General features: G+C 72.5%; 49 protein-coding genes and 3 pseudogenes (1 of these 52 running past the window's edge). 20 read left to right on the top strand and 32 right to left on the bottom strand.

What is annotated here, in order from left to right:
* The 4 genes and pseudogenes from ACFYZ4_RS02665 to ACFYZ4_RS02650 form a co-directional block, all read right to left on the bottom strand.
* On the bottom strand, window positions 1–128 hold the 5' portion of the coding sequence (locus ACFYZ4_RS02665; RefSeq protein WP_351295629.1) for a CsbD family protein. It extends 46 nt beyond the left edge of the window; only the first 128 of its 174 coding nucleotides appear in the window; its start codon is at window positions 126–128; its stop codon lies beyond the left edge, outside the window.
* Window positions 129–230: 102 nt separating this feature from the next.
* Complete coding sequence (locus ACFYZ4_RS02660; protein WP_351295626.1) at window positions 231–596, bottom strand: PRC-barrel domain containing protein; 366 nt, start codon at window positions 594–596, stop codon at window positions 231–233.
* Between the two features lie 472 nt (window positions 597–1,068).
* A pseudogene (locus tag ACFYZ4_RS02655) lies at window positions 1,069–1,161 on the bottom strand (DUF6131 family protein); the annotation flags it as partial.
* A 97-nt stretch (window positions 1,162–1,258) separates the two neighbouring features.
* Window positions 1,259–1,438 (bottom strand): hypothetical protein, encoded by a 180-nt coding sequence (locus tag ACFYZ4_RS02650; protein WP_351295623.1) that lies wholly within the window; start codon window positions 1,436–1,438, stop codon window positions 1,259–1,261.
* A 287-nt stretch (window positions 1,439–1,725) separates the two neighbouring features.
* Between ACFYZ4_RS02650 and ACFYZ4_RS02645 the strand changes: the two genes are divergently transcribed.
* From ACFYZ4_RS02645 to ACFYZ4_RS02635, 3 genes are read left to right on the top strand one after another with little or no spacing between them, the layout of a single operon-like run.
* A complete protein-coding gene (locus tag ACFYZ4_RS02645) occupies window positions 1,726–2,595 on the top strand; it encodes an arpA protein (protein WP_351295620.1) in 870 nt (289 codons plus the stop codon).
* Window positions 2,596–2,655: 60 nt separating this feature from the next.
* Window positions 2,656–3,501, top strand: coding sequence for a class I SAM-dependent methyltransferase (locus tag ACFYZ4_RS02640; protein ID WP_351295617.1), 846 nt, complete (start codon window positions 2,656–2,658; stop codon window positions 3,499–3,501).
* A gap of 20 nt (window positions 3,502–3,521) precedes the next feature.
* Window positions 3,522–5,327, top strand: coding sequence for a choline/carnitine O-acyltransferase (locus tag ACFYZ4_RS02635; RefSeq protein ID WP_351295614.1), 1,806 nt, complete (start codon window positions 3,522–3,524; stop codon window positions 5,325–5,327).
* A gap of 82 nt (window positions 5,328–5,409) precedes the next feature.
* Here ACFYZ4_RS02635 and ACFYZ4_RS02630 read toward each other — a convergent pair.
* The 7 genes and pseudogenes from ACFYZ4_RS02630 to ACFYZ4_RS02600 form a co-directional block, all read right to left on the bottom strand.
* A pseudogene (locus tag ACFYZ4_RS02630) lies at window positions 5,410–5,973 on the bottom strand (transposase family protein); the annotation flags it as partial.
* Window positions 5,974–6,188: 215 nt separating this feature from the next.
* Window positions 6,189–6,917, bottom strand: a complete 729-nt coding sequence (locus tag ACFYZ4_RS02625) for a sulfite exporter TauE/SafE family protein (RefSeq protein ID WP_351295608.1) — start codon at window positions 6,915–6,917, stop codon at window positions 6,189–6,191.
* A 244-nt stretch (window positions 6,918–7,161) separates the two neighbouring features.
* A pseudogene (locus ACFYZ4_RS02620) lies at window positions 7,162–7,338 on the bottom strand (arsenic resistance protein); the annotation flags it as partial.
* A 274-nt stretch (window positions 7,339–7,612) separates the two neighbouring features.
* Window positions 7,613–9,136, bottom strand: coding sequence for an aldehyde dehydrogenase family protein (locus tag ACFYZ4_RS02615; RefSeq protein WP_351295605.1), 1,524 nt, complete (start codon window positions 9,134–9,136; stop codon window positions 7,613–7,615).
* Window positions 9,137–9,191: 55 nt separating this feature from the next.
* On the bottom strand, window positions 9,192–10,517 hold the full coding sequence (locus ACFYZ4_RS02610; RefSeq protein ID WP_390782776.1) for a GAF domain-containing protein: 1,326 nt from the start codon (window positions 10,515–10,517) through the stop codon (window positions 9,192–9,194).
* A 126-nt stretch (window positions 10,518–10,643) separates the two neighbouring features.
* Entirely contained in the window at window positions 10,644–11,909 is a 1,266-nt protein-coding gene (locus ACFYZ4_RS02605) for an SWF or SNF family helicase (protein WP_390782775.1), read from the bottom strand.
* Window positions 11,910–11,912: 3 nt separating this feature from the next.
* Complete coding sequence (locus tag ACFYZ4_RS02600; RefSeq protein ID WP_390782774.1) at window positions 11,913–14,981, bottom strand: DEAD/DEAH box helicase; 3,069 nt, start codon at window positions 14,979–14,981, stop codon at window positions 11,913–11,915.
* Between the two features lie 180 nt (window positions 14,982–15,161).
* Here ACFYZ4_RS02600 and ACFYZ4_RS02595 point away from each other — a divergent pair, with 180 nt between their 5' ends.
* The gene (locus tag ACFYZ4_RS02595; RefSeq protein WP_351286947.1) at window positions 15,162–15,344 is read left to right on the top strand and encodes a hypothetical protein; all 183 of its coding nucleotides are present in this window, start codon (window positions 15,162–15,164) and stop codon (window positions 15,342–15,344) included.
* 130 nt (window positions 15,345–15,474) lie between these two features.
* Here the strand turns inward: ACFYZ4_RS02595 and ACFYZ4_RS02590 are convergent, their stop codons facing one another.
* Both ACFYZ4_RS02590 and ACFYZ4_RS02585 read right to left on the bottom strand, forming a co-directional pair.
* Window positions 15,475–16,473 (bottom strand): polyprenyl synthetase family protein, encoded by a 999-nt coding sequence (locus ACFYZ4_RS02590; protein WP_390782773.1) that lies wholly within the window; start codon window positions 16,471–16,473, stop codon window positions 15,475–15,477.
* Window positions 16,474–16,838: 365 nt separating this feature from the next.
* Complete coding sequence (locus ACFYZ4_RS02585) at window positions 16,839–17,618, bottom strand: hypothetical protein (RefSeq protein WP_390782772.1); 780 nt, start codon at window positions 17,616–17,618, stop codon at window positions 16,839–16,841.
* Window positions 17,619–17,753: 135 nt separating this feature from the next.
* On the opposite strand from ACFYZ4_RS02585, the gene ACFYZ4_RS02580 reads away from it, so the two are divergent.
* The gene (locus tag ACFYZ4_RS02580; protein ID WP_390782771.1) at window positions 17,754–18,668 is read left to right on the top strand and encodes an oxygenase MpaB family protein; all 915 of its coding nucleotides are present in this window, start codon (window positions 17,754–17,756) and stop codon (window positions 18,666–18,668) included.
* A gap of 51 nt (window positions 18,669–18,719) precedes the next feature.
* Here the strand turns inward: ACFYZ4_RS02580 and ACFYZ4_RS02575 are convergent, their stop codons facing one another.
* Window positions 18,720–19,319 (bottom strand): methyltransferase domain-containing protein, encoded by a 600-nt coding sequence (locus ACFYZ4_RS02575; RefSeq protein WP_351584287.1) that lies wholly within the window; start codon window positions 19,317–19,319, stop codon window positions 18,720–18,722.
* A 177-nt stretch (window positions 19,320–19,496) separates the two neighbouring features.
* Here ACFYZ4_RS02575 and ACFYZ4_RS02570 point away from each other — a divergent pair, with 177 nt between their 5' ends.
* The 5 genes from ACFYZ4_RS02570 (at window position 19,497) to ACFYZ4_RS02550 (ending at window position 24,597) form a co-directional block, all read left to right on the top strand.
* Window positions 19,497–20,279, top strand: a complete 783-nt coding sequence (locus ACFYZ4_RS02570; RefSeq protein ID WP_351286968.1) for an MHYT domain-containing protein — start codon at window positions 19,497–19,499, stop codon at window positions 20,277–20,279.
* Between the two features lie 160 nt (window positions 20,280–20,439).
* Window positions 20,440–23,049, top strand: coding sequence for a nitrate- and nitrite sensing domain-containing protein (locus tag ACFYZ4_RS02565; protein ID WP_390782770.1), 2,610 nt, complete (start codon window positions 20,440–20,442; stop codon window positions 23,047–23,049).
* Entirely contained in the window at window positions 23,049–23,492 is a 444-nt protein-coding gene (locus ACFYZ4_RS02560; protein WP_351286936.1) for a roadblock/LC7 domain-containing protein, read from the top strand. The genes ACFYZ4_RS02565 and ACFYZ4_RS02560 overlap by 1 nt, the downstream gene beginning before the upstream one ends.
* A complete protein-coding gene (locus tag ACFYZ4_RS02555) occupies window positions 23,489–23,890 on the top strand; it encodes a DUF742 domain-containing protein (RefSeq protein ID WP_351286966.1) in 402 nt (133 codons plus the stop codon). Before ACFYZ4_RS02560 ends, ACFYZ4_RS02555 begins: the two co-directional genes overlap by 4 nt.
* A gap of 65 nt (window positions 23,891–23,955) precedes the next feature.
* Window positions 23,956–24,597 (top strand): ATP/GTP-binding protein, encoded by a 642-nt coding sequence (locus ACFYZ4_RS02550; protein ID WP_351286935.1) that lies wholly within the window; start codon window positions 23,956–23,958, stop codon window positions 24,595–24,597.
* 46 nt (window positions 24,598–24,643) lie between these two features.
* Here the strand turns inward: ACFYZ4_RS02550 and ACFYZ4_RS02545 are convergent, their stop codons facing one another.
* A complete protein-coding gene (locus ACFYZ4_RS02545; protein ID WP_351286933.1) occupies window positions 24,644–25,081 on the bottom strand; it encodes a PPOX class F420-dependent oxidoreductase in 438 nt (145 codons plus the stop codon).
* Between the two features lie 106 nt (window positions 25,082–25,187).
* Here ACFYZ4_RS02545 and ACFYZ4_RS02540 point away from each other — a divergent pair, with 106 nt between their 5' ends.
* Window positions 25,188–25,586 (top strand): roadblock/LC7 domain-containing protein, encoded by a 399-nt coding sequence (locus ACFYZ4_RS02540; RefSeq protein WP_351286932.1) that lies wholly within the window; start codon window positions 25,188–25,190, stop codon window positions 25,584–25,586.
* Window positions 25,587–25,697: 111 nt separating this feature from the next.
* The gene (locus tag ACFYZ4_RS02535; protein ID WP_351286930.1) at window positions 25,698–26,561 is read left to right on the top strand and encodes a DUF6397 family protein; all 864 of its coding nucleotides are present in this window, start codon (window positions 25,698–25,700) and stop codon (window positions 26,559–26,561) included.
* On the opposite strand, the gene ACFYZ4_RS02530 is transcribed toward ACFYZ4_RS02535, so the two are convergent.
* From ACFYZ4_RS02530 to ACFYZ4_RS02520, 3 genes are read right to left on the bottom strand one after another with little or no spacing between them, the layout of a single operon-like run.
* Window positions 26,525–26,926 carry a YchJ family metal-binding protein gene (locus ACFYZ4_RS02530; protein ID WP_351286928.1) on the bottom strand — a complete coding sequence of 134 codons (402 nt, stop codon included), beginning with the start codon at window positions 26,924–26,926 and terminating at the stop codon, window positions 26,525–26,527. The genes ACFYZ4_RS02535 and ACFYZ4_RS02530 overlap by 37 nt on opposite strands.
* An 8-nt stretch (window positions 26,927–26,934) precedes the next feature.
* Window positions 26,935–27,849 (bottom strand): acyl-CoA thioesterase II, encoded by a 915-nt coding sequence (locus ACFYZ4_RS02525; RefSeq protein ID WP_351286927.1) that lies wholly within the window; start codon window positions 27,847–27,849, stop codon window positions 26,935–26,937.
* Between the two features lie 52 nt (window positions 27,850–27,901).
* A complete protein-coding gene (locus tag ACFYZ4_RS02520) occupies window positions 27,902–30,424 on the bottom strand; it encodes a DUF3516 domain-containing protein (RefSeq protein WP_351286925.1) in 2,523 nt (840 codons plus the stop codon).
* A 145-nt stretch (window positions 30,425–30,569) separates the two neighbouring features.
* Between ACFYZ4_RS02520 and ACFYZ4_RS02515 the strand changes: the two genes are divergently transcribed.
* From ACFYZ4_RS02515 to ACFYZ4_RS02505, 3 genes are all read left to right on the top strand, one after another.
* The gene (locus ACFYZ4_RS02515) at window positions 30,570–31,361 is read left to right on the top strand and encodes a metal-dependent hydrolase (RefSeq protein WP_351286923.1); all 792 of its coding nucleotides are present in this window, start codon (window positions 30,570–30,572) and stop codon (window positions 31,359–31,361) included.
* 112 nt (window positions 31,362–31,473) lie between these two features.
* Window positions 31,474–33,012: a carboxylesterase family protein gene (locus ACFYZ4_RS02510; protein WP_351286921.1), complete on the top strand. Its 1,539-nt coding sequence runs from the start codon at window positions 31,474–31,476 to the stop codon at window positions 33,010–33,012.
* 173 nt (window positions 33,013–33,185) lie between these two features.
* A complete protein-coding gene (locus tag ACFYZ4_RS02505) occupies window positions 33,186–34,592 on the top strand; it encodes an AMP-binding protein (RefSeq protein ID WP_351286919.1) in 1,407 nt (468 codons plus the stop codon).
* Between the two features lie 33 nt (window positions 34,593–34,625).
* On the opposite strand, the gene ACFYZ4_RS02500 is transcribed toward ACFYZ4_RS02505, so the two are convergent.
* From ACFYZ4_RS02500 to ACFYZ4_RS02485, 4 genes are all read right to left on the bottom strand, one after another.
* A complete protein-coding gene (locus ACFYZ4_RS02500) occupies window positions 34,626–36,407 on the bottom strand; it encodes an ABC transporter ATP-binding protein (protein WP_351286917.1) in 1,782 nt (593 codons plus the stop codon).
* A complete protein-coding gene (locus ACFYZ4_RS02495) occupies window positions 36,404–38,281 on the bottom strand; it encodes an ABC transporter ATP-binding protein (RefSeq protein ID WP_351286916.1) in 1,878 nt (625 codons plus the stop codon). Before ACFYZ4_RS02495 ends, ACFYZ4_RS02500 begins: the two co-directional genes overlap by 4 nt.
* A 159-nt stretch (window positions 38,282–38,440) precedes the next feature.
* Complete coding sequence (locus ACFYZ4_RS02490; protein ID WP_351286914.1) at window positions 38,441–41,377, bottom strand: FAD-binding and (Fe-S)-binding domain-containing protein; 2,937 nt, start codon at window positions 41,375–41,377, stop codon at window positions 38,441–38,443.
* Between the two features lie 40 nt (window positions 41,378–41,417).
* Complete coding sequence (locus ACFYZ4_RS02485; RefSeq protein ID WP_351286913.1) at window positions 41,418–41,870, bottom strand: MarR family transcriptional regulator; 453 nt, start codon at window positions 41,868–41,870, stop codon at window positions 41,418–41,420.
* A 179-nt stretch (window positions 41,871–42,049) separates the two neighbouring features.
* Between ACFYZ4_RS02485 and ACFYZ4_RS02480 the strand changes: the two genes are divergently transcribed.
* The gene (locus ACFYZ4_RS02480) at window positions 42,050–43,912 is read left to right on the top strand and encodes an ABC transporter ATP-binding protein (RefSeq protein ID WP_351286912.1); all 1,863 of its coding nucleotides are present in this window, start codon (window positions 42,050–42,052) and stop codon (window positions 43,910–43,912) included.
* 63 nt (window positions 43,913–43,975) lie between these two features.
* Window positions 43,976–44,839, top strand: a complete 864-nt coding sequence (gene mltG / locus ACFYZ4_RS02475) for an endolytic transglycosylase MltG (RefSeq protein ID WP_390782769.1) — start codon at window positions 43,976–43,978, stop codon at window positions 44,837–44,839.
* A 35-nt stretch (window positions 44,840–44,874) separates the two neighbouring features.
* On the opposite strand, the gene ACFYZ4_RS02470 is transcribed toward mltG, so the two are convergent.
* From ACFYZ4_RS02470 to ACFYZ4_RS02425, 10 genes are all read right to left on the bottom strand, one after another.
* Entirely contained in the window at window positions 44,875–45,942 is a 1,068-nt protein-coding gene (locus ACFYZ4_RS02470; RefSeq protein WP_390782768.1) for an FAD-dependent oxidoreductase, read from the bottom strand.
* Window positions 45,943–45,999: 57 nt separating this feature from the next.
* The gene (locus ACFYZ4_RS02465) at window positions 46,000–47,094 is read right to left on the bottom strand and encodes an LLM class flavin-dependent oxidoreductase (protein ID WP_351286909.1); all 1,095 of its coding nucleotides are present in this window, start codon (window positions 47,092–47,094) and stop codon (window positions 46,000–46,002) included.
* Window positions 47,094–48,137, bottom strand: a complete 1,044-nt coding sequence (locus ACFYZ4_RS02460) for an ABC transporter substrate-binding protein (protein WP_390782767.1) — start codon at window positions 48,135–48,137, stop codon at window positions 47,094–47,096. The genes ACFYZ4_RS02465 and ACFYZ4_RS02460 overlap by 1 nt, the downstream gene beginning before the upstream one ends.
* 38 nt (window positions 48,138–48,175) lie before the next feature.
* Window positions 48,176–48,904 carry an ABC transporter ATP-binding protein gene (locus ACFYZ4_RS02455; protein ID WP_351286906.1) on the bottom strand — a complete coding sequence of 243 codons (729 nt, stop codon included), beginning with the start codon at window positions 48,902–48,904 and terminating at the stop codon, window positions 48,176–48,178.
* Window positions 48,877–49,743: an ABC transporter permease gene (locus ACFYZ4_RS02450; protein WP_390782910.1), complete on the bottom strand. Its 867-nt coding sequence runs from the start codon at window positions 49,741–49,743 to the stop codon at window positions 48,877–48,879. Before ACFYZ4_RS02450 ends, ACFYZ4_RS02455 begins: the two co-directional genes overlap by 28 nt.
* A gap of 203 nt (window positions 49,744–49,946) precedes the next feature.
* Window positions 49,947–50,015 carry a putative leader peptide gene (locus tag ACFYZ4_RS02445; protein WP_351433102.1) on the bottom strand — a complete coding sequence of 23 codons (69 nt, stop codon included), beginning with the start codon at window positions 50,013–50,015 and terminating at the stop codon, window positions 49,947–49,949.
* 111 nt (window positions 50,016–50,126) lie between these two features.
* Entirely contained in the window at window positions 50,127–51,515 is a 1,389-nt protein-coding gene (locus ACFYZ4_RS02440; RefSeq protein WP_390782766.1) for a cytochrome P450, read from the bottom strand.
* A 92-nt stretch (window positions 51,516–51,607) separates the two neighbouring features.
* Window positions 51,608–52,285: an HAD family hydrolase gene (locus tag ACFYZ4_RS02435; RefSeq protein WP_390782765.1), complete on the bottom strand. Its 678-nt coding sequence runs from the start codon at window positions 52,283–52,285 to the stop codon at window positions 51,608–51,610.
* A 45-nt stretch (window positions 52,286–52,330) separates the two neighbouring features.
* The gene (locus ACFYZ4_RS02430; RefSeq protein ID WP_384344955.1) at window positions 52,331–52,810 is read right to left on the bottom strand and encodes an Lrp/AsnC family transcriptional regulator; all 480 of its coding nucleotides are present in this window, start codon (window positions 52,808–52,810) and stop codon (window positions 52,331–52,333) included.
* 25 nt (window positions 52,811–52,835) lie between these two features.
* On the bottom strand, window positions 52,836–53,594 hold the full coding sequence (locus tag ACFYZ4_RS02425; RefSeq protein WP_390782764.1) for a YoaK family protein: 759 nt from the start codon (window positions 53,592–53,594) through the stop codon (window positions 52,836–52,838).
* A 70-nt stretch (window positions 53,595–53,664) separates the two neighbouring features.
* On the opposite strand from ACFYZ4_RS02425, the gene ACFYZ4_RS02420 reads away from it, so the two are divergent.
* The 3 genes from ACFYZ4_RS02420 to ACFYZ4_RS02410 are packed head-to-tail and all read left to right on the top strand — an operon-like array spanning window position 53,665 to window position 56,255.
* The gene (locus ACFYZ4_RS02420; RefSeq protein ID WP_351286896.1) at window positions 53,665–54,258 is read left to right on the top strand and encodes a histidine phosphatase family protein; all 594 of its coding nucleotides are present in this window, start codon (window positions 53,665–53,667) and stop codon (window positions 54,256–54,258) included.
* A 50-nt stretch (window positions 54,259–54,308) separates the two neighbouring features.
* Complete coding sequence (locus ACFYZ4_RS02415) at window positions 54,309–55,817, top strand: APC family permease (protein WP_351286895.1); 1,509 nt, start codon at window positions 54,309–54,311, stop codon at window positions 55,815–55,817.
* 9 nt (window positions 55,818–55,826) lie between these two features.
* Entirely contained in the window at window positions 55,827–56,255 is a 429-nt protein-coding gene (locus ACFYZ4_RS02410) for a universal stress protein (protein ID WP_351286893.1), read from the top strand.
* The last annotated feature ends 256 nt before the right edge of the window (window positions 56,256–56,511 follow it).

The following is a 56,511-nucleotide window of genomic DNA, read 5'->3' as shown; positions in this document are numbered from 1 at the left end:
TCGCCCTTTGCCTCTTCGGCGCGGCCTTCGGCGGTCAGTTCCTCATTGCCCACCAGGCGGCCGGTCTTCTCCTTGAGCTTGCCCTTGGCCTGCTCCGCCTTGGCTCGGTCCTTCTCGTCTTTCGACACAGCTGATCACTCCCTGGGGCTCTGGGAACTACCCTTGCTCTTCGCGTCTGACCGCTACCGTGACTGGCAAACGTGCGCCGCGAGACCTCTTCCGGCACCAGGTCAGGCGGGCGGGACACCGAACGGCATGCGGGAAAGGTAGTGCCCGCCCAGGACATCGCGATGGTCGGCGTTCCCGAGGTTCTCGTCCTTATGGAACTCCGGGGCGGCCTTGATCTGTTCTTTCGTACGGTCCACGTAGACCTTCTCTGCCGTGTGATCGATTCGGGTCACCAGACCGGCCGGCAGCAGGACCTCTTTGCCAAGGATCCACACACCGGTGTCGACGACCAGATAGGCAGCAGTGACCTCGTCGGAGTGCTTGTCGACTTTCCCGATGCTGCCGTCGAGCGCCTCGACCCCGTAGCCGGTGAGGTCGGCCGCGAGGTAGTCGACGCCGACGCGGTAGGCCCAGACGTTCTCCGTCATGAGAAACAACTCCTTCGATCGGAACCGTGGCACCTCCACCCCGTGGCCCGGGGGAGGCAGGAACCTCCGTCGACGGCGCGCCTGCCCAGAGACCGGCAGCCCCACTCCCCGTGGGCCCGGTTGTCGGGTCGCCCCGAGAAACATTGCCCTTCGACCGTTTGGCCCGACGGAGAGCGGCCACAAGCGTCGTCATGGGAGTCCGCGGCGGTGAGCGGCGCGGATTTGCCAGAAGGCCCGAGCCGCGTGGTGGCACCCCCCCCCGCCATCACGCGGCCGGGGCTCCGCCGCGCCACAAGCGACCTCCTGCCGCCCTGGCCCCGCACGGCAACCGAACGCATAGGTCGGTGCTCTTCCCGACCGAGCCACACAGCGGCTCGGTAGACCCCCGCCACTGGCGCTTCAGCAGCCGGCCACGGGCGCGGATCCGGACGGCAGGTGGCCGCTCCACCTTGCAGCACCGCTGACCTGACTGTTACCAGTAGTTCTTGCGTCCGCCGACGGAGTGCCCGAGGGCGCCCACGATCCAGAGGACGGCTCCGATGACGGCGAGGATGACGCCGATGGTCGCGCAGCGGGTACAGCCGCCGGCGCTTAATCCATGGCTGCTGCTAGACCAGGCGGCCGAGCACCACCAGCGGCGCGGACCCGGCCACGGTCAGCCGCTACACACTCATCCCCACCGGCCCATCCCCTAGTTCGGCCAGCGCGTCGACGTCGTCCTCCTTGACCCAGCCGGATAGGCGGTCCGCCCCCTGCGCTTCGTCCGCGAGGTGCAGCACGGGGTCGTCCACCCGGACGTCCGCGCGTACCTCTCCGCCGCCGAACCCCCACCCCGCGGACATCACCCGCGCCTTCTGGGGCGGCCTGCCATGGCAGACGACTGTCCACCACCCGACTGTTCCACGAGCACGGCGCCGACATCGTCCGGGGCTGCGCGAGCAGGGCCGCGGCGTCGAGGGAGGACCAACGCTCCGCCCCATGACACCCCAAGGTTCAGTGGGGCGCGTCACAGACAATCCGGCGGCGCTGTGAGAGCTTCAACTCGGTTACTCGTCAGTTCAGTTACTGAAGAGCCGAGGTGGGGGCAGGGCACCTCGGAACGGTCTGCCCGCCACGTGGAGAGGATCGAGTGAGCTCTTTGGAAGCCGCAACACTGGACCAGGTCGTCGACACCGCCCGCTACCCCCTGTCGGAACTCGACAGCGCCGAAGGCCGCGCTGTGGTGTCCCGTGCCAGGCGTGAACTGTCCGCCCTCGGCTGCACCGTGCTGCCCGACTTCATCCGTCCGTCACTGCGCGACACGCTGAGCCGCGAGTGCTCGACCATCGCGTCCCGGGCGCACTTCGACACCGAAACGGTCAACGTCTACAACATCGCGGTGAACGCGGAACTGCCGGACGACCACCCGGGTCGGAAGACCTTCGAGCGCGGCAACGCCTTCGTCGCCCGGGACCGCATCCCCGACGACGCCGTCATCAGCCGCCTCTACTCCGAGGAACTGTTCCACCGCTTCGTCGCACTGTGCTTCGGACTTCCGGAGCTCTACGAACTCGCGGACCCGCTCGCCGGGCTCGTCCTCAACGTCGTCGCGCCGGACAGGGAACACCCCTGGCACTTCGACACCAACGAGTACACGGTCAGCATGCTCACCCAACAGGCCGAGGTCGGCGGTGACTTCGAATACTGCCCGGGCATCCGGTCCGCGCACGACGAGGGATTCGACGACGTCCGGGACGTGCTCGAAGGCCGGGGCGGGGCACTCGTCCGCAGCCTCCCGCTGCAACCGGGTGACCTGCAGCTGTTCAAGGGCCGCTACTCGCTGCACCGGGTCAGCCCCGTCCGAGGCGGCGTCGCACGCCACTCTGCGATCTTCGCCTACAGCGAGCGCCCCGGCGTCGTCGGCAGCGTGGCCCGCACCCGGCAGCTCTTCGGCCGCGTACTGCCCGAGCATCTGGCGGCCGAGGGCCGGGCCGTCCGGGGCGACGCGCTGCTGGACTGACCGACCCACCGATCGGCACAGCCGCCGCCCCCACTCTGCGATCGACGAGGAGTAAGCCCTGTGCGTTTCGACGCGACCGGGAAAGTCACGCTCGACCACATCTACACGCAGCCCGATCCCCGGGCCTACTTCCGCCTGCTGCGCCCCCTCGGCTACTGCGTTCCACAGCAGGCGAAGCCCTACTTCGCGAAACTCGTGAAGGAGTACCGGGAGGCCCGGGACGTCACCGTGCCCCACATCGTGGACATCGGCTGCTCGTACGGAATCAACGCCGCACTTCTCAAGTACGACGTGACCATGGACGACCTCTATGCCCGCTACGGCGACGAGGGCCTCGACGGGAAGAGCCGCGAAGCCCTGCTCGTCCGCGACCGGAAGCTGTCCCGCTCGCACCAGCCCGCCCAGCGCATCCGTTTCACCGGCCTCGACACCTCCCACCAAGCACTGTCCTACGCGCACGAGGCCGGGTTCCTCGACGACGCGGTGCACGCCGACCTGGAGGCGAACGAGCCCACGCCGCGACAGCGCGCCCAGCTCGCCGGGGCGGACCTGGTGATCTCGACCGGCTGCCTCGGCTACGTCACCGAGCGGACACTCGTACGGATCGTCGAGGCGCAGGGCCCCCGGCGGCCCTGGATGGCGCACTTCGTGCTGCGGATGTTCCCCTTCGACCCCGTGGAGCAGGCACTGGGAGGACTGGGCTACCGCACGATCCGCGTCGACGAGGTGTTCAAACAGCGCCGTTTCGCCTCCCCGCAGGAACAGCTGCTCGTGCTCGAGAGCATGTCGGGCGCCGGAGTGGATGCGAGGGGCCTCGAGACGGAAGGCTGGCTCTACGCGCAGCTCTATCTTTCCCGCCCGAACGACACCCCAGGTATCGACGATCCGAATCGAGAGAAGAATTGAATACCAGTCAGAATGCAGCGGTGAACGCGACCTTCGCCAGGGAGGCCGACCTGCCGCGGGTGCCGCTGCCCACCCTGGAAGCCAGCTGCGAGAAATTCCTCGCCTGGTGCGCGCCGCTGCTGACGCCGGACGAGCGGGCGGCGACCGAGGCGGAGGTGGCCGTCTTCCTCCGACCCGGTGGCCCCGGCCGGGTCCTGCACGCGGCGCTGGAGGAGTACGACGCCACGGAGGGCGTGCACAGCTGGCTCGACACCTTCTGGCCCTACCGTTACCTGGGCCGCCGGGACCGGATCGCTCTGAACGCCAACTTCTTCTTCTTGTTCAGGGACACGGGCCGCCCCCAGGTGGAGCGGGCGGCCGGGCTCATCGCCGGGGCCCTCGACCACAAGCGGCAGCTCGACGACGGGCTCATCGCGCCAGTGGTGCAGCGCGGAGCACACCAGTCGATGGTGCAGAACAAGTTCCTCTTCTCCACCACCAGAATCCCCGGCGCACAGCAGGACACCGTCCGCGCCCCGTACACCGACGCCTGGCCTGGTCCGTCCGACGCCCCTCACATCGTGGTGTTCTTCCGTGGCCGGATGTTCCGGCTCGACGTCATCGGTCCCGACGGCGTCCCGCACGCCCTGGACGAACTCGAGGCGGGGCTGCGCGCGGTGATGAAGGCGGGCGACGAGCGAGCCGGCGAGGACACCTCGGTGGGTCACCTGACCACCATGGCCCGCGCCGAATGGGCCGCCGCCCGGGCCTCTCTCGTCGCCGGCCACCCAGGTAACGCCGACGCGCTCGACACCGTCGAGACTGCACTGTTCTGCGTCTGCCTCGAGGACTTCGCACCGGAGAGCACTCAGGACGCCTGCGACCAGTTGCTGTACGGCGACCGCGGCAACCGGTGGTTCGACAAGGCCGTGTCGTTCGTCGTCTTCGCCGACGGGCGCGCCGGCATCAATGTCGAGCACTGCGAGCTGGACGGCACCACCATCCTCAGCTTCACCGACGCCCTGCTCACCAGCCCCGCCGAGGAGTTCTCACGCCGGTCCGGGGCCCACTCCCAGGGACAGCCCGTACTGGAGCCGGTCGTGTTCGCGCTCGACGACGCGCTGCGCACGCAGGTGCGCGCCGCCGCCGACGCATTCGCCGCGTACGGGCGGAACACCGCGACCAGCACCGTGTCCTTCGAGGACTTCGGCAGCAGTGCGGCCAAGGCGTTGGGGGTTTCGCCGGACGCGTTCGTCCAGGTCGCCTATCAGCTGGCCCACCAGCGGGCGAAGGGCCGGCTCGGTGCGACGTACGAATCGATCGCGACGCGGCAGTACCAGCACGGGCGGACGGAGGCGATGCGCGTCGTCACCCCCGAGATGCTCGCGTTCGTCGCCGCGATGGACGACCCGTCGACGGACACCAGCCTCCGGTACGTCGCCTTCCGTGCCGCCGCCGACGCCCATGTGGCGCGTGCGAAGGAGAGCCAGGCCGGCCAGGTGCCCGAACAGCACCTGTGGGAACTGGAGCTGATCCAGCGCCGCCGGGGGGCAGAGCTCGGGGTGGACGAGCAGCCCTCCCTGTACCGAACGCCGGGCTGGCTGACGATGCGGGACGACTACCTGAGCACCAGCTCCGCGCCGTCGGCCAACATCCAGTTCTTCGGCTTCGGCTCCACGAGCAGCCGGTGCATCGGTGTCGCGTACGTGCTGTTGCCCGAGCGCTTCAACATCTACCTGAGCACCCCGCTGCCGGTCGCCGACCAGATGCACGCTTTCGCCGGCCACCTCCGCGAGGCGGTTGCCGAACTGCGCGAACTGCTGACGTCCGTGCGGTCCGAGGACTGACCGGCCCACGGAAAGGACCGTAGGCCGTGCCCTCCGGGGGGAAGGGCACGGCCGACACCGACATTGTCCTACTGGGCCTCCTTCATCCTCTGTATCCGCAGATCAGGAGGGTGTGGACCGCAGCGACGATGCGTCCGATGCGGTTGGTCGAGCATCGGGCTCGACGCAGTGGGCGCCACGTTTTCAGCTGCGCGGAGGCGCGTTCGCCCGGGGCGCGCAGGCGGGTGTGGTCCCGGTTGTACTGCTGGTAGTGCTCGGGCAGTTCGTGGTGGCGGTAGTAGGGGGTGCGGACGGTGGCGCCGGCCCCCTGGTAGGCGCGGTCGGCCAGGACGAGGATCTGCCTGGTCAGGCAGTTCTCGATCACGCCGTGAGCGCGGGCCGCGGTCAGGTCATGAGTGCGTCCGGGCAGGGCGCGCGAGAACCACGGAGGTGTGCCATCGGGTGCGGCGATGACCTGCACGTTCATTCCGTGATTCTTGTGTTTCCGGGAGTAGTACGGCTCGTCCGCGGCGATGCGGTCGGTGGGGATCAGTGTGCCGTCCAGGATCACGAAGTCGTCTTCGCCGCGACCGGTCAGGGCCTCGCGCAGGCCGGGCGCCCAGGCGGCAAGGACGTCGACCGTCTCGTCCACGTAGCGCCAGGCTGTGGGTCGCCGTTCTCGCGTTGCTCGCGGCCACCGGCGCGGGCAAGCTCGCGCGCCTGAACGGAGCCACCTACCCCACCGCCCTCATGCACGCCGCGACTACGTTCGCCGCGGTACTCACCCTTGCGGCCACGGTGACCGCAGCCCTCACGCAGGTCCTTCCCTGAAATGCCCGGACGCAGCGTGGCGGGCGAGCTTGACCGCGGAAACGAGCAGGATCACGGCCAAGGCGGGGATGAGTACCAGGTCCGAGAACACTCCGAGCAGCAGCCCGCCCGGACTGCCCCTGTGACGGAGCCCGCGATCATGACCAGAGCGAACCGCCGATTAGCACCCAGCACCGCGAAGCTGCCGTCCCGGCTGTAGCGGGCGAAAGCCACGAGCACGGTCGGCAGGGACACCAGCAGCGACAGGCTTCCCGCCGTTTTGATCTCCAGCCCGAACAGCAGCACGATCGTCGGGATCGGTAGCTCACCCCCGGCCACACCCATGATCGCCGCCACCACCCCGATGCCTAGGCCCGCCACAACCCCGATCGGCACCTGAGTCGAGAGGGGGAGCGCGAGGCTTCCCATCATGGTCGTGTGGGTCACGATCAAGGCCGCATCCATGAGGGCCATCAGGGCCGCCAACACCCTGTGGAGAGTGGAGCTCCGCATCCGTACGGCCCAGGAGGCACCGGCCCACGCGCCCAGCAGGCTGCCGGCCGGCAGGTTGGCCGCGACCGGCTGGTGCGCGGCGACTTCGGAGGTCGGGACCGCGGCCATGCGGGCGGGGAGTGCAATCAGGACCACGACCAGACTCATCGCCTTGTTAAGGATGACCGCGGAGAGCGCCGCGAACCCGAAGAGGCCGATCGGCAGTGGTAGGCGGAACTCGGCTCCGCCCAGACCGATCATCCCGCCCAGTGCACCGATGGACGTTCCGGAACCGAACACCAGTGGCATCGAATGCGTTGAACGTAGCGAAGAGAGGTGCTGATCGGTGTTTATTTTGGGCATCTTGCCTGTTCACGAGCTCTGACTGCTACGGAACGGCTCTACCTTCGGGGAAAGGATCAGGGCTCCCGTCTCAGCTTCATCCGGACCTCCGAGTGTCGCTGGGCGTCGAGGAGGCCAAAGCAGCGCAGGTGGTAGGCGGCGGCGAGTCCGGACTGGCCACCGCTGATCACTAACACATCGGTACCGGAGGTCAGGCGGCCGTCGTGAACTTCTTGCGCCAGTTCAGTGATACGTAGACGAGCGCGATCAGGACCGGGACCTCGATCAGCGGCCCGACGACCCCGGACAGGGCCTGACCGGAGGTGATGCCGAAGGTGGCGACGGCGATGGCCAGCTCGAAGTTGTTGCCCGCGGCCGTGCAGGCGAGTCCGGGTGGTCCGCAACCCGGAAACATTGTCAGTGGACCGGGAACGAACAGAGCTGACCAGGCGCCACCATCGGCTCGGAAAATGGTCAGCGTCTGCTGGTATGCGCGGTGGACCGGCAATCACGCCGGCCCGTACATGGCCCGGATCTTCCCCATGGAATGGGATGGCGGAGGCAAGTGATTCTGGAATCACCCGACTTCGATAGTTGTCCCGTGACCAGGGACACGGTGCCTGACCAGCGATTTGTGCAGGTCAGACACCATGCTCAACTCTTTAGAAGAAGCCGAGCTTCTTCGGTGAGTAGCTGACCAACAAGTTCTTCGTCTGCTGGTAGTGCTCCAGCATCATCTTGTGGGTTTCGCGTCCGATGCCGGACTGCTTGTAGCCGCCGAAGGCGGCGTGGGCCGGGTAGGCGTGGTAGCAGTTCGTCCAGACCCGGCCCGCCTGGATCGCGCGGCCGGCGCGGTAGGCCGTGTTGATGTCGCGGGTCCAGACGCCCGCGCCCAGGCCGTACGCCGTGTCGTTGGCGATCCGTACGGCGTCGTCGAAGTCCTGGAAGGACGTCACCGACACCACCGGGCCGAAGATCTCCTCCTGGAAGATCCGCATGCGGTTGTCTCCCTCGAAGATGGTCGGCTGGACGTAGTAGCCCCCGGCCAGGTCGCCGCCGTGGTCGATGCGCCCGCCGCCCGTGAGGACCTTCGCGCCCTCCCGTTGGCCGATCTCCACGTACGACAGGACCTTCTTCAGCTGCTCCTCGGAGGCCTGCGCGCCGATCATCGTGTCCGTGTCCAACGGGTGCCCCGGCACGATCAGTTCGGTGCGGGCCACGGCCGCGTCGAGGAAGTCCCCGTACCGGCCCCGCTCGATCAGCGCGCGCGACGGGCTCGTGCACACCTCGCCCTGATTGAGCGCGAACATGGCGAAGCCCTCCAGGGCCTTGTCGCGCAGGTCGTCGTCCGTCGACCAGATGTCGTCGAAGAAGAGGTTCGGGCTCTTGCCGCCGAGTTCCAGGGTGACCGGCTTCAGGTGCTCGGCCGCGTATTGCATGATCAGCCGCCCGGTCGCGGTCTCGCCGGTGAAGGCGATCTTCGCCACGCGCGGGCTGGACGCGAGCGGTTTGCCGGCCTCCTCACCGAAGCCGTTGACGATGTTCACCACGCCCGCCGGCAGCAGATCGGCCACCAGGCTCAGCCAGTAGTGGACCGAGGCAGGCGTCTGCTCGGCCGGCTTCAGGACGACGGTGTTCCCGGCCGCCAGCGCCGGGGCCAGCTTCCACACCGCCATCAGGATCGGGAAGTTCCACGGGATGATCTGGCCGACCACGCCCAGCGGCTCGTGGAAGTGGTAGGCGACCGTGTCCTCGTCGATCTGGCTGAGCGACCCCTCCTGCGCGCGCAGCGCCCCCGCGAAGTAGCGGAACTGGTCGATCGCGAGGGGGATGTCGGCGGCCAGCGTCTCGCGGATCGGCTTGCCGTTCTCCCAGCTCTCGGCGAGGGCGAGGGACTCCAGGTTCTGCTCCATCCGGTCCGCGATCCGCAGCAGGAGCGTCGACCGCTCGGTGATCGAGGTCCGCCCCCACGCGGGCGCGGCCGCGTGGGCGGCGTCCAGCGCCCGCTCCACGTCCTCGGCGCTGCCGCGCGCGACCTCCGTGAAGGGCTGCCCGTTGACGGGGGAGGGGTTGTCGAAGTACCGGCCGCGGGCGGGCTCGACGTACTCGCCGCCGATGAAGTGGTCGTAGCGGGACGCGTACGACATGAGCGACCCCTCGGTACCGGGCGCAGCGTAACGGGCCATGGTGTCCTCCCCTTTGCCGGGCGCCGGCCACCGTCGGACGGCGCTCGGGTGGAGGCTAGGAGCGGGCAGGTTGCGGAGACGTTGCACGCCGTCCGTGATGGCGCGCGACCGCCGCCACGCCGTCGCCGCGCGCACCGAGCTCACGGTCCAGGGCGCGTACGCGGGCCAGCGCGGCCGACCGGTCCGCCGGCGGCAGCGCCGCCGCCAGCGCCCGCCACGCCTCCGGGTCGTCCGCGCCCCACGGGCTGCACACCCAGTCGGTCAGCAGACCGGCATCGGCCCGGGCGATCACGGCCGCCCGCGCCTGGTCCTCGATCCGCCGGCGCAGCCGTACGATGCCGGGCGCTGTGGACGCGGGCAGCAACGGCCCCGGATAGTGATGGAGCGCCGCAGAAACCGCACCGGCGGCCAACTGCCGGGTCAGCGCGGTGAAATCGGCGGCCAGCGGACCAGCTACGCGGTAGGGGCGCGAGAGCGGCGCCGCGGGCCCGAGCAGCGCGCGCAGCCGGGAGATCTCGGCGCGCAACGTCACCGGTGACACCGACTCGTCCTCGTACAGGGCGATCGCCAGCTCCTCGCCCGACAAGCCCTCGGGGTGATGCGCGAGCAGGGCCATGATCTCGCTGTGCCGCCGGCCGAGACGGATCCTGCGCCCGCTCGTGACCAGCAGCGCCTCGTCCCGGCCGAGGGCCGTCAGGCTGTCCCCGGAGGCCGGCGGGCCGGGTGCGAGCAGCGTCAGCTGGGCCTCCGCCGCCCGGGCCACCGCCTGCACGAAGGCAAGGGAGTGGGGGTGCGCGAGGCCGTCACCGCCGGTGATGTCCACCGCGCCCAGCACCCTGCCCGTCCGCGGATCCCGCACCGGGGCCGCCGCGCAGGTCCACGGGTGCACCCGGCGGCTGAAGTGCTCGGCCCCGAAGACCTGCACCGGCGCGCCCACCGCGACCGCCGTCCCCGGCGCGTTGGTGCCCATCGCCGTCTCCGCCCACCGCGCACCCGGTACGAAACCGAGCCGCTCCGCCCGCCGCAGCGTGCCCGGTTCGCCCTCCACCCACAGCAGGCTGCCCCGCGCGTCGCACACCGCCAGCAGATGCGCCCCGTGCGCGGCGAACGCCCCGACGAGGTCCCGGAACAGCGGCATCGCCCGGGCCAGCGGATGCTCCTCGCGGTACGACCGCAGCTCCGCCTCCGCCAGTTCCACCCGGGGCGCGCACTCCGGGCTGAGCCGGGCCCGCGCGCACCGCCGCCAGGACCGCGCGATGACCGCCCGGACGGGCGCCTCGACCCGCCCGTCCCGCGTGAACGCGGCATGCGCCCGCCGCAGTTCGCGCGTGCGCGCGGCCGGATCGGCCCCGCCCGGCAGCGCCACCGACGGATCGCCCATGTCACCCTCCCGTCGTGCCGCGGTACCCGGAGCGAGCGCTCCATCGTCGTACCGGCTCCGGGCCCCGGCAAGCCGTCCGTCGGCCACCGCCTTCCGCGCCAGGCCGGCCACCGCGTGACGGAACCTTCACCCGGTGGGACGGGCCTCCAGCGCCGAGGCCGGGTCCGGAGCCGACGGGCCCGCCGGGACCCACCGGTCCGCCTCGCGGCGGTACGGCCACCAGCGCCCCTCCCGGCCCAGCCGGAGCTGGCGGCCGGTCCCCGCCTCCGTCCATCGGGCGCGGACCCGGCGGAGCACCGGAGCCTCCTCGTCCGCCCAAGCCGCGGCCAGGGCCGCCCGGGCACGGGCCAGCGTCGTCCGGTCCGGCGTCCAGTCCTCCTCCAGCGCCGCCAGGCCAGGGGCCGCACCGAAGCCCCAGGCGAGTACGGCCAGGCGCATGTCGGCCCGGCTGCGTCCGGTAGCCGCGGCCAGGCGGGAGCGGACCCGGACGTCATCGGCCTCGCGCGTGAGGCGTACGGCGTCTTCGGCAAGCGTGAGCGGGGCCGGCACGGGGCGGTCGGCGTGGCCCGGAGCCAGCGCCTCCGCCAGCAGCCGGTACGCCTCCGTCGCGGCCGCCTGCGCCAGGAACTCCACCGCGTCCACGTCGAGTTCCGGTTCCGTTTCGCCCTCGGTGTCCAGGGTCGGCGGCTGCCCCGGCGCGTCCGGCAGCCGGGGCGGCGGGGGCAGCGGCGGCAGCAGCCCCCGCGCCGCGTACGCCTGCGCCGCCGGCACACCCGCGTCGGCGGGCGGCACCCGCGGGGCCTCCGCGCCCGCCGTGCTCCGCTCCTCCAGCTCGGCCACCAGCTCCCGCTCGCCCCGGCCGCGCAGGAGCAGCAGCACGAACGGGTCCTGGTCCAGCAGCCGGGCCACCTGGTAGCAGAGCGCGGCCGTGTGCGGGCAGTGGTCCCACTCACCGCAGTCGCAGCGCGGATCGAGGTCCCCTATGCCGGGCAGCAGGTCCACGCCGGCGGCCGCCGCGTCCTCGGCCAGCTCGGGCGGCACCTCACGATCCAGCAACGCCGCGATGTACCCCGACTCCGCGGCCGCCAGACCCAGCAGCCGGTCCCATTCCGCTTCCGTGAACTCCTGCACCAGTACGTCGGTCCGGTGCGCCGTGCCGTCCCGGTCGCGCACCACCGCGGTGAGCCCGCCGGGGCGCACCGAGACCGCGCCCACCGCGCCCGAGCGCGCGTACCGCCGTCCCTGCCGGACCTGCTCCCCGTCGAGCGCGCTGTCCTCCAGGGCGCGCAGCCAGGCGTGGCCCCACCAGGTGCGGGCGAAGGTGCGGCCGGGGGAGGGAGGGAGCGCCGGGAACGTCCGCTCGTGCTTGTCGTACGGGTCGCGGGTGCTCATCGCTCACTCCCCGTGGGGCGCGCGGAGCGCCACGAGTTCGGCCAGTTCGGCGTCGGTCAGTTCGGTCAGCGCGCCCTCGCCGCCCGCGAGGACGGAGTCGGCGAGCGCGCGTTTGCGCTCCAGGAGCCGGGCGATGCGGTCCTCTACGGTGCCTTCGGCGATGATCCGGTGGACCTGTACGGGCTGGGTCTGGCCGATGCGGTAGGCGCGGTCGGTGGCCTGTTCCTCGACGGCCGGGTTCCACCAGCGGTCGAAGTGGATGACGTGGCCGGCCCGGGTGAGGTTCAGGCCGGTGCCCGCCGCCTTCAGGGACAGCAGGAAGACGGGGACCTCGCCCGCCTGGAACCGGTCGACGAGATCCTCCCGGCGCGGCACCGGCGTCCCGCCGTGCAGCAGCTGCGAGGTGATCCCGCGCGCGGCGAGGTGCTTCTCCAGGATCCTGGCCATCGCCACGTACTGGGTGAAGACGAGGACCGAGCCGCCCTCCGCCAGGATCGTGTCGAGGAGTTCGTCGAGGAGCTCCAGCTTGCCGGAGCGGGCGCCGGAGCGGGCGCCGGCGCCGACGCCCGCTCCGGCGGTTACCCGGTCCCCGTGCTCTCCGGTGCCGTGCTCGCGCAGGAAGTGGGCCGGGTGGTTGCAGATCTGTTTGAGGGAGGTCAGCAGCTTGACCACCAGACCGCGCCGCTCCATCCCGTCCGCCTCCGAGATCGCGGCGAGGGTCTCGCGTACGACGGCCTCGTAGAGCGCGGTCTGTTCGCGGCTGAGGGACACGGTGTGGTCGGTCTCGGTCTTGGGCGGCAGCTCGGGCGCGATGCCGGGGTCGGACTTCTTGCGCCGCAGCAGGAACGGCCGTACGAGCGCGGCCAGTCGGGCCGCCGCCTGCGGGTCGCGGCCGCTCTCGACGGGTTCGGCGTAGCGGGAGCGGAAGGTGCCGAGGCGGCCGAGGAGCCCGGGCGTGGTCCAGTCGAGGACGGCCCACAGCTCGGAGAGGTTGTTCTCGACGGGGGTGCCGGTCAGGGCCACGCGGGCGCGGGCCGGGATGGTGCGCAGGGCTTTGGCCGTGGAGGAATGCGGGTTCTTGACGTGCTGGGCCTCGTCGGCTACGACCATGCCCCAGCCGGCGGCTGCGAGTACGGGCGCGTCCAGGCGCATCGTGCCGTACGTGGTGAGCACGAAGCCCCCGGTGGAGCCGGTGGAGCTGGTGGAGCTGGTGGAGCTGGTGGGTCCGGTGGGATCAGTGGGACCGGTCAGGCCGGCGAGGCTGCGGCCGGGACCGTGGAAGCGGCGCACGGGCGTGCCGGGCGCGAACCTCTCGATCTCCCGTTGCCAGTTGCCGAGCAGCGAGGCCGGGCACACCACCAGGGTGGGCCCGGCGGTGGCGGGGTCCTCCCGGTTGCGGTGCAGGTGGAGCGCGATGAGGGTGACGGTCTTGCCGAGGCCCATGTCGTCGGCGAGGCAGGCGCCGAGGCCCAGTGAGGTCATCCGGGCCAGCCAGCGCAGGCCGCGCAGCTGGTAGTCGCGCAGGGTGGCCCGCAGTTCGGGCGGTGCGGCGAGGTCGTCGTCGGCCCGCGGATCGGCGGTGAGCCGCGCACGCAGCCGCTCCATCGCGCCCGTGGCCTCTACGTCGACCCGCTTGCCCCCGATCTCCGCCGACCCGGCGAGTACGGCGGCCAGCGCGTCCGCGGCCGCGATGTCGAGGTCCTGGCGGGCGCGGGCCCGGCGGGCTTCGGCCGGGTCGATCAGGACCCACTGGTCGCGCAGCCGGACCAGGGGCCGTTTCGCCTCGGCGAGGTGGTCCAGCTCGGCGCGGGTGAGGTCGCCCTGGTCGCCGAGGGCATGGCGCCAGCTGAAGGAGAGCAGGGACCCGGGGGAGAGCAGACCGGACGGGAGGCCGGTCCCCACCGCGTCAGGGGAGCCCACGACGGCGCGGGTGCTCAGGTCGCGGGCGAGTCCGCGCGGCCAGTGCACCTGGACCCCCTCGGCGGCCAGCGCGACGGCGGCCTCGCCGAGCAGCTCCGTGACCTCGTCGTCGGCGAGCTCGACGGCGTCCGGCACGGTCGCGCCGAGCAGCGGGGTCAGGGCGGGCCACAGCCGGGCGGCGCGGCGCAGGGCGCGGAGGGCGTCCATCCGGGCGCCGGGCGGGAAGGCGGTCGCGGCGGCTCCGGATCCGGCCCAGACGTCGGCGGCGTCGGCGACCACGGCGGAGTCGGCCAGGCCGTGCATCTGGAGGACGGCACGGAAGGCGGGCGCGCCGGCTGCGGGGGATCGGCCGGCCCCGCACTGGTCGCGGGCTGCGTCGCGGGCTGCGTGGCGGGCTGCGTCGGGGGTTCGGCCGAGGGCCTGGTCGAGGCTCTGGTCGAGCTCGATCCGCAGGGAGATCCGTACCCCGGCGTCATGGCCGGCGGCCACCTCGGCGGCCCAGTCGCGCAGCTCGGGGTGGAGGCGCGGTGGCCGGGCGGCGAAGGCGGGTCCGCCGGCGGCCTCGGCGGCGGCGGGCGAGCGGGGGAGGGTATCGGCGACGGCATCGAGGAAGGCGCGCAGCAGCGGCTCCGGGGTGGGCAGCCGGAGCGGCCCGTCCGCGTCCAGCGGGACGCAGTGGGCGCCGGGCGGCATGGCGGCGGCCAGTTCCCGGACCTCGTCGAGGTCGGCCGCCTCCAACGGGCCGATCCGCCAGGCGTCGTGGCCGGCGGGGCTCAGCCCGGGCAGGAGCCGGCCCTGCGCGGCGAACCGCAGGGCCAGCAGCGCGGCGGCGCCCCAGAACGCCGCGCCGGAGCCGTGGGTGTCGGCGTCGGCCGTCGCCGCGGCGGCCCGGGCGCGCGTGAGCAGGGGCAGGGCTTCGGCCAGGGGCAGCACGAGCGCGGTCACCGGGGTCCGGCGCAGGTCGGGGGTGACGACGGTGAGTTCCTCGACGCTGCCGGTGCCGGTGCCGGCACCGGCCTCCGGACGGACGCGGGCAGCGTCGGCCGACTCCCCGTCCAGCGGCCAGATGGCGATCCGGCCGGTGCGGGCCGGGTCGCCGGGGAGGAAGACGGCGGAGTGGTGGAAGTGGCCGGGGATCTCGGAGTGACGCACGCATTCCTCAAAGTTGACTACCGGGGCGAGGCGGCCGAGAGTACCTCACCGCGGTGGCCCGGCGACGGGGGCGGGGCCGCGAACCAGCCGACTCCGAAGACCGTTGGGGTGTCGGGGAACGCGCGGTCGTGGCGGCGCGTTGAGGGGGTAGTGGTCGACGGCAGAAGGAGGTGTCCGCAGATGTCCACGAGCGGAAAGATCGCGGTTGCCGGAGTCGTGGCAGCCATCGTGTTGTTCTGGACGGTGGGGTTCTGGGCCGGTCTGCTGGTCCTGATAGGCGTGCCGGCTGCGGCCTACCTCCTGCTGGACTCCTCCCAGCGGCGTCGTCTGCGGGGTATGTCCAGGAAGCAGATCGGTCGCTGACGGCGGCAGCGGTACGAGCAACCGCAGCGGCAGCGGTACGGGCACCGGCACGGGCTCCGGGTACGGTGCGGAGCCCGGCAGGTGCGGTCGCGGGGCGGGCGTTTCGGGGTGGCCCGCCCAGGCGGCGGCTTCAGGCGGCGTCGCTCGCGGTGGCCGGTGCGAGGTCCGCTTCGAGCAGCATCTGCGACGCGTGGTCCACGAGGTGCCGGAGCGCCTGCACGTAGGTTCCGTCGCCGCCCAGTTCGTCCAGGATGCGGTACGCCTCGGCGCGGAAGCCGTCGATCTCCGCGCGGTATCGGTCAAGGGTGGTGGGTGTCCGCAGGAGGCTCGCGAGTTCCGCCCTGGCCGGAATCGAGCATCCGGCGGCCGAACACAGCCTCAGCACGTGCTCGCGGGTAGCGGGCGAGGCGTCCTCGATCACGGAGGCGAGGAGGTACGTCACCGTGCCGTTGACCAGGTCCTCGCCACGACCGGACAGGATGTCTTCCTGGTCGTTGAAAATCTGCCACAGGATGCCGAAGACCTGGCCGAATTCACGCCACAGCTCCACCTTCTCGGCGGTCGCGCCCGAGAATATCGCGGCCATTGCTGTGATCATTCCGAAAGGCGCGCCGGATTTGGTGCGATACGTCTCGGTCACTGATTTCCGCGAGGCGCTGCAAATATCCCCGCACATGTGGTCGATCTGGCCGTCGACGCTGACGATCCACCCGTTCAGGATCTCCGTGATCAGCGCGCTGCGCGCCTCCTCCGGAAGTTTCTGCGACAGGATGATCTGAATGGGGAGCGCGTGACCGGTGATGACGGAGGCCAATAACGCCTCGTTCTCGGTGAGCTCGCCGGAGATGGGCGCACCGTCCGCGTCGGCCAGGTCGTCGAGGTAGCAGGCCGAGGTCCACCACAGCAGGTGCACGGCGGACAGCGGGATGGCCGGCCCGGGATTTCCCGTCTCGATGGCGTGCGTGAGCAGCGGCAGTACCGAGAGGGGGTGTCTCAGTTTCCTTTGCTCCAGGAGCTTGGCCACTGTGCTGCGTGTGGTGCCCGCCAGCGGGCCGAGCCGCTCCAGGGCGGTTTCGATTTCCGCGTCTATGTCCTGCGCGACTTCCCGGTGCAGGTCCAGGTACGACATGCAATTCAAGAGCGGCCTCCGTCGTGGAAGGGGCTGAAGGGGTGAGGTGCGCACCCTTTGAGCCGCGTGACTGGCCGATTCGATCATTCCGGAAGGAGGGGATCCAGAGCAATTTTCGGCCCGTCTGGCCGAGTCTTTGCGACCGCGGGTTATCGCTGCCGGTGGCGCTGCCGCGCCCCGCGTAGGTGAACTGCCCGGTAACGGCCGTGGATCAAGACCGTTGCCCGCTTCCGCTCCCGCCATTCACCCCGTGGCCCGAACTCGGCCGTGTACCGCTTCGGATCAAGGGTCGGAGTTCCGGCCACCACGTCCGGTCCCGCCACGTGAACGTGGACGTGGACGTGTACGCGGACATCCGGACCGATTCACGCCGGGCGGACCGCGACCCGGTCCAGCGCCGTCAGCAGCTCCGGCAGGCCGGGATCCCCCTCCTGGGGGACGGTGAGCACCTCGCTCGGCTCGTCGTCCAGCAGGACGAAGGCCGCATCGCCCGTCCGCCCGACCAGCGACCAGCCCGGCCCGTCCACCCGCAGGGTCCGCACCCCCTCGCCGGCGAAGGAGGACCGCACCCGGCCCGGCGGCGGCGGGGTCCGCGTGTACTCCACGGCCTCCTCCAGCGCCCTGGCGAGCCCGGGGTGCGCGGCGGCGGCCGCCCCGCCGTCCGTGGCCACGCGCTCGCGCCAGTCCGACCACTCCCGCGCGATCTGGTCCGCGCCCATCCGGCGCTGCACCGGCCCCCACGCCTCAGCGGAGGGCGGTGCCAGCGGCACCCGCCCCGTGCCGTCCGCACCCTGCTCCGGATCGTGCGGCTCGGGGATCCCCGCCGCCGCCACCGACAGCTCCAGCGGCCAGCCCGCCAGCGAGACCACGATCGACCGCTCGTCGGGGGACAGGTCGTACTCCATCCCGCAGTCCCAGGAGGCGATGGCCGTGGCCACGAGCGAGACGTCGTCCACGACGACCGTCCAGCGCGCGCCCTCCTCGTCCTGGCCGAGCACCAGCCCGTACCCCTCCCCGCCCGGGGCCACGCCCAGCAGGGAGCAGGCTTCGGGGAAGTCGTCGCCCAGGATGCTGGGGAACTGCGCGGGCGTCAGCAGTACGGCGGTCAGCACGTACAGGGAGCCGCCACCCTCGTCGTCGGACACCTGGCCTCCTGGTAGCTCTTTCGTCGGCGCACCTTAACCAGCGGGTAACCCGTGCGTCGAGAGCTGGCGGGCGTCGATTTCCAAGGCTGCTACCTGCACGTAGAGTTGGGGACCCGCCACAGAAAGGGACACCCGGTGCAGCGTTACGACCGGCTGAGGGAAATCCTCCGTCTCGACCCCGACAAGGACTTCCTCGCCATCTACCGGCTCACCGCCACCTACGAGTTCCCCTGGGACTTCGCCCGGGCCCTGGAACTCGCCCTCTTCCGGACATATGCCGTGCCCAGCATCGGCGGTCTGCTGGCCGAGACCGCCGAGTTCACCGACCGGCCGCAGAAGCGCTACGACGACACGGCGCTGCTCCTCGACGCGGTCGTCGAGCACGGCTTCGAGAGCGACACCGCGCGCACCGCGATCCGCCGTGTCAACCAGATGCACCGCAGCTACGACATCTCCAACGAGGACATGCGCTACGTCCTGTGCACCTTCGTGGTGATCCCGACGCGCTGGCTCGACGCCTACGGCTGGCGCGCGCTGACCCACCACGAGCGCCGGGCCTGCGCGAACTACTACGCCACCCTCGGCCGCCACCTGGGCATCACGGACATCCCGGACTCCTACGAGGAGTTCGAGGACGCCCTGAACGCCTACGAGGAGGCCCACTTCGGCTGGGACGAGGGTGCCCGCAAGGTCGCCGACTCCACGCTCGACCTGATGGCCTCCTGGTACCCGGCGCCGCTCGCCCCCGCCGTGCGCCGCGCGAGCCTCGCCCTCCTCGACGAGCCGCTGCTGGGCGCCTTCCGGTACGAGGCCCCGCGCCCCCGCGTCCGGCGGCTGGTCCGCGGCGCCCTGCGGCTGCGCGGCCGCGCGGTGCGACTGCTGCCCCCGCGCCGGGACCCGCACTACGCCCGCCAGAACCCGGAGATCAAGGGCTACCCCGACGGTTACGACGTCGGTGAGCTCGGGACGTTCCCGGTGCCGGGCTCGGGCGGCTGCCCCGTTCCGCACCCCCGCCGGCCCGCCGGAGCGGAGGCACAGCCTCCGGCCTGATCCCGGGGGCGTTCGCGGATCCCGGGCGCGACGGCGACGTACGCACGCATGTCACGGGTGGTGGACGGCCAGCACCAGGAAGCGGTCGTCCTCGTCGGCGTACGAGGTCATCTCCCAGCCCGAACCCGCCAGCAGCGGGCCGAGGTTGTGCTCGGCCCGCATGTCCTCCGGGGTCAGCTCGCGGCCGTGGCGAGCGGCGAGGGCCGCTCGCCCGATCGGGTGAAAGAGTGCGAGCCGGCCGCCGGGGCGGACCACCCGGGCGAGCTCGCGCAGGTTCGCCCCGGGGTCGGGCAGGTGGGCGATCAGCCCGGCGGCGAACACCGCGTCCAGCGCCCCGTCGCGCAGCGGCAGCCGGGCCACGTCCGCGAGCAGCAGGGCGCCCTCTGCACCCCGCCCGGCCCGCTGCGCGGCGGCCAGCATCTGCGGGGTGAGGTCGGCGCCGAGCACCGTTCCGGCGGGTCCCACGGCGGCCCGCAGCGCGGTCATGGCCCGGCCGGTGCCGCAGCCCGCGTCGAGCACGCGGTCCCCGGGCCGCAGCCCGAACTCGGCCACGGCGGTGGTGAACGCGGGCCCGTCGCCGGGGAACTTGCGGTCCCAGTCGGCGGCGCGCGCCCCGAAGAACTCCTGCACGTGTGTGTGGTCTTCGCTCATGCGCCCATGATCCCGCACCGGCGTGCGCCCGCGTGCCTGCGGACCGTGCGCAAGGTGGCACGTGGTGTGATCGAAGAAGAACGTAGCTCTGTCATATTCCAGCAGTTCCAGCGTCTTTCGAAATGCGCCCCCTGTTCGCGCTCTCACCCGGACTAGCGTCCGTTGGCCATGGGACACCTGGGACATCTGGACCACGCCGCCTACGGGTGGCTCACACCCGTGCTGTCATACGTGATGGCATCGATCGGCGCCGCCCTCGGGCTGCGCTGCACCGTCCGCGCGCTCGCCGCGACGGGCGCCTCCCGCCGCAACTGGCTCCTCACCGCGGCCTCCGCCATCGGCACCGGCATCTGGACGATGCACTTCGTCGCGATGCTCGGCTTCGAGGTCAACGGCACCGAGATCCACTACAACGTGCCGCTCACCATCCTCAGCCTGCTCGTCGCCATGCTGGTCGTCGGCGCCGGGGTCTTCGCCGTCGGCTACGGCAAGGAGCGCGGCCGCTCGCTCGTCCTGGGCGGTCTCACCACCGGACTGGGCGTCGCCAGCATGCACTACCTGGGCATGGCGGCCCTGCGCCTGCACGGCGAGGTCTCCTACGATCCGCTCACCGTGGGCCTGTCCGTCGCCATCGCCGTGATCGCGGCCACCGCGGCCCTGTGGGCCGCGCTCAACATCAAGTCGCCGGTGGCCGTCGCCGTCGCCTCGCTCGTCATGGGCGCCGCGGTCAGCAGCATGCACTACACCGGGATGATGGCCGTCGCGGTCAGCGTCAGCCCCTCGGACGCGGACCTGCCCGGCGCCACCGCCATGCAGTTCATCTTCCCGCTCGCCGTCGGCCTGGGCTCCTACCTGTTCATCACCGCCGCCTTCGTCGCGCTCTCCCCGACGGCCGACGAACGGGCCGCGTCCGCTTCGGCCGCCCGCCATCTCGGGGAGCACACCGTGACCGTGCACTGAGCCGGGCGGGCTCCCGCTACGCGCGCGCCCCACGCGCCGCGGGCCCCGGCCCGCCCCGTCGGGCCCACCGCCGCTCCACCGGCACCGAACCGCTGCCACCGCCACCGCCGTCACCACCGCCGCCACCGCACCCGTAGGCACCGCCCGGAACGAGGAGCCCATGCGCACACCCCGCAGACAACCGGAAGCAGCGGCGCCGCGGCTGCCCGCGCCCCCGGCACGCGGCCGCCGGGCCCACGCCGGGCCGCCGGCCGAGGAAGCGGCGGAGCACCGGTCCCACCAGCCCCTCCCGGGTGCTCAGGCCGCCCCGCGCGCCCGCGGGTTCCGGCTGCGGCTGCGCCCCGCCACCGTCCGCGCGAAGATCGTCTCGCTGCTGATGGTCCCTGTCGTCTCGCTCCTCGCCCTCTGGGCCTTCGCCACCGTCACCACCGCCCAGGACATCGCCCGCCTCAGCCGCATCCACCAGGCCGACGCCGAGATACGCACCCCCGTCGCCGCCGCCGTCACCGAACTCCAGGCCGAGCGGCGGGCCGCCGTCCGCCTCCTCGCCGACCCCACCGCCGACCCGGGCGCCCTGGACCAGCAGGCCCGCCGCACCGACACCGCCGTCCGGCGGCTGCGGCTCGGCGACCGCCACACCGTCGCCGACTCCGGCGACTACCGGTCCGAGATCGTGGTCCGCCTGGGCGCGTTCGTCGTCGCCGCCGAGGCCCTGGGATCGGCCCGCAAGGACATCACCGACCGCCGCGCCACCCCCGAGGCGGCCTACGAGATCTACACCCGCGTGGTCGACTCCGCCCTCGCCGTGGGCGGCGCCCTGACCGGCGGCGAGGACGCCGAACTCGGCCCCGACGCCCGGGTCCTGCTCGAATTCGCCCGCGCCGGGGAACTCCTGTCGCGGGAGGACGCCCTGCTCGCCGTACCGGGCCCGCGCAGCGCCGAAACGCTTCGGCAGCTCACCGGCGCCATCGAGATCCGCCGTGCGCTCACCGACTCCGCGGCCCGCGACCTCCCCGACGCCCAGCAGACCGCATGGGAGTCCGTCGCCAAGAGCGCCGCCTACGCCGACCTCACCGGCGCCGAGGACCGGGCACTGGCCACCGGCACCTCCAAGGACAGCCGCGGGGCGCCCGCCGGCTGGGAGGCCGCCCACACCGGCATCGGCGCCTCGATGCGGGAGATCGAGGAAGCCGCGCACGCCGCTGCCGCCGACCGGGCCGACCCGCTGGCCGAAGGGGCGCTCAGCCCGGCCGGCGCCGCCGTACTGCTGGGCCTCGCGGCCGTCGCCGCCTCGCTCGTCATCTCCGTGCGGATCGGCCGCGCGCTGGTCGTGGAACTCGTCTCGCTGCGCAACACGGCCCTGGAGATCGCCCACCGCAAACTCCCGCAGGCGATGGAACGGCTGCGCGCCGGCGAGGACATCGACGTCACCGTCGAGGCCCCGCCCGGGCCGCCCGCCGACGACGAGATCACCCAGGTCGGCGAGGCGCTCGACACCGTCCACCGGGCCGCGCTGAGCGCGGCCGTCGAGCGGGCGGAGCTGGCCAGCGGGGTCTCCGGCGTCTTCGTCAACCTCGCCCGCCGCAGCCAGGTCCTCGTGCACAAGCAGCTCACCCTGCTCGACTCGATGGAACGGCGCGCCGACGACCCGAACGAGCTCGGCGACCTCTTCCGCCTCGACCACCTCACCACCCGGATGCGCCGGCACGCCGAAAGTCTGATCATCCTGTCGGGTGCGGCCCCTGGGCGCGCCTGGCGGATGCCCGTCCCCCTCACGAACGTCGTACGGGCCGCGGTCTCCGAGATCGAGGAGTACCCGCGCATCGAGGTCCGCCAGCTCGCCGAGGCCGCCGTGGTCGGGGGCGCCGTCGCCGACCTCACCCACCTGCTCGCCGAACTCATCGAGAACGCCGCACAGTTCTCCCCTCCGCACACCAAGGTCCGGGTCAGCGGCGAACCCGTCGGCGCCGGCTACGTCCTGGAGGTCGAGGACCGCGGGCTCGGCATGGGTCGCGAATCCCTCGGCGACGCCAACCGGCGCATCGAGCAGTCCGAGGCGCTCGACCTCTTCGACAGCGACAGGCTCGGGCTCTTCGTGGTCAGCCGCCTCGCCGCCCGCCACGGAGTGAAGGTGCACCTGCGGACATCGCCCTACGGCGGCACCACCGCGGTGGTGCTGCTGCCGAACTCGATGCTCCAGGGCGCCCTCCCGGTCGGCACCCCCGGGTCCGGGAACGCCAGCGCCTCGGCCGCAGCTCCCGGCACCGGCGCCGGCACCGTCCCCGGCCGCGAGCGGTCGGCCGCGGCACCGCCACCGGAGTCGCCGGCGCAGGCGGAGCCGCCGCCCGCCATGACCGTCGTACGGGAGGACGCGCGCGGCCCGGTGGTACGGGAGGACGCGCGTGGCATCCCGGCCGCGGAGCGGACCTCCGCACCCGAGGAGCAGCGTCCGGCCCCGGTGGCATCGCTGCGGCCGCGCGCTCCCGGCGGCGCGGCCGCCCGTACCCAGGCGGCCTCGACCCCCTCCGCGACCACGTCGGCCCCTTCGGCCTCGGTCACGGAGCTGCCGCGGCGGGTGCGCCAGGCCAGCCTCGTCCCCCAACTCCGTGAGGCACCCGCCCCGAAGGACCCGGCCGGGGTCCGCCTCCCCGAGGACCCGCCGGGCCGCAGTCCGGAGCAGGCCCGCGACCGGATGGCGGCGTACCGGGCCGGCTGGGTCCGCGGCGCCCAGGAGAACTCCCCCCACGCAGGCAGCGAAGGAGAAGTGTGATGATCGAACACCAGAGGATCGACCTCGACGGCGTGCGCAGGTCCGGCGAACTGGACTGGCTGCTGGACGACATGGTGCGCCGGGTCCGAGAGGTCCGGCACGCCGTGGTCCTCTCCAACGACGGGCTGGCGGTCGGCGCCTCCAGCGCGCTCAGCCGGGAGGACGCCGAGCACCTGGCGGCGGTGGCCTCCGGCTTCCACAGCCTGGCCAAGGGCGCGGGCCGGCACTTCCACGCCGGGGGCGTACGTCAGACGATGGTCGAGATGGACGAGGGCTTCCTCTTCGTCGCGGCCGCCGGAGACGGGTCCTGCCTCGCCGTGCTCAGCGCCGCCAGCTCCGACATCGGACTGATCGCCTACGAGATGGCCCGGCTGGTGAAGCGGGTCGGCGAGCACCTCTACACGCCGCCCCGGTTCGCGGCGCGGCCGCCGGCCGCCGGCTGAGGGCGGCGGTCCGCCACGTGAACGGCCAGTGGTACGACGCCGAGGCAGGCCCGCTCGTCCGCCCGTACGCCATGACGGGCGGGCGTACGAGGCCGGGACCCCACGGGGTGCGCTTCGACCTGATCGCCCTGGTCGTGGTGGACCCGGAGGGCACGGACGAGGCGGCCGAGTCGTTGCTCGGCCCCGAACACCGGGCGTTGCTCGGACTCTGCCGGTCCGAGACCCAGTCGGTGGCGGAGCTCGCCGCCGACGCCGACCTGCCCGTGGGGGTGGTGCGGGTCCTCCTCGGGGACCTGCTGGAGGGCGGGCACGTCAAGGTGAGCCGGCCGGTGCCGCCCGCGCAGCTGCCGGACGAGCGGATTCTGCGTGAAGTCATCGAGGGATTGCGAGCGCTTTGATGGGACAGCATGACAACGGACCTGCCGGACCGGTCCCGGGCCCGGACGCTGGTGCGGACGTGGACATGGACACGGACATCGGCATCGACATGGATCCCGGCCCCGGGGAGGACGACGAACTGGCTTCGCTCGCGCTGAAGATCCTCGTGGCGGGCGGCTTCGGCGTCGGCAAGACCACGCTGGTGGGGGCGGTGAGCGAGATCCGGCCGCTGCGGACGGAGGAGCTGCTGAGCGAGGCGGGCGAACTGGTCGACGACACGGGCGGCGTGGCCCAGAAGACGACGACGACCGTGGCCATGGACTTCGGGCGGATCACCATCCGGTCCGGGCTGTCGCTGTACCTGTTCGGCACCCCGGGGCAGGACCGGTTCTGGTTCCTGTGGGACGAGCTGTCGCAGGGTGCGCTCGGCGCGGTGGTGCTCGCCGACACGCGGAGGCTGGAGGACTGCTTCCCGGCGGTCGACTACTTCGAGCACCGGCGCATCCCCTTCGTGGTGGCCGTCAACTGCTTCACGGACGCGCGGCGCTACGGGGCGCACGACGTGTCGCGGGCGCTGGACCTGGACCAGGGGACGCCGGTGGTGCTGTGTGACGCGCGGGACAAGGACTCGGGGAAGGAAGTGCTGATCAGGCTGGTCGAGTACGCCGGGCGGGTGCACACCGCCCGGCTGCTCGACTCGGTGGAGCCGCAGGCCGATTCCGTGTGAACGGGGTCCGTGCGAACCGGCCGGCCGCTCCACCCGTGGGGACCGGTCAGTCCGCGATGGCGGCGAGGGCGATCACCTTGTCGATCGGGACCCGGACGAGGAGTTCGCTCGGGACGGCATTGCGGCGGCCGAAGGACTCGGCGCGCTCCTCGCCCATGTAGCGGGCACCGATCCGCGTCGCCCAGGTGAGCAACTCGTCCGCGCCGTCGGCGTATCCGCTGATCTCGGCGCGCCCCTGGAGCACGACGTACGAGAAGGGCGGCTGGTCGTCGTCCACGCAGAGCGCGACCCGGCCGTCACGGGCCAGGTTGCGCCCCTTGACCGTGTCCTTGCCGGTGTTGAACACGAAGGAATCGCCGTCGAGCACGAACCAGATGGGAGCGATGTGCGGGCTCCCGTCCTCGCGGACGGTGGAGAGCTTTCCGGTGCGGGTGGAGTGGGAGACGAACGCCCGCCATTCCTCTTGAGTCATCTTCTTCGCCATGGGGACATCCTCCTTGCCCGAAAGGCGCTGGTGGGGAAGGCTTGCGGCACAAGTACGAGGGGTGGGGCGCGGCCGGGTCGGCCACGTCAACGGGGAGGGGCTGGGAATGGCACTGGACAAGCAACTGGACTGGCTGCTGGACGACCTGACGCGCAGGGTGCAGCAGGTGCGGCATGCGGTGGTGCTGTCCAACGACGGCCTGGTGACGGGGGCGAGCGCGGGACTGGCGCGGGAGGACGCCGAGCACCTGGCGGCCGTCGCGGCCGGTCTGCAGAGCCTGGCGAAGGGGTCCGGGCGGCACTTCAGGGCCGGTGAGGTCCGCCAGACGATGATCGAGTACGACGAGGGGGTCCTCTTCGTCATGACGGCGGGCGCGGGGAGCTGCCTGTGCGTGCTGAGCGCGGCCGAGGCGGACATCGGCCAGGTCGCGTACGAGATGACGTTGCTGGTCAACCGGGTGGGCGAGCATCTGGGCGTCGCGGAACGGCGCATCACCGGCGGCTGATTCCGGCGGGGTGGGGGCGCTCCGGAGAGTTATCCACAGGCGGTGCGGGTGTCATCGCGCCGAGTTACGGTCTTCACACAGAGTAATCACTGCTCGTGGGGGAGGACCGTGATGATGCAGATGGGGACCGCGCTGCGGGACGTCGATGTGGCCGTGCGCGCGGGGAGGGACGCGGCTGCCGGCGGCGATCGCGGCGACCGCGGTACTGCGGATGTGCAGGTGGGCGGCGTGCAGGCCGCGGGGGAACTGGGGCTGACCCGTGGCGAGTTCGCCAGGGCCGTCCAGCTGGGGATGGTGCGGGCGGCGCGGCCGGCCGCCGGCGGTGCCGCGCGCTACGCACGGACGGAGCTGGACCGGGCCAGGTCGGCCGCGGGCGGAGCGGACGCACTGCGCGAGCGGGTCGAGGCCGTGGCCGGAGCGGAGGCGGGGGCCGGGGTGCTGGGGATCGGCCCGAGCCGGTTCACCCGCCTCGCGCGCTGCGGGCACGTCACGCCGGTCGGCTACCGGATCAACCGGTACCGGGCCGTGGTGTGGCTCTATCTGGCCGTGGAACTACGGGCCTTCGCGGCGCGTGAGCCCGGGATGCTGCGCGGGACCGCGCCCGAGGCGGACCGGGAGCTGATGGCGGCCAAGGAGGACCTGCGCCCGCGCAGGTGGCGCGGGCGGCACGTCGGGCTGCTGCTGAGACGTACCGCCGACCCCTGGGAGCGCGCCGCCGTACTGGCCTCCGTACTCCCGGAGGAGGAGCTGTGGGCTGCCGTGCCCGACCCGGGGGAGCGGATCGTCCTGGCCGCGCTCGCACCACCTCCGCCGTTCGGGCATCCGCAGGTCCCGGCGTCCGCGGCGGTCGCGCTGCGGCTGCTGAAGGCGGGGCCTCCGGAGGAGGTCCACTGGTACCGCAGCAGCCTGGACTTCGCCCTGACGGGGGCCCGGGGTGGTCAGTCGAAGTCGACGGGGGAGAGGGGGCCGACGTAGACCCAGGCTCCGGCCTCGCGCGAGAAGCTGCTGTGCTCGTGCAGAGAGCCGGTGTGCCGGCCCTCGCGGTAGTGGGCACGGAACTCCACCGAGCCCTCCGTCTCGAACATCCCGCCGCGCTCGGTGGCGAGGATCTCCAGCCGCTCCCAGCGCTGCCCGGGGTCCAGGTCGAGATGGGCGGGACGGGTCGAGGGGTGCCAGGAGCACAGCAGGTAGGCGGTGTCGCCGACGGCGAAGGCGCTGAACCGGGAGCGCATCAGCCGCTCGGCGGTGGGTGCCTGCTGAGCACCGGAGTGGAAGCGGCCGCAGCACTCCGGGTACGCGGCGGGCAGCCCGCAGGGGCAGGGGAGGGCGGAGGTGGGCATGGGCGTGCTCAGTTCTTCGGGGCGGGCTCGGACGGCCGGGCCGGGTCGGCCGGCTTGGCGGGGTACGGACGGAAGAGGCCCTCCTGGACCACGGAGACCAGCAGCTTGCCTTCCACGTCGTAGATGCGGCCCCGGGCGAGACCGCGGCCGCCGTGCGCGATCGGTGACTCCTGGTCGTACAGGAACCACTCGTCCGCCCGGAACGGCCGGTGGAACCACATGGCGTGGTCGAGGGAGGCCATGTCGAAACCGCGCATGCCCCACAGGGGTTCCACGGGGATGCGCACGGCATCGAGGAGGGTCATGTCACTGGCGTAGGTCAGGGCGCAGGTGTGCACGAGCGGGTCGTCGCCCAGCGGGCCGACCGCGCGCATCCACACCGCGCTGCGGGGGTCGGCGCCCTTGAGCTCCTCCGGAGTCCAGCGGAGCCGGTTCACGTACCGGATGTCGAAAGGCTGGCGGCGGGCCATCCGCTCCAGCGCCTCCGGCAGCGCCCCGAGGTGCTCACGGATCTCGTCCGAGACCTTGGGGAGCGTGTCCGGGTGGGGGAAGTGGTGAGGAGGCAGCTGGTGCTCGATGCCGCCCTCCTCCGGATGATGGAAGGAGGCGGTGAGATTGAAGATCGTCTTGCCCTGCTGGACCGCGGTGACCCGGCGCGTGGTGAAGGACCGCCCGTCGCGCACCCGCTCCACCTGGTACACGATCGGCACCCCGGGGATGCCGGGGCGCAGGAAGTACGCGTGCAACGAGTGCACCGGGCGGTCGCTCTCGACGGTGCGGCCCGCCGCCACCAGCGCCTGTCCGGCGACCTGGCCGCCGAAGACGCGCTGGAGGGACTCCTGGGGGCTGGCGCCGCGGAAGATGTTGACCTCGATCTGCTCCAGATCGAGCAGATCGACCAGTCTCTCGGCGGGGTTCGTCATCAGAGGATCTCCACTGTCGGGTCCGGGCGGGCCGGCGGAAGGCCGGAACAGGTCAGAGGGCGCCGAGCTCGCCGACCGAGGTGACCCGGATGACGGCCCGGCCCTCCTCGTCGGAGGCCGCGAGGTCGACCTCGGCGCTGATGCCCCAGCCATGGTCGCCGTTGGGGTCGGCGAAGGTCTGGCGGACGCGCCACAGGCCGTGCGCCGGGTCCTCCTCGATCTGCAGCAGCTTGGGGCCGCGCGCGTCGGGGCCGGTGCCCAGGTCGTCGTACTCGTCCCAGTACCCGTCCATGGCCTCGCCCCAGGCGTCGGCGTCCCAGCCGGCCTCGGCGTCCAGCTCGCCCAGCACGTTGACGTGGTCGAGGGCGGCCAGCTCCACCCGGCGGAACATCGCGTTGCGGACCAGGACGCGGAAGGCGCGCGCGTTCGCGGTGACCGGCTTGACCTGGTCGGCCTTCTCCTGGGCCTGCTCCGCGGTCTCCACCTCGGGGTTCGCCAGCTGCTCCCACTCGTCGAGCAGGCTGGAGTCGACCTGGCGGACCAGTTCGCCGAGCCATTCGATCAGGTCCTGGAGGTCCTCGGACTTGAGGTCGTCGGGGATGGTGTGGTCGAGCGCCTTGAACGCGCCCGCCAGGTAGCGCAGCACGATGCCCTCGGTGCGGGCCAGCTCGTAGAAGGAGGTGAACTCGGTGAAGGTCATCGCGCGTTCGTACATGTCGCGGATGATCGACTTCGGGGAGACGGGGTGGTCGCGCACCCACGGGTGGCTCTTGGCGTACACGTCGTAGGCGTGGAGGAGCAGCTCTTCGAGCGGCTTGGGATAGGTGACGTCCTGGAGCCGCTCCATCCGCTCCTCGTACTCGATGCCGTCGGCCTTCATCTGGCCGACCTGGATGCCGCGTTCCTTGTTCTGCTGGGCGGCCAGGATCTGGCGCGGGTCGTCCAGCGTGGACTCGACCACGGACACCATGTCCAGCGCGTAGGAGGGGGACTCCGGGTCCAGCAGGTCGAAGGAGGCCAGCGCGAAGGTGGACAGCGGCTGGTTGAGCGCGAAGTCCTGCTGGAGGTCGACGGTCAGCCGGATGGTGCGGCCCTCGGCGTCCGGGGTGTCGAGCTTCTCGACCACACCGCCGTCCAGCAGCGAACGGTAGATCGCGATGGCCCGGCGGATGTGCCGAATCTGGGCCTTGCGCGGCTCGTGGTTGTCCTCGAGGAGGTGGCGCATCGCCTTGAAGGCATCGCCCGGCCGGGCGATGACCGACAGCAGCATGATGTTGGTGACCTTGAAGCGCGAGGTCAGCGGCTCCGGGTCGGCGGCGATGAGCTTCTCGAAGGTGGTGTCCGACCAGGCGACGAAGCCCTCGGGAGCCTTCTTGCGCACCACCTTGCGGCGCTTCTTCGGGTCGTCGCCCGCCTTCGCGAGGGCCTTCTCGTTCTCGATGACGTGCTCGGGCGCCTGCGCGACCACGTAGCCCGCCGTGTCGAAGCCGGCCCGGCCGGCGCGGCCGGCGATCTGGTGGAACTCGCGGGCGCGCAGCGTCCGGACCCGGCTGCCGTCGTACTTGGTGAGCGCGGTGAACAGCACCGTACGGATCGGAACGTTGACGCCGACCCCGAGGGTGTCCGTACCGCAGATGACCTTCAGCAGACCGGCCTGGGCGAGCTTCTCCACCAGGCGGCGGTACTTGGGCAGCATGCCGGCGTGGTGCACGCCGATCCCGTGCCGGACGTAGCGGGAGAGGTTCTGGCCGAACTTGGTGGTGAAGCGGAAATTGCCGATCAGGTCCTGGATCTTGTCCTTCTCCTCGCGGGTGCACATGTTGATGCTCATGAGCGACTGCGCCCGCTCGACCGCCTGGGCCTGGGTGAAGTGCACGATGTAGACGGGAGCCTGCCGGGTCTCCAGCAGCTCGGTGATCGTGTCGGTGATCGGCGTGGTGACGTACTCGTAGGACAGTGGGACGGGCCGGGTCGCGGAGCGGACCACCGAGGTGGGCCGGCCGGTGCGCCGGGTCAGGTCCTCCTCGAACCGCTTCATGTCGCCGAGGGTCGCCGACATCAGGACGAACTGTGCCTGCGGCAGCTCCAGCAGCGGGATCTGCCAGGCCCAGCCGCGGTCCGGCTCGGCATAGAAGTGGAACTCGTCCATCACGACCTGGCCGATGTCGGCGTGCCTGCCGTCGCGCAGGGCGATGGAGGCCAGCACCTCGGCGGTGCAGCAGATCACCGGGGCGTCCGCGTTCACGGAGGCGTCGCCGGTCAGCATGCCGACGTTCTCGGTGCCGAAGAGCTTGCACAGGTCGAAGAACTTCTCCGACACCAGCGCCTTGATCGGAGCGGTGTAGAAGGTGACCTTGTCCTGGGCCAGGGCCGTGAAGTGCGCGCCGGCCGCGACGAGGCTCTTGCCGGAGCCGGTCGGGGTGGACAGGATCACGTTCGCCCCGGAGACGACCTCGATCAGTGCCTCCTCCTGAGCCGGGTACAGGGTGATGCCCTGGTCCTCCGCCCACGAGGAGAAAGCCTCGAAGAGGGCGTCGGGGTCGGCGTTCGGCGGGAGCTGATCAATGAGGGTCACACCCCCCATCTTGCCTGGCTTCCCCCCGGATCAGGGAACCGGCGGACGGGAGGAAGATCATCGACGGTACGCTGTGCCGTCGATGAGGCCCGAACGAAACAGTCGACGGGGCCCGACCACAACACCAGCGGGGCGGGAAACGACCATGATGGGTCCGGCGCACTCACTGTCCGGGGCAGCGGCCTGGCTGGGGGTGGGCGCGGCGACCGCGGCAGCCGGACACCCCATGCCGTGGCCGGTCCTCGTCGTCGGCGCGCTCATCTGCGCCGGGGCGGCCCTGGCCCCCGACCTCGACCACAAGTCGGCGACGATCTCGCGCGCCTTCGGTCCGCTCTCCCGGGGCCTGTGCGAGGTGGTCGACAAGATCTCCTACGCCGTCTACAAGTCCACCCGCTCCAAGAAGGACGCCCGCCGCACCGGCGGACACCGCACCCTGACGCACACGTGGCTCTGGGCCGTCCTGATCGGCGGCGGCGCCTCCGTGCTCGCCGTCACCGCCGACCGCTGGGGCGTGCTCGCCCTGCTCTTCGTGCACCTCGTGCTGGCGGTCGAAGGCCTGCTGTGGCGCGCGGCCCGGATGTCCAGCGACGTCCTGGTCTGGCTGCTCGGCGCGACCAGCGCGTGGATCCTGGCCGGGGTGCTCGACCAGCCCGGCAACGGCGCGAACTGGCTGTTCACCGGCCCGGGCCAGGAGTACCTCTGGCTCGGCCTGCCGATCGTCCTGGGCGCCCTGGTCCACGACATCGGCGACGCGCTGACCGTCTCCGGCTGCCCGGTCCTGTGGCCCCTCCCGATCGCAGGCAAGCGCTGGTACCCGATCGGCCCGCCGAAGATGATGCGCTTCCGCGCCGGCAGCTGGGTGGAGCTCAAGGTCCTCATGCCGGTCTTCGTCCTGCTGGGCGGCTTCGGCGGCGCATCGGCCCTCGGGTTCATCTAGCCCCCTTTCAGCCCCCTTCCGGCCGGCGCCGGCAGCCCCTTAAATCACTGGCGCGCTTCGGGTGGCAGCGGGATGATCCGGATCGTCCGGGCCGCCCAGTGAGGGAGCTGTGATGACCGTTGCCGTGTCCGATGCCGCCGGATCCCGGCCTGAGGTCCGCGTGGCGGGCGGGGCGCTGCGCGGCGCCCGCGAGGAGGGTGTGGCGGTCTTCCGCGGCATCCCCTTCGCCGAGCCGCCGGTCGGCCCGCTGCGGTTCGCCGCCCCGGAGCCCGTACGGGGATGGGACGGCGGGCGGCCGGCGGTGTCGTTCGGCCCGCCGCCGCCGCAGGGCGGCCACTTCGGCATGGACGCGCTGGCACGGGACGCGGCGGGCGACGACTGGCTCACGGTCAACGTGTGGTCGCCCGAGCCGGGCCCGGGCGCGGGGCTGCCGGTGATGGTGTGGATCCAGGGCGGCGCCTACTCGATCGGCATGTCGGGTCTCCCCGAGTACGACGGCGGCCGCCTGGCGCGTGACGGCGGTGTCGTCGTGGTGACGTTCAACTACCGTGTCGGTCTGGAGGGGTTCGGCCAAATCGAGGGGGCACCCGCCAACCGGGGCCTGCTGGACCAGGTCGCCGCCCTGGAATGGGTGCGCGACAACATCCGCGCCTTCGGCGGCGACCCGGGCCGCGTCACGGTCTTCGGCCAGTCGGCGGGCGCCGGATCGGTCGCCGCGCTCTCGGCGATGCCGCGTGCGGCCGGGCTCTTCCGCCGGGCCGTCGCGCAGAGCGTGCAGGGCACCTTCTTCTCGCCGGAGCTCGCCGCCGACATCACCGCCGCCTGCGCCGGCGAACTGGGGCTGCGGCCCACGCTCACCGACCTGTCCGGGGTGGACCCCGTCCGGCTGTCCGCCGCCGGTGACGCGGTCGGCGCCAAGATGGACCGGTGGGCGGACCGCTGGGGCCCGGTCGCGCACCGGGCGGTCCCGTTCTCGCCGGTCGTCGGAGACGAAACCCTGCCCGTCACGCCGTGGCAGGCCCTGGCCGGCGGCGCCGGCCGGGACATCGAGCTCCTTGTCGGCCACACCCGCGACGAAACACGGCTGCTCACCGCCCTCGACGGACTGCTCGGCCAGGTCACCGCGGAGCAGGCGGAGACCGCCCTGCACGTCTTCGGCCCGGGCCGGGACGCCGCACGCCGCTATCGCGAGGCCTTTCCGGCCGCGGGCCCGGACGAGCTGTACGAGCTGGTCGGTTCCGACTGGCTGTTCCGCATGCCGTCCCTCCACCTCGCCCTGGCCCAGACCGCCGCCGGCGGCCGGGCCCACGTCTATGAGTTGACCTGGTCGGCCCCCGGCATGGGCGGCGTCCTCGGCGCCTGCCACGGCCTCGATGTGCCCCTGGTCTTCGGCAATCTGGAGCGCGGCCAGCCCGCGGTGCTGATCGGCGAGAGCCCGTTCGCGGAGGCGGAGGAGCTGTCCGCGCGCATGCGGGCCGCCTGGACGGCCTTCGCCGCGCACGGGGACCCCGGCTGGCCCGCGTACGACAGCGGACAGCGCCTCGTGCGGCTCTTCGGCACCCTGCCGGACCTGGCCGCCTACCCGGAGGAGGCCTCCCGCAGGATCTGGCAGGACCACACCTTCCCCGCCCTGCCCCTGCTCGGTTCCTAGCCCGCAGCCTGCGAGGCCGCCGGCCCGTCGGCTCGCGACCGTTCCTGCTGGTCAGCGGCGCGCCTTGGTCATTCAGCTGATCGAATTCAGTGCCCATGGTCGGGAAAGCGCATTGTGCGCGGGGGTGTTGACGGTTTGGGTTGCCAGGGTCGGGACGGCGGGGAAGGAAGCGAATGACAGGCATGCTCGAAGGCTGTACACCCTGGCCCGAGGAGTTCGTCGACCGCTACTGGGCGGCCGGGCACTGGCGTGGCAACACGCTGGACAACCTGCTGCGCGACTGGGCCCTGCAGTACGGACCGCGGACCGCCCTCGTCCACGGAGCCACCCGCATCACCTACGCGAACCTGAACCGGCGCGTGGACCGCATGGCCGCCGGCTTCCGGCTGCGCGGCCTCCGGCCCGGGCAGCGGGTCCTCGTCCAGCTGCCGAACGTTCCCGAGTTCGTCATCACGGTCTTCGCGCTCATGCGCGCCGGGATGTTCCCCGTCCTGTGCCCGGTCGGGCACCGCGCGTCCGAGGTGTCCCCGATCGCGTGGGTCACCCAGGCCGTCGGCTACGTCGGTCCCTCGACCTACCGGGGCTTCGACCACACGGCGATGGCCTCGGACATCGCGGCCGCAGGGCCCTTCCTGCGGCGGGTGTTCCCCCTGGAAGCGCCGGGCGACTCGTCCCCGTACGGCGGCTTCACGACCGACCCGTCGGGCTGCCACTACTTCCCGCTGGGTTCCCTCGACTCCCCGCCCGACCGCCCGCTCGTGCAGCGCGCCGACCAGGTGGCGTTCCTCCTGCTCTCCGGCGCCACCGCCGAGGCGCCCGAGCTCATCGCGCGCACCCACAACGACTACGTCTACCAGGCGCGGGCCGCCGCCGAACTGGTGGCGCTCACCGGGGACGACGTGTACCTCGCCGCGCTGCCCGCCGCGTCCAACTTCGCCTTCGGCAGTCCCGGCATCGTCGGCACCCTCTCCGTCGGCGGCACCGTCGTGCTGGCCGAGGACCCGGGACCGGCGGAAAGCCTTCAGCTCATCGAGCGGGAGCGGGTCACCCTCACCTCGCTGGTGCCCGCCGTCGCCCGGCTCTGGCTCGACGCGCTTCCCACGGTCCGGGCCGACGTGAGCAGTCTGCGACTCGTGCAGATCGGAGACGGCGACGGCGACGGCGACGGGCCCCTGGACCGGGCCACCGCCGAACGGCTGGGCCCCGAACTGGGCTGCCGCCTCCAGCAGGTCTCCGGCAGGGCCGAGGGGCCGCTCACCCTCACCCGGCCCGACGACCCGGACGAGACCGTGCTCACCACGCAGGGCCGCCCGCTCTCTCCCGACGACGAGATCCGCCTCGTCGACGCCGACGGCAAGGACGTGCCCGAAGGGGAACCCGGCGAACTCCTCGCCCGGGGCCCCTACACCCCGCGGGGCTACTACCGCGCGCCCGGCCGCAACGCGCGCTCCTTCACCGCCGACGGCTACTTCCGCACCGGCGACCTCGCACGGCGCACCCCGGACGGCAACCTCGTGCTGACCGGCCGCCTCCGGGACGTCCGGCGGCGGGCCGACCACGAGGAGCCGTCCGGCCCGTGACGGGCCGGACGGCCGCGCGACCGCCGGCCCGGATCACCCGTGCCAGGACCGCCACAGCGCCGCGTACGCCCCGTCGGCCGCGACCAGCTCGTCGTGCGAGCCGAGTTCGCTGATCCGGCCGGCCTCGACCACCGCGATCACGTCCGCGTCGTGCGCGGTGTGCAGCCGGTGGGCGATGGCGATGACCGTGCGCCCGTCCAGCACCCGCGCGAGCGAACGCTCCAGGTGCCGCGCCGCACGCGGGTCCAGCAGCGAGGTGGCCTCGTCCAGCACCAGCGTGTGCGGGTCCGCCAGCACCAGCCGGGCCAGCGCGATCTGCTGCGCCTGCGCCGGGGTCAGCGCCGTACCCCCGGAACCGACCTCGGTGTCCAGACCGGCCTCCATGGCCCGCGCCCAGCCGTCCGCGTCGACCGCGCCCAGCGCCGCCCACAGTTCGGCGTCCCCGGCGCCCGTCCGCGCGAGGCGGAGGTTGTCGCGCAGCGAGCCCACGAACACGTGGTGCTCCTGGTTGACCAGTGCCACGTGCTCGCGCACCCGCTCCGCGGGCATCCGCGACAGCCGCGCCCCGCCGAGGGTGACCTCGCCGGTCCGGGGCGCGTAGATGCCCGCGAGCAGCCGTCCCAGGGTGGACTTGCCGGCGCCCGAAGGCCCGACGAGCGCCATCCGGGTGCCCGGCGGCACGGACATCGACACCTGGTGCAGGACGTCGACGCCCTCCCGGTAGCCGAAGTGGACCTCCTCGGCCCGGACGTCGCGGCCCTCGGGAGCCACCTTCGCGTCCCCGGCGTCCGGCTCGATCTCCCGTACGCCCACCAGCCGGCCCAGGGAGACCTGCGCGATCTGGAGCTCGTCGTACCAGCGCAGGATCAGACCGATCGGATCGACGAGCATCTGCGCCAGCAGCGCGCCCGTGGTCAGCTGCCCCACCGACATCCAGCCCTGCAGCACGCAGTAGCCGCCGATCATCAGCACCGAGCCGAGGATCGTCACGAAGGTGACGTTGATGACCGGGAAGAGGATCGTCCGCAGGAACAGCGTGTACCGCTCCCATGCCGTCCACTCCTTGATCCGCCGCTCCGACAGGGCGATCCGGTCCGGCCCGAGGCGGTGCGCCTCGACCGTGCGGCCCGCGTCCACCGTCTCGGTGAGCACGGCCGCGACCGCCGCGTAGCCGGCCGCTTCCGAGCGGTACGCCGACGGCGCGCGCCGGAAGTACCAGCGGCAGCCGATCACCAGCACCGGCAGCGCCACCAGCGCGGCCAGCGCCAGCGGCGGCGCGGTCACCGCGAGCGCGCCGAACAGCAGCCCGGCCCACACCACGCCGATCGCCAGCTGCGGGACGGCCTCGCGCATGGCGTTCGCCAGCCGGTCGATGTCGGTGGTGATCCGCGACAGCAGGTCACCGGTACCGGCCCGCTCCAGCACGCCCGGCGGCAGCCCCACCGACCGGACGAGGAAGTCCTCGCGCAGATCGGCCAGCGTCTCCTCGCCCAGCATCGCCCCGCGCAGCCGGACCAGCCGGACGAAGAACGTCTGGACGGCGAGCGCCAGCGCGAACAGCAGGGCCACGCGCCCCAGATGGAGCTCGCGCGCCCCCTGCGCGAGATCGTCCACGACCCGGCCCAGCAGGTACGGGCCGACCATGGAGGCGATCACCGCGACCGCGTTGACGGTCACCAGCACCACGAAGGCCCGCCGGTGGCGCCGGAACAGGCCGCGCACATAGCCCCGTACGGTCGCCGCACTGCCCACGGGCAGGGTCGCGGCCGACTCGGGGGCCGCCGGATCGTACTCCGGCGGCGCCACGCCGATCATGCGGATTCCTCGATCTCTGTGAGTGCTTCTTCCAGCTCTGTCAGTGCCAGCCGGGGGAGGGGCCGCTGTTGCTCCTCGTCCGTCTCCCGGGTGACCACGGCCCGGTACAGCGGCTCGCGGTGCAGCAGTTCGCGGTGCGTGCCGACCGCCGCCACCGTGCCCCCGTCGATGAGCACGACCCGGTCCGCGCGGTCCAGCAGCAGCGGCGAGGAGGCCAGTACCACCGTGGTGCGGCCGGCGCGCAGGGTCGCGACCCCGTCCGCGATCCGGGCCTCGGTGTGCGAGTCGACCGCGGAGGTCGGCTCGTCCAGCACCAGCACCTCCGGGTCGGTGACCAGGGACCGCGCCAGCGCGAGACGCTGACGCTGCCCGCCCGACAGCGAGCGGCCGCGCTCGGTGATCCGCGCGTCCATCGGGTCGTCGACCCCGTCCGGCGCCGACTGCAGCAGCGCGTCCAGCACGTCCGCGCACTGGGCGGCCGCCAGGGCCGCGCCGGGGTCGACCGCGCCGGAGGCCGGCACCTCGAACAGCTCCCGCAGGGTCCCGGACAGCAGCACCGGATCCTTGTCCTGTACGAGGACCAGCGTGCGCGCGGTGTCCAGCGCGAGCTCGTCCAGTGCGACGCCGCCGAGGAGCACCGACGGACCGTCGCCCGCCGCGTCGTCCTTCGCGTCGTCATCCATGGGGTGGCCGCCGAGGCGTTCGGCGAGCCGGCCCGCCAGGTCCGGGTCCCCGCACACGACGGCGGTGAACCGGCCCGCGGGAGCCAGCAGCCCGGTCTGCGGGTCGTACAGGTCCCCGCCGGCGGCCGGTGCCTCCACCGCCCCGGTCCCGGTCCCGCCCTTGCCCACGGCTTCGGCGGGACGTTCCGCGGCGTCCGTACGGGTCAGCGACAGCACCCGGGCGGCCCGCTTGGCGGAGGGGCGTGAGAAGGAATAGGCCATCGCGATCTCTTCGAAGTGCCGCAGCGGATACATCAGCGTGGCCACCGCGCTGAACGCCGCGACGAGTTCACCCACCGCGATGCGCCCGTCCACGACGAGCGTGGCGCCGTACCAGACCACCGTGATCAGCAGAGCGCCCGGGAGCAGCACCTGGATCGCGGAGATCAGCGCCCACATCCGGGCACTGCGCACGGCGGCCTTGCGGACCTCCTGCGAGGCCTCGCGGTACCGGCCGAGGAACAGCTCCTCACCGCCGATGCCGCGCAGCACGCGCAGCCCCGCCACGGTGTCGGAAGCCAGCTCGGTGGCCTTGCCCGCCTTCTCCCGCTGGATGTCGGCGCGCTTGGTGGCGCGCGGCAGCAGCGGCAGCGCGGCCAGCGCGATCAGCGGCACGCCGATGGCCACGACCACGCCCAGCTCGGGTGCGTAGAACAGCAGGCCGACGCAGACGAGCACGACGGCGAAGACGGCCGCGAGGAAGCGGGAGACCGCCTCGACGAACCAGCCGATCTTCTCGACGTCGCCCGTGGACACCGCGACCACCTCGCCCGCGGCGACCCGGCGGGTCAGGGCGGAGCCCAGTTCGGCCGTCTTGCGCGCGAGCAGCTGCTGCACGCGTGCGGCGGCGGTGATCCAGTTGGTGACGGCGGTGCGGTGGAGCATGGCGTCGCCGACCGAGATGGCGACGCCGATCAGCAGGAGCAGGGCGCCGACGAGCAGCAGCCGGTTCGCGTCGCGTTCGACGACCGCGTCGATGCCCAGTCCCACGGCGTACGGCAGCCCCGCGATGCCGGAGAAGTGCAGCATGCCCCAGCACAGGCTCTTGAGCTGTCCGCCCAGCTGACCGCGCCCCAGCCACAGGAGGAAACGGGGGCCTGAGCGAGCGTCGGGTACCCCTGGATCCGGATACGGAAGATCGCTGATCTGCATGACGCCCCATGACTGGTCGAGTGGTCCAAACCGTGCAAGGTTCGCCTTCCGGACCGGCGCGGGGCAATCGATTTTCCGTCGGCGCAGGCCTCCCGCGATGAGGTCTGCGGGCTCGTGGACGGCGTCGTGCCTGTCCAGAGGGGTCGTGCGCCCCGGCGTTCAGGGGCGGGTGGCGTGCTCCAGTTCGATCAGCGCCGAATGATAACTCCGCCCCGTCGCCCGGTCCATGCCCACCTCGCACATCCGGTTCGCCGACAGGTGCGCGTCGAAGGCCCGCGCCGTCACCTCGGCCGCCTCGCGCGCGGTGGCCGAGGCCGTCAGCTCCGGGTGCAGCATCCCCCGGTCGCCCGCGAAGGCGCAGCAGCCCGCGTCGTCCGGGACCACCACCTCCTCGGCGCAGGCCCCGGCCACCGCCCGCAGCTGCGCCTCGTCTCCCAAGTGGCGCATCGAGCAGGTGGGATGGACCACGGCCGAGGCGGCCGTGCGCCGGACCTCCAGGTGCGGCAGCAGTTCCTCCGCGGCCCACACGACCGAGTCGAGGATCCGCAGCTCCGCGTGGAGCGCCCGGTTGTCCTCCGTCAGGTACGGAACCACCTCGTGCGCGATGCCCAGCGTGCAGGAGGAGGCGTCGACGATCAGCGGCAGCCGTCCGCCGGCCGTCCAGCCCCAGGCCGCCTCGACGATCCGGTTGGCCATCTCCCGGTTCCCGGCGTCGTAGCCCTTGGAGTGCCAGATCGTCGCGCAGCAGGTTCCCTTCACGTCGCGCGGGATCCAGACGGGCCTGCCGGCGCGCTCCGACACGGCCACCACGGCCTCCGGCAGGGAGGGGCCGGGACGGCCCCCGGATCCGCCGAAGATCCGGTTGACGCAGGCCGGGTAGTACACGGCCGCGGCGCCCACCCGGCGGGTCGCGGGCAGGCTCCGCGCGGCGGCGCCGGGGATCTGCGGGAGCCACCGTGGCAGCAGGTCCGGTCGTACGGCCTTCCGCGCGGCCCCCGTGACCGCTTCGAGCGCCCGGTCCCCGACCCGACGGGAGAGGTGGTCGGCGGCGGCCACCGTCAGCCGGGCGGCGGCCTCGACGGTCCGGAACCGCCGGGCGGCCAGTGCGGCGACGGCCTCCTCGCGCGCGCTGTGCCGGCGGTGGCGGAAGTCCTTCATCAGCGCTCCGGTGTCGATGCCGACCGGGCAGGCCAGCCTGCAGGTGGAGTCGCCCGCGCAGGTGTCCACCGCGTCGTGGCCGTAGGCGCCGAGGAGCCCGTCCAGCACGGGGGAGCCGGGCTGCTGGCGCACCATCTCGCGGCGCAGCACGATCCGCTGGCGCGGAGTGGTCGTCAGGTCCCCGCTGGGGCAGGTCGGTTCGCAGAAGCCGCACTCGATGCATGGGTCGGCCACCGCCTCCACCCGCGGAATGGTCTTCAGGCCGCGCAGATGGGCCCGCGGGTCGCGGTCGAGGAGGATGCGCGGGGCGAGCACCCCGTCCGGGTCGACGACCCGTTTGGTGCGCCACATCAGCCCCGCAGCCCGGGGACCCCATTCCAGTTCCAGGAAGGGGGCCATGTTGCGCCCGGTGGAGTGCTCGGCCTTCAGGGACCCGTCGAAGCGCTCCACGGTGAGCCGGCAGAAGGCCTCCATGAAGGCCCCGTACCGCTCGACGTCGGCCGGGTCCGCCGCGTCGAAGGCGAGCAGGAAGTGCAGGTTCCCGTGGGCGGCGTGGCCGGCGACGGCGGCGTCGAAGCCGTGCTCCGCCTGGAGTTCGAGGAGCGCCTCGCAGGCTTCGGCCAGCCGGGAGGGCGGTACCGCGAAATCCTCGGTGATCAGGGTGGTGCCGGGGGCGCGGGCTCCGCCCACGGCCGTGACGAAGGCCTTGCGGGCCGTCCAGTAGCCGCCCACGGTCTTCGGGTCACTGGTGAAGGCGTTGGTGACCGAGGCCACCGGGGCGATCAGGTCGAGTCCGGCGAGGGCCCGCGCGGCCCGGAGTTCGCAGGCCGCCCGGCCGGCCTCGTCGGGGGCCCGGAACTCCACGAGCAGGGCGGTCGTGTCCCCGGGCAGGTCCGCCCAGTCGGCGGGAACGCCCGCGACGCTGACCGAGGCGCGCAGGGTGTTGCCGTCCATCAGCTCCACGGCGACGGCGCCCGCCTCGTTGAAGACGGGCACGGCCGCGGCGGCGGCGGGCAGCGAGGGGAAGAACAGCAGGGCGGAGCAGACCTCGCGGTCTAGGGGGAGGGTGTCGAAGACGACCTCGGAGATGAAGCCGAGGGTGCCCTCCGAGCCGACCATCAGCCCCCGCAGGATCTCGACGGGGGTGTTGCCGTCGAGGTAGGCGTCGAGGCGGTAGCCGGTGGTGTTCTTGATCTCGTACTTGGCGCGGATCCGGGCGACCAGCGCGGGGTCGGCCTCGATCTCCTTCTTGATCTCCATCAGCCCGTGGCACAGGGCCGGTTCGGCGCGCGCCAGCTCCTCGTCGGCCAGCGGGTCGGCGGTGTCCACGACGGTGCCGCCGGGCAGTACGACGGTGAGGGAGGAGAGCGTGCGGTAGGAGTTGCGCGCGGTGCCCGCGGTCATGCCGGAGGCGTTGTTGGCGACGACCCCTCCGAGGGTGCAGGCGAGGGCGCTGGCCGGGTCGGGGCCGAGGATCCGGCCGTGCCGGGCGAGGGCGGCGTTGGCCCGCACCACGGTGGTGCCGGGCCGGATCCGGGCCCGCCGGCCCTCCTCCAGCACCTCGATCCCGGCCCAGTGGCGGCGTACGTCGACCAGGATGTCCTCGCCCTGGGCCTGGCCGTTGAGCGAGGTCCCGGCGGCCCGGAAGACGACCTCGCGCCCGCGGCCGTGGGCGTACGAGAGCACCGCGGAGACGTCGTCGATGTCCTCGGCGATCACCACGACCTGGGGCACGAACCGGTAGGGGGAGGCGTCGGAGGCGTAGCGGACCAGGTCGGAGACCTTCCACAGCACCTTCTCGGCGCCCAGCAGCCCGATCAGCTCGCCGCGCAACGGCTCCGGGGTGCCGCCGGCGCGGTGCGCGGGGACCCGGTCGGGGGAGGGGCCGCCGATGCCGCGCGGGCGCAGGGTTCCCGGCTTCGGTTCCAGCAGCGGCATGTGTGACCCCTCGCCTCGTCGAGGCCCACGGGTGGCCTATTCAGCAGGTGCGCTCCGCCGGCGCGTCCGACAGGGCGTTCAGCAGGCCGCCGAGCACGTCGCGCTGGTCGGCGGTCAACGGAGCCAGGATCTCCTCTGCCGCGTCGGTTCGCGCGTTGCGCAGACGGCGCAGCGTGGCGCGGCCGGTGTCGGTGAGCTCGATCCGGATGACGCGCCGGTTGGCGGGGTCGGGCGCCCGGCGCACGCACTCGGCCGCCTCCAGGCCGTCGACGAGGGTGGTCACGGCGCGCGGGACGACTTCCAGGCGTGCGGCGAGGTCCGCCATCCGGGGCGGCTGCTCGCCCTCGTAGTGCGAGACGAGGCGCAGCAGTCGACTCTGGGCGGGAGTGATCCCGAGCGGCTCCATGTGGCGCTTCTGGATCCGGTGGAGCCTGCGCGTCAGGCGCAGGAGCTGTTCGGCGAGGAGGCGATCGGTGTCGGAGGCGGAGCTCATGCGGGAACAATATCAGGATGCGGTTCATTGTGAGTATAGGTAACAATGACCTATGCTCCAATGGCGCCGACTTTGCCGAACCCGGCGTCGAACCCGGCGTCGAACCCGGCTCCGGACCGGCTCCGCGAAGACCTCGACCGCCGACCTGACCCCTGACTCCCGACCCTGAGAGGGTGCCCATGCCGCACGACGAACCGAAGTGGATCCCATCGAAAGACCCGCTCGATCCGGCCCGCCCCGCCCCGGCGGAGCAGCCGCGGGAGCTGCGCCGCATCGTGGCGCTCTTCCGCCCCTACCGGGGCCGGCTCGCCGTCGTCGGCCTGCTCGTCGGCGCCTCCTCGCTGGTCGGCGTCGCCTCGCCGTTCCTGCTGCGGGAGATCCTCGACGTCGCGATCCCGCAGGGCCGCACCGGGCTGCTCAGCCTGCTCGCGCTCGGCATGATCCTCACCGCCGTCGTCACCAGCGTCTTCGGCGTGCTCCAGACCTACATCTCCACCACCGTCGGCCAGCGCGTCATGCACGACCTGCGCACCGCCGTCTACGCACAGCTCCAGCGGATGCCGCTGGCCTTCTTCACCCGGACCCGCACCGGTGAGGTGCAGTCCCGCATCGCCAACGACATCGGCGGCATGCAGGCCACCGTCACCTCCACCGCGACCTCGCTCGTCTCGAACCTGACGGCCGTCATCGCCTCCGTCGTCGCCATGCTGGCGCTCGACTGGCGGCTCACCCTCGTCTCGCTGCTCCTGCTCCCCGTCTTCGTGTGGATCAGCCGGCGGGTCGGCCACGAGCGCAAGAGGATCACCACCAAGCGGCAGAAGCAGATGGCCGCCATGGCCGCGACGGTCACCGAGTCGCTCTCGGTGAGCGGCATCCTGCTGGGCCGCACCATGGGCCGGTCCGAGTCGCTCACCTCGGCCTTCGCCGAGGAGTCCGAGAAGCTCGTCGGCCTCGAAGTGCGTTCCAGCATGGCCGGCCGCTGGCGGATGTCCACGATCGGCATCGTCATGGCGGCGATGCCCGCACTCATCTACTGGGCCGCGGGCCTGGCCCTCCAGACGGGCGCCCCCTCGCTCTCCGTCGGCACCCTCGTCGCCTTCGTCAGCCTCCAGCAGGGGCTCTTCCGGCCCGCCGTGAGCCTGCTGTCGACCGGTGTGCAGATACAGACCTCGCTCGCCCTGTTCGCCCGCATCTTCGAGTACCTAGACCTGCCGGTGGACATCACCGAGCGCGCCGAGCCGGTGCGCCTCGACCGCGCCAAGGGCGAGGTCACCCTGGAGGACGTGCACTTCGCGTACGACGCCAAGAGCGGACCGACCCTCACGGGGATCGACATCACGGTCCCGGCCGGCGGGTCCCTCGCCGTGGTCGGCCCGACAGGATCCGGCAAGAGCACGCTCAGCTACCTCGTCCCCCGGCTCTACGACGTGACCGGCGGACGGGTCGCCCTCGACGGGGTGGACGTGCGCGACCTCGACTTCGACTCGCTGGCCCGTTCCATCGGCGTGGTCTCCCAGGAGACGTACCTCTTCCACGCCTCGGTCGCGGACAACCTGCGCTTCGCCAAGCCGGACGCCACCGACGAGGAGATCGCCGAAGCGGCCCGCGCGGCGCAGATCCACGAGCACATCTCGTCGCTGCCCGACGGGTACGACACCCTGGTCGGCGAGCGCGGATACCGGTTCTCAGGCGGCGAGAAGCAGCGGCTGGCCATCGCCCGCACCATCCTGCGCGACCCGCCGGTGCTGATCCTCGACGAGGCCACCAGCGCCCTGGACACCCGCACCGAGCACGCCGTCCAGCAGGCCATCGACCACCTCTCGGCCGGCCGCACCACCATCACCATCGCGCACCGCCTCTCCACCGTCCGCGACGCCGACCAGATCGTGGTCCTGGACGCGGGCCGCATCGCCGAGCGCGGTACCCACGAGGAGCTGCTGAAGGCGGACGGCCGGTACGCCGCCCTGGTCCGCCGGGACCGGGATGCCGCGCTGGCGCCCGAGCCGCCCGAGGGCCTCCAGCTTGCTCCGGTGAATGTGTGACCGTATGACCGGCACACAGGCGGGATGTCGGAAATATGATGATTCGCGGGTTAGCGTTGGCGCATGCGTCATGAGTACCTGCCGCCGCAGCGCCGTTCCCGGCTCACCCGCCGGGGCCGGCTGGCGCTCTTCCTCGGCACGCTGCTGGCCCTCGGTGCCGCAGTCCTGATCCCGCTCTTCAGGCAGGGGGAAGCGCCGGAGAAGCCACGCCGGTTGGTGATCCCCGAAGGGTGGCGCGCCCCGCAGGTGTACGCCGCCATCGACCGCGAGCTGAAGATCCCGCCGGGCTCCGCGAAGTCGGCGGCGACCACCGCCGCGCTGGCCCTGCCCGCGGAGGCGAAGGGCAACCCGGAGGGCTACCTCTTCCCGGCGACCTACCCGGTGACCTCGAAGTCCACCCCGGCCACGCTCCTCGCGCACATGGTGCGGACGGCGAACGAGAAGCTCGCCACCAGGGCCGTCGCGGACGGCGGCAAGGCCCACGGGATGACCCCGTACCAGACGGCCACCCTGGCCAGCATCATCGAGGCGGAGGCGGAGGGCCGCGCCGACATGGGCAAGGTCGCACGGGTGGTCCACAACCGGCTGGCGAAGTCGATGCCGCTGCAGATGGACTCCACCATCAACTACGCGCTGAACCGCAGCACCGTGGACACCAAGCTGAGCGACACCCGTATCGACAGCCCCTTCAACACGTACGAACGCCAGGGCCTGCCGCCCAGCCCGATCGACAGCCCGGGCCTGGGGGCCATGGCGGCCGCGGTCGCGCCGACGCCCGGCGACTGGCTGTTCTTCGTCACCGTGAAGCCGGGGGACACCCGCTTCTCGGCGACCTACGACGAGCACAAGAAGCACGTGGCGGAGTTCAACCGGATCCGCGCCCACGCGGGTCCCCGCGCAGGTCAGGGCGGCGCCCCCGGGAAATGAGGGGCGCCGTCCCCGAGCTCGGACCCGTCCCCGGGTCAGGCCGCGGGCGAGCCCACCCGTTCGCGGGCCAACAGCCGGCGGATCTCGCGCACCGCGGCCCCGCCGGCGCGGTTGGCGCCGATGGTCGACGCCGACGGGCCGTAGCCCACCAGGTGGATCCGCTCGTCGCGCACGGCCCCGGTCCCCTCGACCCGGATGCCGCCACCCGGCTCGCGCAGGCGCAGCGGGGCCAGGTGGTCGACGGCCGCACGGAATCCGGTGGCCCACAGGATGACGTCCGCGTCCACGCGGCTCCCGTCCGCCCACACGGCGCCGTCGGCGGTGATCCGGTCGAAGACGGGCCTGCGGTCCAGGACCCCCGAGGCCAGGCCGGCCCGGACGGCCTCGTTCAGCGGGAGCCCGGTCACGCTGACCACGCTCTGCGGCGGCAGCCCCCGGCGCACCCGCTCGTCCACCAGGGCCACCGCGGCCCGGCCCTCGGCCTCGCCGAAGCCGCCGTCGCGGAAGACCGGGGGCCGCCGGGTCACCCAGGTGGTCTCCGCCGCCACCTCGGCGATCTCCAGCAGGTGCTGCACGGCCGACGTGCCGCCGCCCACGACGATCACCCGCGCGCCCGCGAACTCCTGCGGCCCCGGGTAGTTCGCCGTGTGCAGCTGCCGGCCGCGGAAGGTCTCCTGGCCGGGGTAGCGCGGCCAGAACGGCCGGTCCCAGGTCCCCGTGGCGTTGATCAGGGCCCGGGCCGACCAGACGCCGGCCGAGGTCTCGACGCGCAGCCGGCCGCCGTCCCCCTCGCGTACGGCCGAAACGTCCACGGGACGCCGTACGCGCAGGTCGAAGCGGTCCTCGTAGGAGGCGAAGTACTCCCCGATCACCTCGGACGAGGGGCGCAGCGGGTCGGCGCCGACCAGTTCCATGCCGGGCAGGGCGTGCATCCCGTGGACCCTGCCGTAGGTGAGCGAGGGCCAGCGGTACTGCCAGGCCCCGCCGGGGCGCGGCGCGTGGTCCAGGACCACGTGGTCGAGCCCCGCCCGCGTCAGGTGGTAGGCGCTGGACAGGCCCGCCTGCCCGGCGCCGACGACCACCACGTCCACGTCCCGCGTCATATCGTTCACGGTTCTACCAACTGGCGGGGGGTGCGGGATCTTCCCCGCCTGCCCGGCCTACGGCGCCAGCAGCCCGCGCGCGGCCAGTTCCGGCGTCACCCCCTCGCCGAACCAGTAGGCCTCCTCCAGGTGCGGATAGCCCGACAGGACGAAGTTCTCGATCCCGAGCGCGTGGTACTCCTCGATCCGGTCCGCGACGTCGCCGTGGCTGCCGACCAGCGCCGTGCCGGCCCCGCCGCGGACCAGTCCGACCCCCGCCCAGAGGTTCGGCGAGATCTCCAGCCTGTCCCGCGAACCGCCGTGCAGGGCGAGCATCCGCTGCTGCCCCACCGACTCGCTCGCACCCAGCAGCGACTGCGCCCTGGCGATGTCCGCCTCGTCCAGATCGGCCAGCAGCCGGTCCGCCGCACCCCAGGCCTCCTTCGCGGAATCCCGCGAGATCGTGTGCAGCCGGATGCCGAAGCGGACCGTCCGCCCGCGCTCCTCGGCCAGCGAGCGGATCCAGTCGATCTTCTCCTTCACCTGCTGCGGAGGCTCCCCCCAGGTCAGGTACACATCGGCGTGCTCGGCGGCGACGGGCCCCGCGGCCGCCGAGGAACCGCCGAAGAAGATCTCCGGCAGCGGATCGGGCGGCACCGCGGTCAGCCCGCCGTCGATCCGGTAGTGCTCGCCGTGGAAGTCGTACGGCTCCCCGCGCCAAGCCCCCCGTACGACGGACAGGAACTCGGCGGTCCGCTCGTACCGGCGGTCGTGGTCGAGATGGTCCCCGAAACGCCGCTGCTCCGCCGAATCGCCGCCCGTCACCACATTGAGCAGCAGCCGGCCCCGGGTGATCCGCTGGTAGGTCGCGGCCATCTGCGCGGCGAGCGTCGGCGAGATGACCCCGGGCCGGAAGGCCACCAGGAACTTCAGCCGCTCGGTGTGCTGCGAGAGCGCCACCGTGGTCAGCCAGGCGTCCTCGCACCAGGTCCCGGTGGGGGTCAGCACCGCCTCGAAGCCGAGCCGCTCCGCCGCCTTGGCGATCTGCGCGAGGTACTCGATGTCCGGCTCGCGCACCCCGGGAGCGGACGTGTTGTGGGCGTACGCGTGCCGGTCGACCAGGGTGCGGCCGTCGCCGCCCGTCGGAAGGAACCAGTGCAGACGGACCGTCATCAGGAGGCCTTCCCGTACGAACGAGGGGCGGTGGTGGAGGGCGGCAGGGCGCCGTTGAAGCGGGTGTCGACGAAGTCCTTGAAGACGACCTTGCCGGGGATCAGCTTCAGCTCGGTGAAGGTGTCGGCGATCTTCTGCTCGGAGACCACGGCCGCGTCGTCCACGGCGACCGGGACCCGGGTTCCGTTGCTGCGCTTGACCGCGTCGAAGGCGACCTCGTACGGCAGGCCGGTCTCCTTCGCCCAGACCTTCGCCCACTCCTCCGGGTGCGCGAACACCCAGTCCTGGGCGCGCTGGAGCCGGGTCAGGTAGTCGCCGATGGCCTTGCTCTTCGCCGGGTCCTCCAGGGCGGCGGGCGCCGCCACCTGGAAGCCCAGGCCGTTGACCACGCCCTCGCCCGAGACCAGGACGCGCGCACCGGTGCGCAGCACCTGGGAGGTGTACGGGTCCCAGACCGCCCAGGCGTCGACCGCGCCGCTGTTGAAGGCGGCCAGCGCGTCGGCGGGCTGGAGGAAGTTGACGGTGACGTCGGCGGGCTTCAGGCCCGCCTGTTCGAGGGACGCGATCAGCTGGAAGTGCGCCGAACTGCCCTGTGCCACGGCGATCTTCTTGCCGCGCAGTTCGGCGGGGTTCTGGAGGGCGGAGCCCTTCGGGACGAGGATCGCCTCGCCCGCGGAGGAGCCGTGAGTGGCCGCCACCACGGCGATCTTCGACTTGGCGGCCGCCGCGAAGACCGGCGGGGTGTTGCCGACGCCACCGATGTCCACGGCCTTGGCGTTGACGGCCTCCAGCAGCGGCGGACCGGAGGTGAAGGTCGACCACTTGATCGTGTAGTCGAGCTTGTCCAGCTCGCCGGCGGCCCGCAGCAGCGACTCGTTCCCACCCTTCTGGTCGCCGACGTTGAGCGTGACCGCGGTGCCCTTGCCGTCCTTCCCCTCCTGGCCGGCCGCGCCCGTGTCGGCCGCGGAGTTCCCGCCGCAGGCGGAGAGGGCCAGGGACAGCGGGACGAGGGCGGCGAGCAGGGGCAGCGTATGGCGTCTCATGGGGATCTCTTCGTTCTCTTGAAGGGGAGGAAAGGTGTTCAGCCGACGCCGAGTTCGGCGAGCAGGCGGGTGCGCAGCGCCGCGAAGCCCGGATCTCCGACCTCGCGCGGCCGCTCCAGCGGGACACGGGTGTCGTGTGAGATCCGGCCCTCGCTCATCACGAGGATGCGATCGGCCAGCAGTACGGCCTCGTCCACGTCGTGCGTGACCAGCAGCACCGCGCAGCCGCGCCGCTGCCACAGCCGGGCCACCAGCTGCTGGGCCTTGATCCGGGTCAGGGCGTCGAGGGCGCCGAACGGCTCGTCCAGCAGCAGCAGATCGGGTTCGCGCACCAGCGCCCGGGCGAGCGAGGCCCGCTGCGCCTCGCCGCCCGACAGGGTCTTGGGCCAGGCGTCCTTGCGGTGTTCCAGCCCGACCTCGGCCAGGGCCCGTTCGGCGCGCTCGCGGTCCGGCCGCCCGGGCAGGCCGAGCAGGACGTTGCGCCAGACCCGCTTCCAGGGCATCAGGCGGGGCGCCTGGAAGGCGACGGCCCGTCGCTCCGGGACCAGCACCTCGCCCTCGATCTCCCGGTCCAGGCCCGCCAGTACGCGCAGGAGCGTGGACTTGCCGCAGCCGCTGCGGCCCAGCAGCACGGTGAACTCCCCGGCCCGCAGGGTCAGATCGAGCCCGTCGATGACGGCCCGGCCGTCGAAGGAGCGGGTCAGTCCGGCGACCCGGACGGCCGTACCGGGCTCGGTGACTACTGCCCCGTGAACGTCGGTCGCCATTGCAGCAGCAGCCTTTCGAGAGTGCGGACGACGAGGTCGGCGGTCAGACCGAGGAAGGCGTAGACGACGAGGCAGACGACGATCACGTCCGTACGGAAGAACTCGCGCGCCTGGTTCATCAGGAAGCCGATGCCGGCGTCGGCGTTGATGGACTCGCCGAAGACCAGGGCCAGCCAGGCGGTGGCGAGCGAGTAGCGCAGCCCGGTCATGAAGCCGGGCAGCGCCCCCGGCAGCACCACGTGCCGCACCAGCCCCCAGCGGCCGAGCCCCAGGGCGCCGCCCGCCTCGATGAGTTGCTCGTCCACTCCGCGGATCCCCGCGTACACGTTCAGGTAGAGGTGGAAGGCCGTGCCGAGTGCGATCAGCGCGACCTTGGGGGCCTCCCCGATGCCCATCCAGATGATGAACAGCGGAATGAGGCCGACCCACGGAACCGTGCGCAGCATCTGCACGCTCGCGTCGATCAGGTCCTCGCCGAGCCGCGAGAGCCCCGACAGCAGCGCGAGCACCGTTCCCGCCGTACCGCCGATCAGCAGCCCGATCGCGACGCGTTGCAGGGACACGGCCATGGCGCCGGGCAGGGTCCCGTCCGCGATCAGGTCCGCTCCGGCGGAGGCGATGGTCGACGGCGGCGCGAGGGTGTCGGCCGGAAGCCACCCGAGGCTGCTGGCCACCTGCCACAGGGCCAGCAGCAGCAGGGGGCCGGCGGTCCGGCGGATCCAGCGCGGCACGGGCCGCCGCCGCGCGGAGGTCGGCACGACGGCGACCAGCGCCGATGGCGATCCAGATGGTGATTCAGGGGATATGTCGGGCGCGGGCGGCGCATGGCTGATGCTGATGGTCATGGGGGCTCCACGGACGGGGAGGCAAGGAGAGGGGGCGCACGCGGCGGGGCCGTACCCGCATCCGTACGCACCGGTACCGGTACCGGGTACGGCGGGACGGGCCCGGCTACGGAACCGAGAGGATCAGCGGAACCGGCGGGTTCGCGGCATGCGGGAGAAGAGCGCGGAGCGCTCGTGACACTTCGGGAAAAAGGGCGTCAGCGGCCGCGGCGACACGCGGCGGAGGCCACCCGCAGCAGGTCGATGTGACCGCGCGTGGTGAGCATGGCTGAACGCAACATGCGGCGAAACGTAGCCACCCGGCCGGGCGGGGGTCAATGGTGTCTCGCCAGCTGGACTCGCCGTCTCCGATATCGGGACACCGATGTGCGGGTCCGTCAGTTTCCGTACGGTCCAGGGCCCGTGCCGGGGCCGGTTCCGCGCAGCATCGCCAGGACCGGACCGACCGGCTGCAGGGTGAGCCCGGGGAACACCCGGGCCCGCCCGCTCCCGCTGTCCAGGTGGAACCGCTGCCCCAGCACGGCCAGTACGAGCGCGGCCTCCACCAGCGCGAACCGCGCCCCCAGGCAGGCGCGCGGGCCCCCGCCGAAGGGGAACCAGGCGTGTTCGGGCACCGGATGGGGGGCGTCCGCGTCCCACCGCTCGGGGCGGAAGGCCTCCGGCTCCGGGAACCAGCGCGCGTCCCGGTGCATCGACCAGGGGCTGGTCCACACCGCCGTTCCCGCCGGCACCGCCCGCCCGCCGATGCTCGCGCCCTCCGCGGCCACCGCCGAGATCAGCCAGATCGGCGGATAGATCCGCAGTGCCTCCTTGACCACTTGTTGCGTCCACGGCAACCGCGCGTAGTCGTCGTACGTCGGCAGCCGTCCGCCGAGCACCCGGTCCAGCTCCTCCGTCAGCCGGGCCCGCGCGTCGGGGGCGCCCGACAGCAGCTGCCAGGCCCAGGTCAAGGTGGTCGACGTGGTCTCGTGGCCGCCGATGTAGAGGGTGATCGACTCGTCCCGCAGCTCCTTGCGGGAGAGCGGCCGGCCGTCCTCGTCGCGGGCCGCGAGCAGCCGGCTCAGCAGGTCGTCCCGCTCCGCGCCGGCGTTCGATGCAGCCTCGTGCTCCCGTATGACGTGCTCGATCTCGCGGTCGAGGACCGCCACGGCCTCCCGCATCCGGCGCCGCCCGGGCGTGCGCACCCACGGCGGCAGGAACAGCGTCAGCCCCCGGAACTCCGCCCCCAGCTCCCGCTGCGCCGTGGCCATCGCCGCGCTGATGGGCGCCTCCCGGCCGGCCGCGTCGCTCCCGAACAGCGTGCGTACCGCGATCCGCTGGGTGAGTCCGGCCATCTCCCGGTGCACGTCGATCCGTTCGCCCTCGCGCCAGCCGCCGGCCAGCGCGGCCGCGCACTCCACCATGGTGGCGGCGTACGAGCGCACCTGGCGCGGCCGTACGGCGGGCTGGACCAGTGCCCGCTTGCGCCGCCAGTCGTCCCCGGTGGCCACGACCACCCCGTCGCCCAGCAACTGGTGGAAGGCCCAGCCCAGTTCCATCGGCTTGAAGGTGGACTCGACGGCGGCCAGCAGTTCACCGGCGTGCTCGGGCCGGGAGACCAGCACGTTGCGCTGCGGGCCGAGGGCCCACGGCACCCAGTCGCCGTGGTCGTCGCGCAGGGATTCGAAGAAGGCCAGGGGATCGCGGGCGAAGGCGGGCAGGTTCCCGAGCAGGGGCCACCGGCGGGGTCCGCCGTTCCTGGTGCCCGGGGGCAGGGTCGCGGTCACGCAGGCATGGTGACAGCAGCCCCCGCAGGGCACCAGACGCGGGAGCCGCCGTTCATCCGCTCCCGCCCGCTCCCGCCCGCGCCGACGGGCCGTCAGGCCGTACGGCGCGCCGTCAGCCAGTCGTGCGCCGCGTCCGCGGTGAACTGCGCCCGTCCGCCCCGGAAGAGGAGTCCGGCCGGGGCGAAGGCCGGGTCGTCCGCGATGTCCGTCGCGTACGGGACCACGATGCAGCCCATGCCCGCGGCATGGGCGGCCAGCGCTCCCGGCGTCGCGTCCTCGACGACCACGCAGTCGGCGGGCCGCGCGCCCAGCCGGCGGGCCGCCTCCAGGAACACGTCCGGAGCGGGCTTGCCGTGCGCGACCTCCTCGGCGGAGACGACCGTGGTCAGCAGCGCGTCCAGCCCGGTGCCCGCCAGGACGGCGTCGATCGCCTCGAGCGAGGAGCCGGAGGCCACCGCCATCGGCACCCCTTCGGCGTAGAGCCGCTCGACGAACTTCCGCATCTGCGGGAAGACCTCGGTCCGGGTGCGGGCCAGCTCCAGGTAGGCCGCGTTCTGCTCGGCGAGCAGCTGCTCGACCGGCGCTGGGATCCCGTACCGCTCCTTGAGGATCTCCAGCGTCTCCATGGTGCCGATGCCGATGAAACGCGCGTGCTGTTCCCACGTGAAATCGGGGACTCCGTGCCGCTCCAAGGTGCGGCGCCCGGATTCGTAGTAGTTCGGTTCGCTGTCCACGAGGGTGCCGTCGAGATCGAATATGACGGAAATCATCCGCTGTGCCCGTCCTGCCGCTTGTGTCCTGTCTCAGTCATCCTGTCAGGTCTTGCGGGCGTTCCTCCCTACGGCTTCGACCAGCGGCAGCAGCCGGTGCGGGACCCGCTCGCGCAGCGCCACCTCCGTCCGCGTGCGGACCACGCCGGGCAGCTGGATCAGCCGCTGGATCACGTCCTCCAGATGCGCGTTGTCGCGGGCCGCCACGCGGGTCAGCAGATCCCCGCCGCCGGTGATCGAGAAGGCCTCGATGATCTCCGGTACGGCGGCCAGCGCGTCCCCCACGTCGTCCAGATGCCCCTGGGTGACCTCGATGTGGACGAAGGCCAGCACCGGGTGGCCCAGCGCGGCGGGGGAGAGGAACGGCCCGGTCCCCGTGATCACCCCGGTGCGCTCCAGCCGGTCCAGCCGGGCCTGCAGGGTCCCGCGCGCGACGCCGAGGATCCGGGCGTACTCGCGGACGCTGGTGCGCGGCTGCTCGATCAGCAGACGCAGGATTCGGGTGTCGAGCTCGTCCACCGCCATGCCGTGACTGTACCAATGGCCCAATTCAGCGCGATCGTTCCGGGCCGGGAGCGGGCCCGGTGTGCAGCGGGGGCTGCCCCCGGTAGGCCAGGCCCACCACCAGCACCGCGGCGGCGGTCGGCAGCAGGAGCCAGCCCACCGTGCAGCCGGCCCGGATCAGCAGCGCCCCGAGGGCCCCGCCGGTGAACATGGCGAGGACGGACAGGCCGCGCAGTTTCCAGCCGGCCGACCCGTATCCGTAGACGGCGTCGCGCCCCATGGCGGAGCCTCCGAGGAAGGCGGTCATGGACCGCGTGACCAGCGTCGTCGGCACACCCGGCACGTTCGCCCGCATGATCGTGGTGTTGCGCATGCCCATCGCCAGCGCCAGGACCGCCATCACCGCCAGGTGCCGCGGGGTCGGCGACCCGTACTGCGGTGCCAGCCCCCAGGCGGCGGCCGCGGCGGCCAGGATCAGTCCGGCCTCGACGATGAGGCCCATGACGAACCAGCGCCGCCCATGGGCCTCCGTCACGGACTCCAAGTGGGAGCCGCAGATCACCCCGAGGACGAACGCGGCCAGCGAGATCCCGGCGGGCAGCGTCGGCAGGTTGCCCGCCTGCGCGGCACCGAAGGCCAGGAACAGCACGTTGCCGGTCTGCATCGCCGTGAAGGCGGGCCCGAGCGCGAGCAGGCTCACCGCCTCGACCACCCCGGTCACCGCGGTCAGGGCGACCATCAGCGCCGGCATGTGCGGCGGGAGCTGCGAACCGGCCGTCCGCGCGGCCTTCCGCTTCTCGTCCATGACGCCCGACAGTGACACGCCCGCCCGCCTCCCCCGGCGCCGACATGCCGGAAGGCATAGGGTCCGAGGGGTGAGCGACCTGTTGCTGGTGAGGCACGGAGAAACATCCTGGAGCGCCGGCGGACGGCACACCGGACGCACCGACGTACCGCTGAACGCGGGCGGGATCGAGGAGGCCATCTCGCTGGCCCCCTACTTCCGGGACCGGCACCCGGCCCTGGTGCTGACCAGCCCGCTGCACCGGGCCGTCGCCACGGCCGAACTCGCCGGACTCGCCGGCGGGACCACCGACCCCGACCTCTACGAGTGGGACTACGGCGGCTACGAGGGCATCACCACCCAGGAGATCCGGCGGACCACCCCGGACTGGTCCCTGTGGACCCACGGCGTCCCGCCCGGCGACCCGGCGCACCCGGGCGAGAGCGCCGCCCAGGTCGGCGCCCGCGCGGACCGCGCCCTCGCCCGGGTCGCCCCCGTGCTCCGCGCGGACGGCGGCGACGTCGTGCTCGTCGCCCACGGCCACTTCCTGCGCGTCCTCACCGCCCGCTACCTGGGCCTGGAGCCCGCGGCCGGCCGGCTGTTCCTGCTGCGCACCGGCACGGTCAGCGTGCTCTCCACGGAACACGGGCTCCCGGTCATCGCGGGCTGGAACATCCGCCCCTGACCGGATCGTCCCGCCTCGCGCAGTAGTGCCGGGTGCGTGACGATTCGTACATGGGTCAGGACCGAACGGATGTCGAACACGAGCCGGACCACGGGGAAGAGGGCCTCAAGGCCAACGCGATCGGCTTCCTCGACGCGCTCGTCATCGGCCTGAACTCCACCTCGCCCGCCTACTCCCTGGCCGCCGTCCTCGGACCGATCGTGGCCCTGGTCGGGATCTACGCGCCGGGCGTGATGCTGGCCTCCTTCGTGCCGATGCTGCTCATCGCCGCCGCCTTCTACTACCTGAACAAGGTGGACCAGGACTGCGGGACGACCTTCTCGTGGGTCACCCGGGCCATGGGCCCCTGGGCCGGCTGGCTCGGCGGCTGGGCGATCGCCATGACGGGCGTCCTGGTCATCGGCTCGCTGGCGGACGTCGCCGTCAACTTCGGCCTGCTCGCCTTCGGGCTCGACGACTGGGCCGCCAATGCCTGGATCCGGCAGTCCCTCACCGTCGCCGTGATCCTGGTCATGACCGCGATCTGCGTCATCGGCACCGAGCTCTCGGCCCACCTCCAGGACGTCCTCATCCTCGCCCAGGTCTTCTTCCTGCTGGCCTTCGCGGTGGTCGCCATCTACCGGATCTACGCCGGCACCAGCACCCTGGAGGAGATCGAGCCCTCCCTCACCTGGCTCAACCCCTTCGGCGCGGGCGGCGCCGCCCTCACCGGCGGACTGCTGCTGGGCGTGTTCATGTACTGGGGCTGGGAGTCCGCGGTCAACCTCACCGAGGAGGTCGAGAACTCGGCCACCGCGCCCGGCAAGGCCGGAATCTGGTCGACGGTCATCCTCCTGGTCACCTACCTGTCGGTGTGCTTCGCCGTCGTCGGCTACGCGGGCACCACCTTCCTCGCCGAGAACGCGGGCGAGGAGGAGGCCATCTTCGCCGTGCTCGCCCACGAGGTCATGGGCGGCTGGGACTGGATGGTGCTCCTCGCCGTCTGCACCTCCGCGCTCGCCTCCACACAGACCACGATCATCCCGGCCTCCCGCACCGCCCTGTCCATGGCCCGCCGGCACGCGCTGCCGCAGCCGCTCGCGCACATCCACCACCGGTTCCGCACCCCGGACGTGAGCACGTGGTGGGTGGCCGGCATCGCCATCTTCTGGTACCTCGTCGTCAACCAGATCAGCGAGAACGCGCTCCTGGACTCCCTCACCGCGCTCTCCCTGCTGATCTCCTTCTACTACGCGCTCACGGGCCTCGCCTGCGCCGTCTACTACCGCCGCCACCTCACGGAGAGCGCGCACAACCTCCTGCTCATCGGGGTCGGCCCGGTGGTCGGCGCCGGACTGCTGATCTGGCTGCTGGTGGAGTCGATCGGAGACATGTCCGACCCGGAGAACTCCGCCGGGGGCGCCTCCTGGTTCGGACTCGGCCCGCCGCTGGTCATCGGGATCGCGATCGCCGTCGTCGGCGTGCTCGTCATGTGCTTCTGGCGGGTACGGGACGGCAGGTTCTGGCAGGAGCGGCGGGGCGTGGTCGACCCGGCACTCGTCCACACCGGGAAGCGCTGAGGAGCCCCGATGTCCGTGGTCCTTGGATACGACGAGTCGCCCGGCGCCGAACGGGCCCTGCACGTGGCGCTCGAGGTGGCCACCGCCTTCGGCGAGCCGCTCGTCCTCGTCTACGGCGCGGCCGCCCCGGGCGCCGCCGGCGAGGAGTACCGCGCCCACCGGGAGGCCGTCCGCCAGGCGGGCCGCAGCGCCCTCGCCCGCGCCGTCGAGGAGGCCGACGCCGCCGGTGTGCCCTCGACGGTCGAGGTGGTCGACGAGAAGCCGGCGCAGGCCCTGCTGGACGCCGCCGAGCGCCACCACGCCCGCGTCATCATCGTCGGCAGCTGGGGCGACAGCCCGATCCGCGGCGCCCTGCTCGGCTCCACCCCGCACAAGCTCCTGCACCTGTCACCCGTGCCCGTCCTGTGCGTGCCGACCGAAGGCGGCCCGGCGCAGTGACCCCGGGCGGCTGCCCACCGCACGGGAAAGCCGGTCCGTTGGTCTCCTGATGGCCGAAGATCCCCGCAGGTAGCTGTGCCAATGGTCCAGCGTCCAGGGGCCCGCTTGAGCCATTGCCCCTGCGGATGCTTATCTGTGGCGTATCCATGTACTTACGGCGCCGCGCAGCGCCGGACGGCAACGAGGCCGGTTCCGGAGCGCGGCGCCTTCGCCGTGCCCGTTCACCGCCCACCACCCCCGGGCGGCGCCGGGCCGG

This window comes from Streptomyces sp. NPDC001513 (assembly GCF_042894695.1).
Classification (GTDB): Bacteria; Actinomycetota; Actinomycetes; order Streptomycetales; family Streptomycetaceae; genus Streptomyces.
The sequence above is the reverse complement of the archived record's forward strand: the minus strand, read 5'-3'. Positions and strand labels throughout refer to the sequence as shown.

Bases quoted from the DNA above. Each gene is read 5' to 3' on its own strand.
- ACFYZ4_RS02610 (WP_390782776.1), bottom strand. From the start codon at position 10,517: ATGGGCGATCCGTCGGTGGCGCTGCCGGGCGGGGCCGATCCGGCCGCG.
- ACFYZ4_RS02595 (WP_351286947.1), top strand. From the start codon at position 15,162: ATGTCCACGAGCGGAAAGATCGCGGTTGCCGGAGTCGTGGCAGCCATC.
- ACFYZ4_RS02410 (WP_351286893.1), top strand. From the start codon at position 55,827: ATGTCCGTGGTCCTTGGATACGACGAGTCGCCCGGCGCCGAACGGGCC.
- ACFYZ4_RS02470 (WP_390782768.1), bottom strand. From the start codon at position 45,942: ATGACGCGGGACGTGGACGTGGTGGTCGTCGGCGCCGGGCAGGCGGGC.
- ACFYZ4_RS02575 (WP_351584287.1), bottom strand. From the start codon at position 19,319: ATGAGCGAAGACCACACACACGTGCAGGAGTTCTTCGGGGCGCGCGCC.
- ACFYZ4_RS02485 (WP_351286913.1), bottom strand. From the start codon at position 41,870: ATGAGCTCCGCCTCCGACACCGATCGCCTCCTCGCCGAACAGCTCCTG.
- ACFYZ4_RS02560 (WP_351286936.1), top strand. From the start codon at position 23,049: ATGATCGAACACCAGAGGATCGACCTCGACGGCGTGCGCAGGTCCGGC.
- ACFYZ4_RS02505 (WP_351286919.1), top strand. From the start codon at position 33,186: ATGACAGGCATGCTCGAAGGCTGTACACCCTGGCCCGAGGAGTTCGTC.
- ACFYZ4_RS02425 (WP_390782764.1), bottom strand. From the start codon at position 53,594: ATGGACGAGAAGCGGAAGGCCGCGCGGACGGCCGGTTCGCAGCTCCCG.
- ACFYZ4_RS02510 (WP_351286921.1), top strand. From the start codon at position 31,474: ATGACCGTTGCCGTGTCCGATGCCGCCGGATCCCGGCCTGAGGTCCGC.
- ACFYZ4_RS02495 (WP_351286916.1), bottom strand. From the start codon at position 38,281: ATGCAGATCAGCGATCTTCCGTATCCGGATCCAGGGGTACCCGACGCT.
- ACFYZ4_RS02465 (WP_351286909.1), bottom strand. From the start codon at position 47,094: ATGACGGTCCGTCTGCACTGGTTCCTTCCGACGGGCGGCGACGGCCGC.
- ACFYZ4_RS02430 (WP_384344955.1), bottom strand. From the start codon at position 52,810: ATGGCGGTGGACGAGCTCGACACCCGAATCCTGCGTCTGCTGATCGAG.
- ACFYZ4_RS02545 (WP_351286933.1), bottom strand. From the start codon at position 25,081: ATGGCGAAGAAGATGACTCAAGAGGAATGGCGGGCGTTCGTCTCCCAC.
- ACFYZ4_RS02540 (WP_351286932.1), top strand. From the start codon at position 25,188: ATGGCACTGGACAAGCAACTGGACTGGCTGCTGGACGACCTGACGCGC.
- ACFYZ4_RS02605 (WP_390782775.1), bottom strand. From the start codon at position 11,909: ATGAGCACCCGCGACCCGTACGACAAGCACGAGCGGACGTTCCCGGCG.
- mltG (WP_390782769.1), top strand. From the start codon at position 43,976: ATGCGTCATGAGTACCTGCCGCCGCAGCGCCGTTCCCGGCTCACCCGC.
- ACFYZ4_RS02530 (WP_351286928.1), bottom strand. From the start codon at position 26,926: ATGCCCACCTCCGCCCTCCCCTGCCCCTGCGGGCTGCCCGCCGCGTAC.
- ACFYZ4_RS02650 (WP_351295623.1), bottom strand. From the start codon at position 1,438: ATGTCCGCGGGGTGGGGGTTCGGCGGCGGAGAGGTACGCGCGGACGTC.
- ACFYZ4_RS02625 (WP_351295608.1), bottom strand. From the start codon at position 6,917: ATGCCACTGGTGTTCGGTTCCGGAACGTCCATCGGTGCACTGGGCGGG.
- ACFYZ4_RS02535 (WP_351286930.1), top strand. From the start codon at position 25,698: ATGATGCAGATGGGGACCGCGCTGCGGGACGTCGATGTGGCCGTGCGC.
- ACFYZ4_RS02490 (WP_351286914.1), bottom strand. From the start codon at position 41,377: ATGCCGCTGCTGGAACCGAAGCCGGGAACCCTGCGCCCGCGCGGCATC.
- ACFYZ4_RS02660 (WP_351295626.1), bottom strand. From the start codon at position 596: ATGACGGAGAACGTCTGGGCCTACCGCGTCGGCGTCGACTACCTCGCG.
- ACFYZ4_RS02460 (WP_390782767.1), bottom strand. From the start codon at position 48,137: ATGAGACGCCATACGCTGCCCCTGCTCGCCGCCCTCGTCCCGCTGTCC.
- ACFYZ4_RS02565 (WP_390782770.1), top strand. From the start codon at position 20,440: ATGCGCACACCCCGCAGACAACCGGAAGCAGCGGCGCCGCGGCTGCCC.
- ACFYZ4_RS02550 (WP_351286935.1), top strand. From the start codon at position 23,956: ATGGACACGGACATCGGCATCGACATGGATCCCGGCCCCGGGGAGGAC.
- ACFYZ4_RS02435 (WP_390782765.1), bottom strand. From the start codon at position 52,285: ATGATTTCCGTCATATTCGATCTCGACGGCACCCTCGTGGACAGCGAA.
- ACFYZ4_RS02480 (WP_351286912.1), top strand. From the start codon at position 42,050: ATGCCGCACGACGAACCGAAGTGGATCCCATCGAAAGACCCGCTCGAT.
- ACFYZ4_RS02525 (WP_351286927.1), bottom strand. From the start codon at position 27,849: ATGACGAACCCCGCCGAGAGACTGGTCGATCTGCTCGATCTGGAGCAG.
- ACFYZ4_RS02590 (WP_390782773.1), bottom strand. From the start codon at position 16,473: ATGTCGTACCTGGACCTGCACCGGGAAGTCGCGCAGGACATAGACGCG.
- ACFYZ4_RS02515 (WP_351286923.1), top strand. From the start codon at position 30,570: ATGATGGGTCCGGCGCACTCACTGTCCGGGGCAGCGGCCTGGCTGGGG.
- ACFYZ4_RS02415 (WP_351286895.1), top strand. From the start codon at position 54,309: ATGGGTCAGGACCGAACGGATGTCGAACACGAGCCGGACCACGGGGAA.
- ACFYZ4_RS02455 (WP_351286906.1), bottom strand. From the start codon at position 48,904: ATGGCGACCGACGTTCACGGGGCAGTAGTCACCGAGCCCGGTACGGCC.
- ACFYZ4_RS02500 (WP_351286917.1), bottom strand. From the start codon at position 36,407: ATGATCGGCGTGGCGCCGCCGGAGTACGATCCGGCGGCCCCCGAGTCG.
- ACFYZ4_RS02615 (WP_351295605.1), bottom strand. From the start codon at position 9,136: ATGGCCCGTTACGCTGCGCCCGGTACCGAGGGGTCGCTCATGTCGTAC.